This window comes from Paenibacillus selenitireducens (assembly GCF_002021565.1).
Taxonomy (GTDB): domain Bacteria; phylum Bacillota; class Bacilli; order Paenibacillales; family Paenibacillaceae; genus Paenibacillus_K; species Paenibacillus_K selenitireducens.
In genome coordinates, this window is the sequence record NZ_MSZX01000012.1 from 1 (window position 1) to 57,671 (window position 57,671).

The following is a 57,671-nucleotide window of genomic DNA, read 5'->3' on the forward strand; positions in this document are numbered from 1 at the left end:
STRCSSATNDATACTNTRYCHNAGCDCGATCATGCGATCAAATCGTGTATCCGGTCTTAGCTACCGTTTCCGGTAGTTATCCCAGTCTTACAGGCAGGTTGCCTACGTGTTACTCACCCGTCCGCCGCTAAGTTATCCCCGAAGGAATAACTCCGCTCGACTTGCATGTATTAGGCACGCCGCCAGCGTTCGTCCTGAGCCAGGATCAAACTCTCCATTAAAGTGTTTGACTTGCTCATTTTGAAACTGACAAGAACATAAATGTTCTTTATTTAATGCTTTAATTCACTCGTTGTTCAGTTTTCAAAGATCAATTTCTTTCGTTTCGTTCTCACCAGTGTTTCTCGGTGACAACTTTTATATCATATCATGTTATCTTCAGTAATGCAAGCTTTTTTTATTTCTTTTTTTGAAGTAAAAATCATGATATTTGGTTTCCATCGCTCCTTCAAGCGGCTGGAATAAGAATATACCATGAATAAGAAAAGGAATGCAACATGTATTTTCTTCCATCCGGAAGCCTATACAACATCACATTCCTCATTTACTTAATTAGCTATTCGACGTCGAACCGAATTCTTATCCCTCTTGGCGAAGTCCACGGATGTCACTCTTCCCTTACTAACATTCAGATTCGAAATGGAACGTTCAATCTCCGCCACGATCCGATGCAAGTCAGCAAACAAACTGCCAATCTCCATTAGCGTCTCCGCCTGAGCTTGATGTTCTTTATAAGATTCAAATAAATGCAGGTGATCTTCATAAGCTTGGGCAATCTGGAGTTGAATCCGATCCATCCGCTCCGAAGTCGAATGTCTTAGAATCTTGCCGAACGTCGTGATACACTCCGCCGTACTCACCAACGCCCCTTCTATAGGAAGTTCCCGTAAATGTTGCGTGCTTATTTCATGCACCGCGTAGTTCACGCTAGACACGGCAATTATAATTCGCTGGACCGCATCCACCTGATCCTGCAATGCAGATAACTTCACAGAATCCTTGCGGTAGATGAGATTATACTTCAAACTTTTCTGCGCGCCGCAATAAGCATCATTTAATGTACGGCTCCAGTTCATTAATTCCACATCGGCATCATCCGAATTTATTTCCATATAAGTTGCACTTACCCTCTTGCTCAACTGCATCATGCGCTCTGCAAGCTTCTGACAAATGCTCGAGCTTCGTTTTACCGCGGACGGCACTTTATTTTCCGGACGAATGGCAATTTGAATCACCACAGCAACAAGTGCTCCTACAATTGTTTCAATAATACGTCCTGACGCATATCCTTGTGCTTGCTGAAAGGACATCACCATCACGGAGCTCACACCCACTTGCGAGATAATCTGAGGGTTAAGCTTGAAAGCTGTCGCCGCTCCCATACCCAGAAGCAGCACAACGACAATCCCCATAAAATTCTGCCCCACATAAGGAACGACAAGTACCGTTACAGCAACACCAATAATTACACCAAATATGCGATACAAACCTTTTTCCATGGTATCCGCAATCGTTAATTGAACCGTCAACACCGCAGCGAGCGGCGCAAAATATGAAAAATGGTCTCCAAACATCAGCGAAGCTATGGACCAAGATATCGCCGCGGCCAATACCGTTTTGACGACATGAAATGTGAGACCCAAGCGAGCGCACCACTTTAATACACGCCTTAACATGGAGCACACCCCCTACTTTAAGCAATGTTTCTCTGAACAGCCCTATTATAGCCACTCCGAATTATTAACTTTGTGATAATAATCACATATATCAACAATAATTTTGACATTTCCACATCGATATCAAGACATAAAAAAACCGTAAAATCTTCGCAGAATTTACGGAGTCATTATTGAGTATGGTGCGCGTAGAGGGACTTGAACCCCCACGGTCGCCCGCTAGATCCTAAGTCTAGTGCGTCTGCCAATTCCGCCATACGCGCGCGTGGTACTTAATTACTATACTATGATTGAAACTGCTTGTCAACCATATTTTTTAAAAACTGGTGAGCCATGAAGGACTCGAACCTTCGACACCCTGATTAAAAGTCAGGTGCTCTACCAACTGAGCTAATGGCTCTTACTAAAAATGGCTGGGGATATAGGATTTGAACCTATGCATGACGGAGTCAAAGTCCGTTGCCTTACCGCTTGGCTAATCCCCAACAGGCAATAAGGATAATAATGGCGGAGCTGACGGGATTCGAACCCGCGGTCTCCTGCGTGACAGGCAGGCATGTTAGGCCTCTACACCACAGCTCCATGAGATCCCTTGATTATCATTAATCAAGAATTTAATTGGTTGCGGGGGCAGGATTTGAACCTGCGGCCTTCGGGTTATGAGCCCGACGAGCTACCGGGCTGCTCCACCCCGCGTCATCTAAAAAATATTTATGGTGGAGGCTAACGGGATCGAACCGCTGACCCTCTGCTTGTAAGGCAGATGCTCTCCCAGCTGAGCTAAGCCTCCATAAATGGCTCCCCGAACAGGACTCGAACCTGTGACAACTCGATTAACAGTCGAGTGCTCTACCAACTGAGCTATCAGGGAATATGTTTTGTTCTGAAGTGTTTCTCTCGAACAGAATCTTAATTTATCACATATTTCGACATAACACAAATGCAATATTTTCCATACTAACAAAAACAGCCTCACACAGGGTGAGACTGCTCTTCGTACGTGATCCGTTAGAATGCGGGAACAACCGCAACGCCATACTTGTCTTCGATAAACTTTTTGACTTCCGGAGTCGTCAATGCGGCATCAAGTTTCTTGATGTCCTCACGGCTCTCATCGCCGCTGCGCACGACAATAACATTGGCATACGGTGAGTTCGCATCCTCACGGAAAAGTGCGGATTTCGGATCAATTTTGGCTTCAAGCACCAAATTCGTATTAATGATAGCTCCATCCACGTCAGGTAAGGATCTTGGGAGCGTAGCAGAATCCGCTTCGATAAACTTCAAGTTCTTCGGATTCTCTACAATATCTTTAGGTGTCGCCTCGTAATTCGATAAGCCATCTTTTAGTTTGATGAACCCTTGCTGTTGCAATAGCACCAAAGCTCGATACTCGTTGGATGGATTATTCGGAATACCGATCGTTGCGCCGTCTTGAATCTCTTCCTTAGACTTTAGCTTCTGTGAATAAAATCCGATCGGTTCCACGTGAACCTTGGTCGCTACTTTGAAGTCGTATCCCTTCTCAGTTTTGACGGAGTCCAGGTAGGGCACATGTTGGAAGTAGTTCGCATCAATCTGCTTATCATTCAAGGCTGGATTCAATTGGCCTTCGTCATCGAACACGATAACCTCGAGATTCACACCTTGCTCCTTCAGCTTGGGCTTAACGAAATTCAAGATCTCAGCGTGCGGAACGGCTGCAGCACCAATTTTTAAAGTCACTGCTTTGGACGAACTGTCTGTGGAAGCTGCTTGAACGGCATTTGTATCATTTTTTGCCTCCTTGGAACCGCACCCCGCTGCGATCAATCCCATTAACATGAAAGATACCGTAATACTCCACCAGCGTTTTTTCGACATACTCGCACTCCCCAATCATTCATTTTTATATATAGAATCATTTAAACCGTTTGTTATACAGCGATTTCGAAATCCAATCTCCCGACCATTGAATGATCTGAATCAGCAAGATGATGACCAGAACCGTCGCAATCAATATATCCTCACGAAATCGTTGATACCCAAAACGAATCGCTAAGCTTCCTAACCCACCCGCTCCAATCGCACCCGCGACAGCCGTAAATTCAGTAATGGCGATAACCGCAATGGTCATACCCCGAACAAGAGCCGGTAAAGCTTCCGGAATCAGCACTTGTAAAATAATCATAAAAGGCGGCGCCCCGACCGATTTGGCAGCTTCAATTTTGCCGGCGCTTACTTCCTTCAGCGAATTTTCAATAATCCGTCCTAGAAACGGTGCCGCACCAATCGATAACGATACAATCGCCGCCGTAGGGCCAAGTGTCGTCCCAATGATAAGCCGTGATAACGGAAGCAACAGCACAATTAATATAATGAAAGGAATGGAACGCACACTGTTAATCAGTGTCCCAATGACTTTGTGCAGGACCGGCGATTCAATAATGCCGCCTTTCTCCGTCACAACCAAAATGATCCCAAGCACTGTACCGATCAGCAGCGCGAACAAGGATGACCAAGCTACCATATACAAGGTCTCAAGCAGTCCTTCCCATAGCAGCTCGAACAAATCGTCTCTCATATTCCCGCTCCCATCCCTTCCATCACGACTCTTTTATCGCGATAATGCTCGATGATGTGGACAAATCTCCGCGCCGTATCGCTTTCCGGGTTCATGAAGAATTTATCCACGGTGCCGGTCTCCACGATCCTCCCCGCTTCGAGTACAGCCATGTTGCGGCAGATATGCTGCAATACATCAAGTTCATGGGTAATCAGGACGATCGTCAGATTCAGCTTCCGGTTAATTTCCCTCAAAAGTTCTAGGATGGAATACGTCGTCTGGGGATCCAACGCCGAAGTTGCTTCGTCGGATAACAGCACATCCGGCTGGTTCACCAAAGCACGCGCAATACCCACGCGTTGTTTCTGCCCGCCGCTAAGCTGTGATGGATGCAGCTTTGCTTTATCCCCCAGATTAACTAACTCCAACATTTCATGAACCCTATGATGAATGAAAGCTTTCGGATGGCCCGCCACTTTTAAGGGAAAGGCGACATTCTGGAACACGGTCATGGAGTCGAACAAGTTGAACTCTTGGAAGATCATGCCGATCTTTTCTCTCGCCGCACGTAATTCCTTATCTTTTAGCCCCGTAATGATTCTGCCATTAATCTCGATTGTTCCTGTATCAGGTTCTTCAAGTCGGTTCAAACAGCGGATTAAGGTAGACTTTCCAGCTCCGCTAAACCCGATAATGCCGAAAATATCCCCTTTGGCAATGTTCAACTGAATATCATCCAAGACGTTGACGGTACTCTTCGGCGTTCTATAACTCTTGCTTACATGTTCAATTCGTATCAAGCAACGTCCCCCCTTTAACAAAAAAAACTAACCATTAACACGCAAGATCTCTCACGTGAATGCTTAGTTTCCAGTCGACTGGTCAACTTAAGTATTTTGTTGTTTACGTTAATACCAAGTAAAACTATCGTTTTAATAAAGTTAATACATCACACGGCTAATGTCAACAGCTTTTTTTCAGGATATATAGACAAATCCTATAATTGATTTGAATTCCATATAACGTTATATTAATCTTACTATTTCAATCATTTAAATCGGATTAGAGGAGGAAGATCCATTTGACTCGTACAAGACAGATCAAACTCTCGGCCTATTTGGTAGGGACAGGGATGCACGTAGCCTCGTGGAGACATGAACAGGCACAACCGAATGCCAGTCATGATATCGACCATTACATCCGTTTGGCGCAAACCGCTGAGCGGGGGAAGTTCGATATCGCGTTCATTGCAGACAGCCTGGCGATCAATGAGCAGTCCCACCCCAACATCCTCAATCGGTTCGAGCCGATTACGCTCATTACGGCATTAGCTTGTGCTACATCCAAAATCGGTGTTGTGGCTACGGCCTCTACCTCTTACATCGAACCCTTTAATCTAGCGAGATTGCTGATGTCAGCGGATCATATCAGCAAAGGCAGAGTCGGCTGGAATATCGTCACGACTCGCGATTTGTCAGGAAACACCGCGCTAAACTTTGGCGCAACACAACATTTCGAACATCAATTACGCTATGAGCGGGCTGAAGAGTTCGTACAAGTCGTGCAAGGGCTATGGGACTCTTGGGAAGAAGATGCTTTTCTCTATGATAAGGAAAGTGGACGATTCTTCGATCCCGAGAAACTTCACCGCATTCATCACCAAGGCTCCTTCTTCTCTGTCCAAGGCCCCCTCAATATTGGCCGCTCCAGACAGGGTCATCCGGTGCTTGTTCAAGCAGGCAACTCCGAGGCAGGTCAGAATTTTGCCGCCAAGACTGCTGAAGTGATCTTCTCGATCAAATACAATCTTTCCGATGCGAAGCAATTTTATCAATCCTTCAAACATAAAACCGCCTCCTACGGACGGTCTCCCGATGATATCTATATCCTACAAGGGATTTCGCCCATCATTGCTGCATCAGACGATGAAGCATGGCAAAGATTTCATGCATTAGAAGCACTTATTACCGACGAACAAGGCATCGGATTCTTGTCGGATTATTTTAGGGATGTCGACTTTACGGGATGTACACTAGAATCTCTTGCTTCAGACGTAAATCTAGGCCAGTTGTCCGAGACAAAATCAGATTATAAGAAACATCAGGAGGTGATTGCAAGAGAGAATCCGACATTGCGGGAAGTCTACTCGATCTTAACGGGTTCATTAAGCAATGGGCATCTGATTGGAACTCCTGAAAAAATAGCCGATACGCTCGAATTATGGTTCAACGAACGGGCAGCTGATGGATTTATGCTGATGGCTCCTTTTTTACCGGAAGGGCTAGAGGATTTCGTAAATCTCGTTGTACCGATTCTGCAAGAACGCGGTCTTTTCCGAACCGATTATGAAGGGGAGACGTTGCGAGACCATTTTCATTTGTCCAAACCAGTCCATCGACATACCCACGCCATACCTAAATAAGAAAACCGCCCCTATGGACGGTTTTCTACGTATCAACACTATTCACGTAATGCTTCTCTTAACATGGTGGACATGTTACCGTTCGCAGTACTACGTTGTCCTTTTAACTTCAGAATAAGCTGCTTCAAGCGAGCATTCTCCGTTTCCAGCTCTCGAATACGTTCTTTCAAATCCTGGTCTTGCTGCTGTATCTCGTTCATGGGAATCCTCTCCGTCCAATAAGTATGCATCCTATTATAATACTTATTTGATAATAATGCCGCCAAACGGAATGACTTCCCGCAGAATTCTTTTGATAAATCCATCACCTTCGATGTCCTGTTCGAGCTGACTGTCCGATTTTCCGGTCTGGACCAATGCATACCCGCGGCCCATGATCTCCCAATGATAATTCATATGCTGGCTGGCTAGCGTGTTCCCGTATACCCGAGGCGTTAACCTTGCATTCTCAGGATAGGCGACAAGACAACCTACATCAATGTACGTCGGGAATTCCGGATGGAGTTCAATCCGATGAAGAGGCCCATGAGACAGAATCCCAAGTTGCCCGTCATGACTGGAAAATTTCATTTTCACCAATTCTCGGGTAATAATGGCATTCTTTAGTGTCTGCACCTTGCGTTCGACCCGCATTCCTTCGGTATAGAACAACACGTGCTTCCATTCGAACAATAAGTCGCAATCATCCTGAATCGGAATCGTCTGCAAGGAATATCCGGCAGGCAAGCCGATCATCAATTGTGCTGATCCCCGAATTTGAGATTGAATCAATTTCCGTTTGCGATACATGCCTGTGATATCCATAAGTCGATCTTCTCGATGACTAGGGTTCCCTTGAAACGAAATAATCTGTCGCGGATGGAGAATATGTACAGATTCCCCTTCTTCTAACTGAAGGGTCACCGACTGTGATAGTTGCGATGCAGATTCACTCCAGACCTCCACGGATGATGACACTCCTTTCTCTCAACCAAAACTAGCGATTTCGCCGCCATACCATGACTCTGAGTACCCGGGTCACCGCAAAACATAGCAAAAGCAGCCCAATAAGCGTTAACGTACCTTGAATAATCAGACGCACATGTTTCTTCTGCTGCTGATCTTCTTCTTCTAATAGAAGTAATCGTTCGGTTAACTGCTCATTTTTCAGACGAAGCTGTTCATTCTCGATATTTAATTGCTGCATAACCGTCTCATAATGTTCCTTGCTTGCATTCAAGTTCTGCTCGATTTGATCATATTTAGACTTCAGCTCATTAAAGTCTGAAGGCAGCTCACTTACGCCAGTAACCCAATCCCAGAACCCTGCATGCGCCTGAGGAACCGGACCTGAAATCGATATCGCGAATAACACCATTAGAATCCATATGAAACTATAATTTCTTTTTCCCCGAAAATTCAACAGACCGCCTCCTTTCAAGCTTCGATAGGTTCTGAAAATATATACGATATTTGTCGAATGAAGTTGCAAGGATTGTCGTGAAATGTTCCATATTGGTGGAATAGATTACTAGATTAAACATCAAAAATCCCTCTTAAAGGATACACCATGAGCACTCTCCATGGCTACCTCAAGAGGGATTTGCGTTATACGTGTGGCTTAGTGGATCACTTCGAGTCAACCAGTGTATATCTTGTATTCGTTAAATTAATCTTTCCTTCCAATCCGGGTGTCATATAAATCTTGTTATCTTCCATGATGAACATCGCTTCTACGTCAGGCTTCTGCTTAATATAGGCGAGTCCATCTTCAAGCCCCATAATAACAACCGCCGTAGAAAGTACATCAGCATCGGTAGCGGTTCCGCCGATAATCGTGACGCTCTTAATGCCGTTCTGCGTAGGATAACCTGTCTTCGGATCCAGAATATGATGATAACGAACGCCATTATCCATGAAGAACCGTTCATAGACGCCGGAAGAGTCAATCGTCTCGTCTTGAAGCTGCACAACGGCAAGTTGGTCTCCCCGTTCCCGATCTGGATCTTGGAGACCAATGCGCCACGATTCTCCCGTAGGTTTGCTGCCAATCGCAATAATGCTGCTGCCGCCGAGATCGATAATCGCACTTTCTACCTTCTCTTCGTGCAGGTAGTCAGACACCAAATCTGCTGCGTAGCCCTTGCCGATCCCACCGAGATCGAGAGACATTCCCGCTTTGGCCAGCTTGATCGTCAAGTTCTTGTCATCCATCTCAATATCTCTATAGTTCACAAGTGACTTCGCCTGTTGAATGAGACTTTCGGCAGGAGGGTGTTGTCCGCCATTTCCAATCTTCCATAAATTGACGAGCGATCCTACGCTTGGATCAAAGGCTCCTTTGGTATCGATCGCATAGTCTAGAGACGCTTTGACTAAATCATACGTACCCTGCGAAACCTGGACTGCATCTTTTCCTGCCGCCGCATTCACTTGGTAAATTTCACTCTTATTATTGCTCATATTAATCTGTTCGTCGATTTGATCCAGCATCTTCTCAATTTCTTTCAGATGTTTCTGCGCTGCTTGATCCCCATATAACTTCAGATTGATCACCGTATCGAACTTAAAAAGGGTCTTGGCCACCAGCTCATTCGGCGGTGCTTTCTTGCTGGAATTGCTGCTCCACAGGAAGTATCCACTTCCGGCCACTACGAACAGAAGAATTGCTGCCGCTGCTATTTTTAACTTTGTACTGTTCTTCATATGAACGAGAGCCCCCTCACGTAATCTTGTCATGAAAACCATCAAAATTATCGTCCATGAGGCACATGAATGTATGTGATATTTATCACCTTACGTATTTTGCGAAAGCTCCAGCTCCAGAAACCAGCTATAGGTTCCTCCCGCTTCCACATAAGCTGCCTTCCCTTGCTCCATCGCATAGGATACATCGTCAAGAAACCCTGTTGCGGGTTCAATGGCTACATGGTATTGACCTAGATATCCTCCATAATTCGCCCAGATCGACAAGTACGGCACTTGCTCTATCGGAAAATACATCGTCATCTGCTCTCCCGTACGAGGATCATAGAGCGATGCCTTTCCCTCGGGCAGTTCTTCTGCGAAGTAGTATTTCTCAGCCGTTCGTGCGGTATCCGCTTCAACCCGATTTAATGGCGTCGGTGAAGCTTCTCCAAATGGGTTAGGCCAAGCAAGTTTGTCCCCTGTCTCTCCCAACCTCCCATGCTGCGAATAAGAAACGACGATTTGGTTCAGATCCGCCGGCACCCTGATCTCCATCCCTTCAACAACCTGGAACAAAGGATGTGCGGCCCAAAGAAATGAAAACGGAAAAGGGCTGAGATTCTGAACAGAATAATCGATACGTAACCGCTCCGCCGTACGGAACGAATACGTTTTACGCAATTGGTAGGGCATTCGAACCCCATAGACTTCACATTGCAGCTGCTGGTTGTCTACCATCGCCTGCCAAGGAATCGACCATACTTCACCGTGGTCAGGCAGTTCCACCCCTTGCCAAGGATACTCACCGTATCGACATGGATTAATGGTTGGGAACATTTCATCCCATCCGCTCCCGTCACTATCGCTGAACGAACTCGCATAACCCCGATTTCCTAAAGGCAATTCCGTTCTCGATAGCCATTCACGGTTCGTCTTCCGATGTTTCAATGAAATGGCCTTGCTCCCCAGCTGCGGTACTACGATGATCTCCATGAGCTCTGTTCTGCCTATCCAAGCCAAATAACCGTCGATTTCTTGCTTTTCCCAACCTAGCATATCCGCTCACTCCTTCGGCAATGACGAGCATACAAAAGCCCCCTTCCGATTTATGCACCATACGGAAGGGGCCCTTTTCATGCCGCGATACTCTTAATTTTGTTCTTGAATGCGATACATGAGACTGTCAAAATCTCCGCGCAGCGGCAGCTCAATCCCAATGTTCATTAAAGCTCTACCCGTCCATATTCCTGGCAACTGATCAATCTTATACGATTTGTCCGCTTGTAATCCTTGGAGGCGCAAACGCGGCAAAGGTTCGCCTAAACGCTGGGAGTGCAGGAATCCAAACAAGACGCTCTCCGAACCGTTATCACTCACATATTGCACTGCCGTTACCCCTTTATGCTTCAGGCCTTGCAGACGGAATTGTTGTCCGTATTGCACGATAGGGCGGATTTGTTTGTATTGCTCCACGAATGTTGCCGATTGTTCAATGAGCTCATCGCTCCACTCGTTCAAGTTCGAACCAATACCGAGCGTCCCCATCATTGCGCTATGGAAGCGATACGACAGCGATGCCATCCGTTTGTTCATACCGCTAGGCGATTCAGTCACCCAGCACGTCATCATTTTCGGCGGATAAACATAGGCGAATCCTTCTTGAATGCTCAGACGGTCGAAAGCATCCGTATTATCACTTGGCCAAGATTGATCTGCATAACGAAGAATCCCTAGATCAATGCGAGATCCACCGCCGGCACAGGTTTCAAATGCGACATGCGGGAACCGCTTCCGCAGCTCTGCCCAAATCTCATATAGACTCTGTACATGTCGAACCCAGATTTCCTTCTGCCTGTTGATCGGATGATCCTTCATCCCTGGCTCTGTCACGGTACGGTTCATATCCCATTTAATGAACTTAATATCATGCTGCTGGAGGAGATCGGACATGAAATCGATAATGAAGTTCTTCACTTCCGGCTTGGAAATATTCAATAAGAGCTGATTACGCAATTCCGTCCGTCCGCGTGTTGGGAAATGATACACCCAGTCCGGATGCTGGCGATACAAATCACTGTCCGGATTCACCGCTTCAGGTTCCACCCAAATCCCAAATTCCATGCCCAGTTCATGAACCTTATCAATTAATTCATTTAACCCGTTCGGGAATTTCTCCTTATTTACGAACCAATCCCCTAGCCCCGCGCGGTCATGATTCCGTTGTCCGAACCAACCATCATCAACAACGAAAAGCTCTACGCCCAATTTGGCCGCACGCTCGGCTAACGCCATCTGATCTTTGGCATTCACATCGAAATACGTTGCTTCCCAAGAGTTATACAACACTTTGCGAGGTTCTTGGCTCGGAATAATATAATCGTATTGATACTGATGGAGATGGCGGCTCATCTCGCCAAATCCGCCAGCCGTATACCCGCCGACAAACATCGGTGTCTCAAAGCTTTCCCCTGGTCCAAGAATCCACTCGCTATCGAAATCATGGATACCGCCGGTCACTCGGACTTGATTGAAGGCCGATTTCTCCGCCGTAATCTTCCAGTTGCCGCTCCATGCAAGCGCACCGAACCATACCTGCCCGCTCTCTTCCGTTGCGTAGCCATTATCAATGGCAAACCACGGGTTCGCGTGCCCATCCGTGAAGCCTCTTCTCGATTCCAATACTTTCTTCCCTTCGGATAACACCGTATCTCGAAGCTGGAATTCACCAGACCACTTTCCAGTGACATGGGTTAAGCGATAATCTTGCAAAGTTGGAATCGTCCATGCCGCAGATTGCGCGCTTTCCAAGACGACATCGTTATCGCCTGTATTTACGATTCTTGCTGAGCGTTCGATGAGATCATACTCAGGTATTACAACATAGGTTATGTGCACCTCTAACGGATATACACGGTCCTTCATCGTAACGACCAACGTTTCTTTACCGTCTTGCTCCGTGATTTGATGGCCCGCATAAACCATACAAAGGTCGCGGACGCCATCATGCCACGTTACTTTCAAGGAAGGCTCGCTATAGACGAGTCCTCCCCAGAAGCTGTACTCTTCAATCTCTCGCTCTAGCTCCATATCAAAGGAACTATGAAACCGGGTACGGAGCAATGGCATGCAATCTTCGGCATCCACAGATGCGCCCCAATACAGATGCTGCAAGCTCTCTTTTTCATTCCGTCCGAACACATATGAGGTTGTGTTCGTCTGAATTGCGAATATACGATGTTGTTCATGATATTGAATCGTCATTGTTTTCCACCTACTTGTTCATTTCTTTTTGCGTTATTTCCACAATTCCATACATGCTTGATAATTCTCGTTATACACTTTTTCCAACTTGGTAAGACCTGCTGCTTCGACTTCCTTCATCATTTGGTTATACATATTCGTTACTTCTTGTTCGGAAGGCGCTAATGCCATTTTCAAGTAGTATTTATTAATCGTTTCGCTGACTTTTTGATCCATGATGGCTTCAGGTGTCCCCCCTGCAGGTCCTAGATTATCGTAAGGTGCTGTGTCATAGGCTGTATCTGCAAGGTTTTTGATGGCAAGATCCGTCGTTGCGTCTGTTTTGTAACGTCCGATTAAATCATATGGCGTACCGTCAGATCCTGGACCATTCTTGATCATCCATGTCCATTTGCGAACACCCGATGTTTTGGAAGCTTCATCCCAATTTTTCGTGAACGCATCCAAAATTTCTTGACGCGGTACATGCTTGCCGTCCTTCATATCCCAGTCCTTGCCTTCGATTCCCCACATCATTAAATATTGACCTTCTTCACTTGCCAGGAAATCCAACATTTTGATCGTACGAACAGGATCTTTATTCGTCTTGGAGATCGATACGCCATCCCAGCCTAATGAACTCTTCGGACCATAAGTCGTTTGGTCGGCCGCAATGCCAGGTCCAAGCACTTTGTATTGATACAATTGTCTTTCATCTGCGTTCGTGCCCTCAGGCGCATCTGCTTTTAACAATGTATTGGCGTTCACCAGATTCCATCCAGCATTCACTGAGGCGAAGACATTGCCTGCTGCAATTTTCTGATCATACTGCTTGGTTTTGAGGGTCGCCCATTCTTTATCGATCAGACCTTTGTTATACAAGGAATTGATAAATTTCATCATTTCGAGGTAACGAGGATCACGAATATCTCTCTTGAGTTCTCCATTTTCCTCATAATACGTCTTCATGCCGAACATCCCTTTGAATGTCCATTGCACACTGCCGATGTCTTCCCCATTCAGTGTCATTGGAATGGACGGTTTGCCATCGATTGTCGGGTACTTTTCTTTAAATTTCATAAGCAAATCTTCGAACTCTTGCGCTGTGAAGGGCTCGCCGTTATTCACTTTATCGCCTACGCCCAATTCTTTCATAATGTCCATGCGCATCAAGAACCCGAATACCGGATATTTCTCAAGACCATACCAGTTCGGTAAGTAATAGTTCTTCCCATCCGCATTTCTGGTCTTTTTCAACGTATCGCCATACATCTTCTGAATATTCGGGCCATATTGGTCGATCAAATCATTTAAGGGAATAACAGCCCCCGAAGCAATATACTTGTTCATGATATCGCTTCCACGATCCAACATGAGGACATCCGGCAAATCATTACTTGCCAACATTAAGTTCAGTTTCTCTAACGGATTCCCCGTTGGTTGCTGAATCTCTACGGTAACTCCTGTTTTTTCCGTAATCGCTAGAGCCACAGGGTTCGTGAATGCATCCCCCGTGTTCTTGTCGAACCATGTCAATTTCATCGGAGAATTATTCGTTGCTGCCGCATCCGGCGTCGTACCTGACGAGGACTCATTTGAAGCTGTTTTAGAACCGCATCCAGCAAGCAAGGACAGAACTAATGCCGCTGTCAAAACTAAGTTTAACTTCTTCATACCATTAACCCCTCTCTAAAGTTAGCAATTGGTTGTGCGATGTATCTAAGGTTAATTGTAAGAAGCTTACACCCGATAATCTATACCGCAATGTTATTATTCATAGTGGAAAACGTCTTTCATTTCGAGGGACGAAAAAACCTATTTCCCTAAGGCTAGATAAATAGGTTCACCGAGCGGTTACTATACTTCATAGCTATACCGTTTCGGAATACGCAAGGTCACGGTTGTCCCGATGCCAATCCGACTAAACACATCCACGCCATACTGTTCTCCATATGTGAGCTGGATGCGATCATTCACATTTTTAATCCCGTAGCCCGATAAATTATTCGCTTTCTGAAAAGCATCTTCTACATGTCCTCGGGACATTCCTGCCCCATCATCAATCACTTGGAACAGAATATCTTCGCCATCCACCCGAAGCTTCACGATGATGTTGATCCCTGATTCATGACATATCGCATGGTTAATACAGTTCTCGATAAATGGTTGGAGAATCAACTTGATCGTCGTAAATTTGAACAAATCCTCATCCAGATCATAATGCATGTGCAGCATGCCACGGAACCGAATCTCTTGAATCGCAATATAGTTCTTCACCAACTGAATCTCTTGATTCACCAGAATGATGCGTTTGCCTTTGTTCAATGAAATCCGGTAGTATTTTGCCAGGTAATTCACCATTTGATATACCTGCGTACCGCCTTCCTTCAGCGCCAATGAAGAAATGGATGCCAGCGTATTGTACAAAAAATGCGGATTGATCTGTGCTTGCAGTGTCGTTAATTCCGCTTCTTTCGTCGAGATTTCCTTCACATACACATCCTCAATCAAATCCTGGATCTTCAAAGCCATCTTATTGAAGGCGAACGACAATTGCCCAATTTCATCATGCCCCATGAACTGTACCGAACCCTGAAAATTACCTCGTTCCACTTTCCGAATATGGAGGAGCAGCTTCTCAATCCGCTTCGTAATAACCTTCGTCGTCAAATAGATTAATAGAATGGATGCCGCAAAAGTGATAATCGATATCCATATAATCCTTGTCGTTGCTTTGTTGGTATTCGCGAGCAGCTCATGATAAGGCACCGTAATGACGGTTCTCCATCCATTACTAAGTTCTTTATACGTAAAAAACCGTCCCTCGCCATTCACCTGCTTATCGAACTTTCCAAAGTTAGACTGAAGCTCGTCCTCGATGGGGAAGGTATCATATAAGCGCTTGGACCCGAGACTCTTATCGCTGGTCGTAATGACCCTGCCGGTCTGATCAATAATATAGACACTCTTGTTATTATTCTCTTTCTCGATTAACGAGTATAATTCGGCATCGCTAATCTGAATGATTAATATGCCATAGGGATGCGTCAAGCTGAAATAACTGAGTGAACGGGCCAACATAATGGTATGGTCATCCGTTTGCGTATACACGGTGTCTCCTGCTGCTTCAATCGCAAGCTTCCTTACGGTCTCAGGGAGTTCTTCCGTATATCGGATATATTCGCCGTCCGAATACAGCGTTTTGTTATCAATATAGATGGTGATGCCCCGTACATTCGTGTTCAAAGCCAGCATGGAAGAAAATTGCCGGTTAATATATTCAAAAGCATCCAGGTAATAAAAAGCTTGCTCATAATTGTTCGACAGATAATTGCGGAGCTGCGAATCCATATACATAATGTTGGATAACTGATGATAATAGTCCAAGCGATTCTCGATATTCGTGTTAATCTGATTCAAGGTTCCGCTTAGGCTGGCATAGGTCTGCTCCGTAATTTGATCTCTCGTCGATGTATAAGAATAATAGATCAGGCCGAAAAACGGGATAATCGAAATCAAAAAAATCAAGATAAACTTATTTCGCAGCCTCAAATTTGTAATCCATCTTGTTTTATGCTCTAGTGATCGCCAAAAACGCAGCTTGCTATAGGTTTTTTCGATATTCATTCGGAGTGACTCCTTGGCTCTTCAGAAATAAAGAGATAAAGTAGGACGTACTCTCGTAACCTACTTTTTGAGCGATATCCTGTACTTTTAGCGATGGATCTGAGAGCATCTCTTTGGCCTTCTCCAGACGGATTCGGGTTAAATAATCATGGATCGTCACACCGGTTTTCTCTTTAAAGATAGATCTTAAATAGTTCGGAGACAGGTAGACTTGGCTTGATAAACTCGTAATCGTGATTTGCTCATGGTATGTCTGCTGAATAATCGAGCTCACCTGATGCACTAATTTTTGGTTCTTATCCGTAAAACGGTCTTTCATCGAATCTATCGTATGTTTCAAAATTTGAACGACGGCCTCTTCGATTTCATAAATCGTGCTGCAGTCATAGATGGAATGGTATAAATTCGCCCGTGTCCCCGCCGGACTCGTCTCCGTATTCTGATTGCGAATTTGCTCATGAAAACGTTCGATCAGATCCAGCGCCCAATCATAAATGTACTTCTTGCGTATCCGAAGCCGAACGAGCCGTATAAAATACTCCTGTAAAATCGGAACGACCTGCTCTTCTTCCAGCTGCTGAACGGCTTCGAATAACTTATTCTCTGGAAAAGGCGGCATCTGATCGCTGTCAAAGTTCACCTGGATATCCGTAGCAAATATTACCTTGCCGTATCCGCAATAAAATAGTTCCCCTAACACTTTTTTCGTATGATCATATAACACATGAATATGCTCAAGCGGCTCGTACTGCTCGCTTACAGCCAGCGTGATCGTAAAAGGCAAGGTCTGCTGAATCTCCTGCGCCATCTCGGTCCAGAACTTTCGATCAATCCCTTCTTCGGCGGCATCCATCAGAATCGCCATTTCACCTTCGCGCAGCGATACATCATTCCACAGAATCTGCCGTTCCTTGCAGAACTCGCCCGTGAATGAACGGAGCTGATTCAACGCATCCTCTATGAAAATCTCCCGCTCCTCTACATGGTCGTCAATGCTGACAAGGACCATCGTGTATTGCGTCGGTTCTGATCTTCGCTCTAGACGATGGAAGCTTTCAATCAGGTTTTCTTTGCGGTCTTTATTCTTCTCATAGATCAGTTCTTTCAAAATATTTGATTTCGTCACTTGGATGGATGTATTTTTGAGGCGAACTTCTTCGCACTTTTCTTTGACCCGTATCATCACGTTTGCGATCTCATCGAGATCAAGCGGTTTCAATAAATAACCTACTGCCCCTACGTTCAAAGCAGATTTTACATAAGTAAACTCATCATGACCTGTTAAAAAGACGATCTTCATCCAATCGAACTGCTCTGTCACCTGCTTCGCTAATTCGATGCCATTCATGATCGGCATTTGGACATCCGTCAGCACGATATCGGGTTGAATGACTTGTATTTTCTCCATGGCGTCTTTGCCGTTGATCGCCGTTCCCGCCACATAAATCCCCATCTCTTCCCAACGAATGATGTCGCGCATCATTTCTAATTCAATCTCTTCATCATCCACTAGAAATATGCTATACATGATGTTCACTCCTTGTTCGTCAACTTCTATGTACATTATACCGTTGTTGATACCGGTTTCTGAATCCCTTTTCAAAATGAAAGTTATTTTCAAGCATCATTCGGAACATTGTCATATCGACATCTATTTTTTGGGCGTCTTATAATTTTAATATAACAAGAAACTGCGAGGTGTCATACATGCAAACAAACATGAACGTACACGATGGACGAGAGTTAAAGATCCCTCGACGTAAGCTCTGGACGGTCTTTAAAGAGCAAAAATATCTATTTCTCATGATGTTGCCCGCATTAATATGGGCTGTTTTGTTCGCATATACGCCGATGGTTGGTTTGTATATGTCTTTTGTCAATTATCAACCTAACCTAGGCGGGTTCTGGACAACCTTGTTCCATAGTGAATTTGTAGGGTTCGAATGGTTCAGATACTTCTTTACGAACGGGGACTTCCTGAAGGTCATGCGGAATACGCTCGCCTCCACGTTAATTACGTTATGCTTCTCGTTCCCGATGCCGATCATTATCGCTATCGCAATCAATGAAATCAAGAATGTAAGCTTCAAGAAAACGGTGCAGACAGCCTCTTACTTGCCTTACTTCATCTCTTGGGTTATTGCCGCGAATATTATCGTAACTCTACTGTCATCTGACGGCGTAATTAATGCAATTCTCAAATTTTTCCACATCACGAATGAGAGCATCTTATTTTTGCAAAACGGGAAATACTTCTGGTGGATCGTCGCGATCGGCAACACGTGGAAGGATATGGGATATAGCTCCATCATGTACTTGGCAGCGATTTCAGCTATTAATCCTGAACTCTACGAAGCTGCGAAAGTGGACGGGGCCAATCGGTTCAAGCAAATACGTTACATTACGCTTCCGCATCTAAAACCGACGATTGTCATTCTATTGATTCTCGCGCTCGGCGGCATCTTGAATGCCGGTTTCGACCAGCACTTCTTGCTAGGTAATGAACTGACAAAAGACTACTCCGATGTATTGTCGACGTATTCATTCCGGTACGGTATTCAGAACGGCATGTTCTCCTACGCTGCTGCGGTAGGGATGTTCAGTTCGGTTGTAGCCTTCATCATCGTCTGCATTGTCAATTTCACAGCCAAAAAAGTTAACGGTCAATCATTATTCTAGTCAACGAGGAGGGTCATGCATGAGAAGCAAAAAAAGTATTGCCGAATACATTTTTGATGCGTCACTATATCTTTTTCTAACCGTCATCTTTATCGTCACGTTCTATCCATTCTGGAATATTCTCGTCATTTCACTGAACGATGCGACCGATACGCTGCGGGGCGGGTTATACTTCTGGCCGCGTGAAGTGACCTTCGATAGTTATCTCACCATCTTCCGCAACCCGGAAATTTGGAGCGCGATTCGCGTGACGGTATTGCGTACGGTGATTGGTACAGCGTTATCGATCTTCTGCATCTCTATGCTCGCCTACTCTCTCAGTAAGCGGCATTTGCTAGGCTGGAGATTCTTCTCCTTCTTCTTTGTATTTACGATGTATTTTGGCGGCGGACTCATTCCGACGTACATGGTTATCAAATCCCTCGGGTTAATCGACTCCTTCTGGGTGTTCATTTTCCCGGGTCTGATCGGTGTATTTTTAATGATTCTGGTTCGTACCTTTATTGAGCAGCTTCCAGGCGAGATTGAAGAATCCGCCAAAATTGACGGGGCTAATGACTTGCAAATCTTCTTCCGCATCGTCATGCCGCTGTGCGTTCCTGTTCTCGCAACCATTGGATTATTCCTTGCCATCGGGCACTGGAATTCCTGGTACGACTCTTACATCTATACCTACAAACCTGAGTTAAAAACACTGCAAGCCGTTATGGTTAAAATATTGAATCAATTCCAAACGGCCGGCATGATGTCGGATGCACAGCAGCTTGCGCAAAGCTCTACCCGCGTTCCGGTATCCAGCGAAAGCATTCGTATGGCAGTAACGATGGTAGCGACACTGCCAATCGTCCTCGTCTATCCGTTCGTTCAGAAGTACTTCGTTAAAGGGATGATGATGGGCGCAATCAAGAGCTAAACTCGAACCCTAAAGAGGGGCGATCCGAGGTCTGTCATAGACCTTTGGTTCGCCCCTTTTTCCCTGTTAATTCGAAAATAATTTCATGATACGAAGGCTTGTGCCTGTGCTTCGATTATCCTTAAGACTCGTATTCCTGACCGTAATGGTCATATTCTTGCGTTCCTTCGCTATAGGAAACATCGCAATCACCGGACGATAAGCGATCTTACACCAATCATCGAACAAATTCATCGGTTGGAAGGGCCCCTCATCTATGGCGTATTCAAAGATTCCCGTATCGGGACCGCACAGCATGCAAATCCCCGCGCTCTGCCCATGGACCTTGAACGTGAGCGACGCATCTGCTGCATAGGTCAAGAGATGCTCCGTATGAAATCGCCAGTTCATTCGCGGTTCATCATCGAGATGAGCGAATTGAAAACCTCGATATTCCGTCACTTCCCTGACACCCGTCATCATTGCATATTCATAGTTCGATGACTCCATAGGGGGCAGCGTGCTTGAAGGAGTTCTGGCATCTTCATCTTGGATAAACTCCAAGGTCTGCAGAAAATCCCTAATATAATCGGCATACAGAGCATGACCTTCATCATGAGGATGATAATGATCCGGGGCCAAATGCTCCCATTGCATACGTCCGGCAAGGATCAGTTCATAAATTTCCACAGCGAAATTCACCGAAGGAATATCGTAATACGATGCCACCTCTTCATGAACCGCAATGTTAAAAGGAAGACGGTCCGTTAAGTTCTTATCTGCCGCCGTATAGACGAAACACAGTTCCGTATGCGGCGACAATCGATGGCACTGCCGAACAATCCCTTCCATCCCCCGAATGGATTCGACTCGATCGAGATCATCATTGACGCTAAATTCAACGAATACGATGTCAACGGTTCCCTTCTGCAATACATGCTCTTGGAAGCGGTGAGCCCCGAAGGTCGAGTTCGTGCCTCCAACCCCAGCATTGATACAGGTCACCCGTTCTTCGCCAAGACGTTCCTTTAAGTAGTTCTCTGTTAACGCTCGCCAGCTCGTTGCATCCGGGTCTGAAGCCCCTGCTCCTTCGGTAATCGAACCCCCAAGGAATGCAGCCGTCACAGGTTCACCACGTTTCAATTTCCCCATAAACACAGGCAGTCCCTTCCTTATGCTCGCCCGTAATTCATATTTCATATCCATACGTACCGCTCCTCTAGCTGCGCCCAAGCCCTCCTTGATGTACAGGAGGGCTCGGGCTTGCAATTATTCCGTTATTTTGAATGCATCAAAAATGAAGAGATCTCCTGTGTTCTTGACGATTTTGATCGTATGGGAGCCTTTGGATAATCCCGTTAGGCTATACACTGTCTGTTGAACCTGTCGATCCGGGCTATACGTACTCACCGTTTGTTTAAATTTATTATCTACGTAGATGTCGACGTTCCCCTGCTCAGCGCTTTTCTCCATGATCACTTCGACGCTGGATCCTTTGAACTTATATTCCAGCGTTGCTTTCGAACTTTGGCTAAGATGTACATCATCTTGGTAATCTCCGAATCCTCGATTCGTACTATGTGTCCAAGATCCTGTGTAATCGATGGCATGGTCTGTATCATTCACGATCTTCGGGAATGTAACCATGAACTTCAACTGATCCACGATCATGATTGAACCAGAGCGTTTAACCCCTTTGATTGTGTGCGTGCCGTTCGTTAGTCCGGAGAGGCGGAAGACGCTTTGCCCCGTTTGGCGGTTGGAATGATACGTGTTCACGGTTTGCTTGAACTTGCCATCCACGTAAATATCGATTTGGCCTTGATCCGGACCTTTAGCCGTAAGAAACTCAATGCCTGTTCCCTGGAACGTATACTCGAACGAATCGTTGTTCCGCTTTGTCACATGTACGTCATTCTGATAGTCGCCGCGGAAATGGAAAGTCAACATATTTGTGCCCACTGGCGCTTGCTTCAAAAAGGATTTTTTGATCGTCACCTTGTCGCCGGACACCTTGTAGTCTTTACCATCGTTCAAGGTGATGTTGCCCTGCGAAATATGCAGCAGGTTACTTCCATCGATAGTAAGCTCCGTTTGGATGTCCGCGGAATGGGCTCCATTCTTATGGAATTGTGCCGTGTCAGGTGTGATGAAATCCGATACACGGTATTTCAATTGATCGAGCAGCATGTAGTAGCCTGATTTCTTCACGACTTTTAGGGTGTGTTCACCGTTAGGCAGCCCCGCAATATTGTACACCGTCTGCCCGATTTGTCTAGCAGATTGATACGTGCTTATCGTTTGTTGAAATTCACCGTCTACGTAAATATCGATATCACCTTGCGACGAATCTTTCTCCGTGATCATTTCAATACCTGTTCCTGTGAAGGTATATTCGAAATAATCACCGTTTTTCTCCGTGAAATGCACGTCGTCTTTATAATCCCCAAGCCCCCGATTTCGCCCATGCTGCCATGCGCCGGTATATCGTACGCCTGGATCATCATCATTGACGGATACATAGCGTCCTCTGGACGTATCGGTTATGGCGACGGCAAGTGTCTGAGCTTTCCCGGCATTAAAAGATAACGTCAGATTCGCCATGCCTGTCGGAAGCTGAGCAAGGTATGCTTTCAAAATGGTGACTGAATGGCCCGAAACCATATAATCCACACCCGCTTCAAGCGTCTCTTCCCCATTGCTGATGCCGATCAGCGTATTGCCATTCAACTCTAACGTCGTCGTGACATCGTTCTGCTTCGCCACATTCCTATCAAAGCTCACCGCCGTAGGAAGAAGGGTACTGTTCGGCGCTGTCGTATCGCGTACGGTGACGTTCAAGGTTTGCGAAGCGCCCGCGCTAAACGTAAATTTCAGTTGGGCCGTCCCAACTGCCCGTGTCGCAAGGTATTCTTTCTTCACAATCACTTGATCTTCAACCACCGTATAATCCTTGCCAGGCACAAGGGCCGTGCCCTGATGCGTGATGCTGCTTAATGTATTGCCGTTCCATGTGACATGGGCCGTTATATCCGTCTGTTCCGAAACCTTCTTATCAAAATCGGCTTCCGATTGTACCAAGATGCTATTCTGTGCCGCGTTGTCCTCGATCGTTACTACAAGAGACTGAGCTGCTCCTCCGCTGAACGAGAAGGTGAGAGGGGTAACGCCCACCGGTTGCGATGCGAGATACGATTTCTTTAATAGGACCTGATAATCCGATACTGTGTAATCCACATCTGTTGTCAGGGTTGTTGCCCCGTTAGTGATGCTGTTCAACTTATAGTCATAGGTTGCGACTGTTACGGAAATATCTCCTTGCTCCGCACCTGACTTATCAAAGCTCGCTGTCACAGGCGTGATGAGATCGGGAACGCTGAATCGCAGTTGATCCAGCAGCATGAAGGTCCCAGACTTCTTCACCGCTTTGAACGTATGCGTGCCATCCGTTAATCCCGTGATCGCGTACACGGTTTGTTGTGCCAACCGGCCGGCGTTCGACGTATTTACCGTCTGCTGGTAAACACCGTCCATGTAAATATCGATTTCACCTTGCGACGGATCCAATTCCGTTATTATCTCAATGCCCGTGCCTTGAAACGTGTATTCGAAATAATCGCCGTCTTTCTCAGCAAAATGAACGTCATCGCCATAATCCCCAAGCCCTCTGTTATAGCTGCGGTTCCAAGCTCCTGTATACTTAATGCCCGCATCATCATCGTTCAGCGAGACCGTTCCGCCGTTCGACGCGTCCCTAACCGCTACCGCCAGGTTCTGTGCTGCCCCGCCGCTAAACTTCAATGTGAGCTGAGACATTCCCTTCGGCAAGGATGCAAGATACGCTTTCTTCAAGAACAGCTGGTTGCCTGCGACCGTATAGTCCGTGCCAAGCACTAAAGCCACATCACCGTTCTTGATTTCCTTAAGCACATTGCCGTGAAGCGCCATCGTAACTTTAACATCAGACATATCCAGCTCATTCGAATCATAGCTGATGACTGGCGGATTAATCTGACTGTCCCGAACCGTCGTGTCTTCCACGCTAATCACAAATTGCTGCGGCGCCCCGATGGGGAACGTTAACGTAAGGGTTGTCGTACCGACAGGCTGTACCGCTAAATATTCCTTCTTAATCGTAACAATATTGTCTGTAACCGAATAGTCTGTCCCTAACACCAAATCCTTGTCCCCGTGCGAAATCCGGCTGACCTCATGATTGGCATTCCACGTCAAGGTTGTCGTGACATCAGCCTGTTCAGACGCTCGTTTGTCAAAACTTGCGGTTGTAGGGCTGATCGTACTGTTCTCGACTTCCGAATCAATGACGTCGATCACCAGATTTTGTGTATCTACCGGCAATTCATGACCACCGTTACGCACCCATTCCCCTTGATATCTCATGCCAGTATCATCATCGTTCACCGAAACTGCGCCATCCAACGCCGTCACCTTGAACAATCGCGATCCGTGGGAGGGGACGTCCAATGCTTGATATCCGTCGTTAAACGTACCTAACTCGGTATGACTCCAAAGATCACGGACCGAGGCGGAACCCTCTAAACCTATGTCATTCCATTTGACAGATACCGTTGCCTTTTCACTTCCGAGATTAAATAACCCGACCGTGTAGGTACCGTCCCCATTATTCGCATACCATACTTGCTGTTCCGTATCTATGGATACAGGATGTGCGGGTCTCCCCGCTTGGTTGACCGCAATGACTTCATCATTCGTTAAGAGTTCAATTCCGTATTCATCCAACTTCGTCATATCGTTCCCAATGTATATAGGCGCAGCGGATATCGACCAGAACGTCATGGCCGTACGGCGCTCATCTTGGGTTATGCCGTCCATGGCACCGTTGCCCACGTTCAAGGAATCAAAATCATTCCAGCCTCCAGGACCCGCATGGCGCCACCATTGCTCAGCCTTGGGAAATAACCGTGCTATATTCGGCCAAGCTGTCAAACCGCCTGATCCGCAATAACATTCGATATCCCAATCTACGCGCCATCCATTCGCATACTGCTTCCATAGATCTGCATAGTTGATATCCAGCGCCCAAGATAGTTCAAACCAAATCTGATGACGAGCCAACGCCTGCGACCAAGCTTTAACATCATCACGGGCATCCAGGGACAGATCGGAAATACCGGAACCTGGTGTCACACTATCGAATTTTATAAAATCAACGCCCCATTCACCGAGTTTTTCGGCAATAGAATCGATATACTTTTGCGCGCAAGGATTCGAGAAATCAATCTTATATCCAAGCCCCCAGTAATCCGACTTCTGCAAGGGATGCACTGCAATGTCCTGCATTCGGCATTCCGTGCCGTAAATTTGCAAATTATCATCATAAGCTTGAGGAGATAACCCCTGAATCATGTAAAGACCGAACTTCTGACCATTGTTATGTACATGATCAATGACGTCTTGAAGCCCATCCGGATATAACGTCGTGCTCGGGATAGGTCTGCCGTATTCATCCATGCTGCCGTTCCATCCCGCATCCACGTTGATATAGGTATAGCCATGCGGCTGCAGCGTCTTATGCATGGCATCCGATTGCGCTTTGATATTGTCGGCAGTTATCCAACTGCCGGTATGATATACCTGCTGGCTGTAACTACTCCAGCCCATGTAAGGCTTATTCGCCAATCTATTATCGGCTGCCTGGGCAATCGGGGTAGAAGGAAACAGGATCCCCGCCTGAGTCGTGATGAATACGATAACCAACAGCCACATTCTCGTTGCATTCAGCTTCTTCATCTCATTTTTCTCCTTTGCTATTCGAAAATTGTAGCCTTCTCATGCTTGATTCATCAGCTGCGTCCCCCGCCATAGCTCGAAACTTCACATGATGTCATCTTTGATTTCCCCTCCTCCTTTCTTGCGAGACAGCTGCTGCGTTGTGATAGCGCTTTCCTCATGCCTGATGATAGGGGAATTAAACGTTCGCAGGTAGGTGCAATTTCATAAAAAGCATCCCGTTTCCCCGCTCCTGCAGGGTACAATTTACCCGTGTACCATCCCATTTTCCCGCTCATCGGTTCAATATTGATACTGGACGCCTCTTTCCATGCAAAGAGCATCCATTGCTTCAACCGCAAAAGATGCTCTTATATTCAGCAAAAATGGATGATGAAATGACAGTACCTAGGCTTTGACTACACGAACCGTTTCTCCCACAACCGTATCGAGCGTGATGATGCTGCCATGCCGTATGATCTCCTCCTCTCCCTGGATACATTTCACGCTGTCGTTCCAAGGATTGTAGAATTGAAGCTGCGCACCCGCTTCGCTATAAACCTCCATCCACACAATTTCCCCAGCTTCTGCCTTCGCGCTAACGAGAAACCCGCCGACAGCACGAAGCGTGGAAAATTCCGCAGTGACGTCCAAATTCCAGTTCGGGAACAATCGAATCATCCCGTTATAACTCTGCATTAAACATTCATTCACCACTGCCGACAGCGCAAAGTTCTCAAACCATATCCCCATTGGACTCATATAATCAAAATCAGTCGTATCCGCGTATCTTCCTCCAGCTTCCAGCAATCGATCTGTGCATGTGCCGTTCGGAAGCATACAATAGGCGATTTGACGTTTGAACCGTTCCAGATCAAGTTGACCCAATCTAGCTCCTGCCATAGAATAGAATACGAGTTCATTGCCGCCTTCATTGCGATGATTACGATACGAATTTACGGCAATCTCGTAATCTTCGGGAGAAGAATGCAATCCGTGTTCTTCTCCCGGAAATACCGTTGAGATCCCATTCGGCACGTTGTATACGACTTCGGGATCTTCCCCTTGGACCGAAACAAATACGGTCCCCCGCTTCGATGCTGCTGTCGGGTAGTCCGGGAATTTATCAAGAATATCCCTTACCTGGCCCAACAGTTCCTGCTCTTCGTCCTGCCGTTCCAAGACGGAGCAAGCTTGGATAAATGCTTGAAACAAAAACTTCGTCAATGTTAAATCAACGATGCAATCCTTATTCTTCTGAAACCCTGGCGTAAGTTCATACAACTCGGGAACGACCGTCGGGTAAATATGATAACGGTCATCGTTCCATCCCGCTCCACTAGCATCGGGACGCCGCATATAATCCACCATGAATAACACAGCCTCTTTCATCGGCCCGTAAGCACGGTCTTTCAAAAATGCACGGTCCATCGTATACAGATAATGCCACCAGAGGCTTTGTACGGTCCAAGGCGTCTCGCATACTTCCCACCCCCAGTGCGGTACAGGATACGGCATCATGTTCATCTTCACGGGGTATGCGGAATGCGGATAATAGGCCCCGCGCAGCCCGTAATATTCGCTCGCCCATTTCTGACTGACAGGCAGTACATGATCGACCATATTGACATAAGCGAGATGCTTATCTACATGATTGCTGGAGAAAGAGAGCCAGAACGGCTGCTGCGTATTGTAATTCATATGGTAATCGCCGTGCCATTCCGCACCAATCTTGCCGTAACTCCAGTTCGCGAACAACCCGGGGCAAGCAGCTTCCGGCTTCACGGAACAGTTAAAGAAATAGAGATTCCGATACCAAACTTGTTCCAAAAACGAATCCTCAAGCATGACGCCGGAGCGAGACCAGAATGCCTTCCAAAAACCTTCCGCTGCGCCGAACCGATCCGCGAAAGCCGATTGATTAGGAGAATCAATGGGCACGGTTGCCTGTGGCACCTCCGCATTCATCCCCTCATCTAAGGCGACCGTAATCAGGAATCCCGGTTCTAAACCGAGCTTAGCTTCTAAGTTGTCAGCACCTTCTTCAAAGGAGATACTTTGCGAGACACGTGCAGATAATCGAAATGCACGATCCTGCGGATGCCCTTGGCACATCTCCTTTTCATCACATGAGAAGGGAAGAATTTGACGGAACGACAGCTGCTTATTGGCGGAATCCACGATAGCCTCCAGAGCCGGCAATTCCGATGGCGTCTCAGGATCCGGTATAAGCTTCACCCGATGGAATAGATTCGGTGTAGGTACGAGCAATTCGTTATCCTTCATCGCTATGTGCAGACGATCCGCTTCCTGATCGACAAACACTTGCAGCGTAGCTCTTACGCCTTCCACGAGGAAGTCGATTTCGCATAGTCCATGGTGAATATGCAGCGTATGTCCCAGAACCTCTGTCGTTCTCCGGTCAAATCCTAACAGCAAGGAGCCGCAAGGCATCGGACGTGGATACGGAAAACTATAGTTTTCACTGGCTACCTTCACATAATCACGGTACCAAGGGTCATCGCTTAGCGATGCAAAATGTTCAGGAATCTCCTTCAACCGCGCAAATAATTGCTCAAAGGTACCGATCTGCTCTTGATTGTTCTCTGCAATCCGTATGTCCCAGACATTGTTATGGCCAAAATGAATGACAACCGCATCTGGGCGCGTCGTAACGACCGCCCCCAAACCTCCGTTACCCAACAGCGCCCCTTCAAAAAAACTCGGAGCAGGCCGATCATACGATAACGCATGCTTGCGTACTTGTTCCAATGTATTCAACAAGACAACCTCCCCTACATTCATTTCGTCGCTTAGAAACACCATCCGCTCCCACTTAAAAAGTGGGAGCGGATGGTCTTCTCTTATTTTTTAAATGTTGTATCATACGCCTTCTGCATGATTTCGAGATAGCGGTTGACGTTCAATTTATCCAACCCTTTCACATAGCTGTCCCAATCCTTGTTCAGATCCTTGTTGCCTGTAATGAACTGAAGGGTGCTTTGCTCGATGTAGCTCTTAATATTGGTCTGAAGCATGCTCGCTTCGTCCGTTTCCGTCGGGTCCATCCAAATGGCCCAATACGGGAATAATTCCTTCGGCTCTTTGCCTTCATACAATAATGTAGCGTCATATAATCTGCGCTCATAGCCGTCTGGCGCATAAATATCTTTCGCAGCTACATAGCTGTCACGGTATTCCCTTGTCATATAGATATGGCCCATCCCGCTCCATGCATAGTTCTTAGGCCCTTTTCCTTCTTCATACTGAATGGAGGCGATTTGCGGCGTTACGCCTTGACCCAGCGCTTCCTCGCCTTCTTTCGGTTTCCTCCAGCCTTCCCCTTCCTGACCTGCTATGGCAATCGTCTGACCTTCCGGCGTGTACATGAAGTCAACCATTTTAATCAATGCGATTTGAGCTTCCTTGCTCGCTTTATTCGTAATAACGAACTTCGCTCCCGGCGCGATCCCGCTGCCATTATGCGTAGCATAAGAAGCATACGGCCCTGTTAATGGCGGCAATGGGTTATAATCTTTCGTCCGCTTGTCAACGAAGATGGCTGGATGCATACCGGCACCGGCACCAAGGATTTCATCATTGGCGTTCTCGCCGATTTTTTTGAATGCTTCCGCATTTTGCGTAAAGGCTCCGGAGTCGATCAATCCCTCATCGTATAAGGACTTAATGTAAGCAAGCCCTTCCTTCCATTCCGGCTTATTCGCTACCGTATCCACTTTACCGTTAGCCAACTGCAAGTAATTGTTATCGTCATCATAGATGAAGCCATTCATTAAGTATGGAACAATACGGACACCGAAGTCTTCCGTGGAACCGCTGAGCGGAACTTCGTCTGCTTTGCCATTGCCGTTCGGATCATTGTTCTTGAAGGCTTCCAGCACTTTTTTGAAATCTTCCGTTGTTTTAGGCATTTCCAGCTTGAGCTTTTCAAGCCACTTCGTGTTGATCCACATTTTGTTCGGATAGGAACAATGGAAACATTCGCTGTACGCGACCAGACCATAGATATTGCCATCTGGCGCGGTCACGAAACTCCGCAAGGATTCATTGGATTCGATCGCCGCTTTGATGTTAGGGGCATATTGATCGATTAAATCATTCAATGGAAGAATGACGCCCTGTTTCCCGTACTTTAGCACATCCGCTTGCGAAAATTGATCAATGTAGCCTGTCAGCATATAGGAATCCGGATAGTCCCCGCTAGCAAGCGAGATTTGACGTTTTTCTTTGGCACCGTCCGTCGGGATGATCTGCCAATTAAATTTCGCGTTGAACTTATTCTCTAGAAATTTCGAAAATCCATTGTTAATAAGGTCAATGCCCGATTCCTGTTGCGCGAAGATACTGATTTCTACAGGCTTTTGTCCTCCCGCTTCGCTTGTATCCGTTGAAGACCCTGTTTCGGACGCCTCATTCTTCTGCGAGCAAGCAGCAAGCAGCAAGCTCACAACCATGACCAGACTCAATAAGCTAACGACTCTCTTTTTCACATGTAGCCTCTCCCTTTTAATGGTTATATTGTGAATCCCGTGCCACGAAGCATAGGTCAGCCTTTCACGGAACCGACCAGCATTCCTTGTACAAAATAACGCTGTACGAATGGATAAATACACAGCACAGGTAATGTTGCCACGACAATCAACGAGTATTTCAACAAATCAGCCATTTGCTGCTTCTCCACCATCTGCATCGCATCCATCGTGCCTGATCCATTGTTCAGAATAATAATGCTTCGGAGAATCAGTTGAAGTGGGAAGAGATGATCCGACTTCAGATAGATCAGCGCATCGAAGTAAGCATTCCATTGTCCGACCGCATACATCAGGAACAATACCGCAATGATCGGTTTGGACAGCGGAATGACGACGCTCCAGATGAATCGGAGATCGCGGCAGCCATCCAATTCGCTGGCTTCAACCAACTCATCGGGAATGGAGGATTGAAAAAAGGATCTGGTTATGATCACTTGCCACACCCAGATGGCGTTCGGAATGAGCAGCGCCCAGCGCGTATCGACCATGCCCATTTGTTTGACGACCATATACGTGGGGATCAACCCGCCGCCGAACAACATCGTGAACGTAATGATCATCATGAGAACATTGCGACCATAGAAAGTCTTACGCGATAACGGATAAGCAATCATGATTGTTAATGTCACGCTAATCAACGTCCCTGCCACCGTATAGAACAACGAATTCCCGTAACCCGTCAAAATCTGCGGATTCTGGAATAATGTCGTGTAACCCTTGAATGAAATATCTACGGGCCATAACCAAACTTTACCGGACGATACTGCCGCAGGACTGCTAATTGAACTGCTTAAGATATAAATAAGCGGATATAACACGATAACTAGCACCAGTGTAAGGACAACATAGATAGCACCCAAAAATACGCGGTCACCTATGGAATTTCGAATCGAATATTGCGTCGAAGTCATGCGAACCCCCCCTTGTCTACCAAATACTATTATTCGAGATCCGTTTGGCTAACGAATTGACGAAGACCAACAAACATAAATTGATCAACGAATTGAACAAGCCAACCGCGGTCGCGAAGCTGTAATTGGCGTTAAGTAAACCGATCTTGTACACATACGTCGAAATAATTTCGGACGTAGCCGTATTTAGCGGGTTCTGTAACAGATAAATCTTCTCGAAGCCCAGCCCCATAATGCTCCCGACGTTCAGAATGAGAATAATCGTAATCGTCGGCAGGATCCCTGGCAAATCCACGTGAAGAATTTTCTGAAAGCGCGATGCCCCATCTACTTTGGCTGCTTCATACAGTACAGGATCAATTCCCGCTAGGGCGGCTAAATAAACAACGGAAGCATATCCAGCAGATTGCCAGACATCAGACCAGACATAAATCGATCGGAACATGCTAGGTTCGCCCAGAAAGTTAATCGAGTCCATGCCCAAGGCATTCATCGCCGTATTAAAGAACCCAAGCCGCGGTGCCAGGAACAACATGATCATCGACACCATAACGACCGTGGATATAAAATAAGGGGCGAAGGTTACCATCTGGACAAGCTTCTTGAACCTTGCGCTTCGTATTTCATTCAGTGCTAAGGCCAGCACAATTGGAATCGGGAATCCTACAGCTAATTGATATAGGCTGATATAAATCGTGTTCTTCACCAGCGTCCAGAACATCGGATTCTCAAAAAACAGCTCAAAATTTTTGAATCCGATCCACGGGCTTCCCCATATTCCCTTCGTCACGTTATAGTCTTTGAAAGCAAGCGCGGCATTCAGCATCGGATAGTATTTGAAAATAACAAAGAACAGAACCGGTGGAATCACGATCAGATACAACTGCCAATGCTTGATAAAACTCTTTCTTGCGACGTCCAAAACAATCCCCCCTCGGCATTGCAGCCCTTGATGTGTGATAGCGCTTTCTACACGATTCATTGTAGTAGAATCACAGATCTGCACGGTAGGTACAATCGGTTTTTTTGCGTACAGGAATCCCGAATTTGAAGGTTCACTTCGCCGAAGAGAATACAAAAATCCCAACTGCGACAAGCAGTCGGGAGGAATGAAACTACATCGATTGCCGGTAGGAACTTGGGGAGACCCCCATCACTCGTTTGAAGGCCCTGCGGAAGGAGTGTGAACTGTTGTATCCAACGCGCGAGGAGATTTCATCCACGGTATAATCTTTGTGAGTTAATAAGAGAACGGCCTCTTCCATTCGGACCTGCTCCAAATAATCCGAAAGGTTCGTTCCCGTCACATCTTTGAACAATTGCGAAATGTATTTCTCAGGTCGTTCCACTTGCTCCGCCACCCGATATAAATTCAATTCTTGATCGGCAAAATTCAAGAGGATATAACTCTTGATCTGCTCGATCATTTTCGCATGATTATGATTCTTCTTCCCCATAATGACACGACATAAATCCATAATAATATGTTCGATCTCCTCTTGAATGGAGGACATCTCGTTCGCAGGTTGAATGCTCATGATTTGATGATGAAGTTTATCGTATAAAGAAGACTCCGCAAAGATTTTCTGATTCATCAGTTTGATAAGCGACCCTCGCATCTCGCCTACCAATTGCAGCTTCATTTCGATCGATAAATGCTGGTTACCCATATTTTTATCTATGATGGATTTGACGATCTTTCTCGCTTCTTCACTGTCTCCTGCCCGGATGGTACTGATTAACCGCTGCTCAATGTCCATCGGATAATAATAGCTTCCGCTCTCGACTTTCGAATCACTGAACCATGCGATGTGTCCCCGATTGTTCAGAACCGCATACTCCAAGGTTTGCTTCGCTTGCTCATATGAATGCGTAATCTCTTGAATGGTGGGGAAAGCTTCTCCGATCGCCACGGTAATCTTGAGTTTATATTCACCGTAGGCCATGCGAAGCAGCTCTCCAAATATCTCCTCCATGTGCGAGCGGCCCCTGTCTACATTCGCATCTTCCCTCGGATTCATATAAATTATGACCATGCGATCCGAGCCTACATCCGTTAAATGAATCGGTTCCTTCCGATCTTCGATCATCTGCGTCAGAATCAATCGGGCAGCATGCAGCTCATGCAATATTTCCACGCTGTCCATGTCTGCATAGCCGTTAATTTGCAGAACGGCCACATACCCCTGATTCGAGGGGAATACCGTATTGGCTTGCGCCGCTGCAGCTAAAATCTCATCTCCCGTGTGAAATTCCCCCATGATTAGCCGCTTCAGGAATCCGTCCCGAATCATAGGAAGCTGGCGGGTAAGCTCCATCTCCAGCCGCTTATTCTTCGTGATCATATGCGAGATATTGCCGTGCAAAAAATCGTACTCATTGCGGCCGGTCACGCCGTCTTTCGCGAATTGCTCTTTCATCACGGTTAGCAGCTTATGAAGCGGCGCGCTGTTCCGATAAGACAATAAGAGGCCTGCCATTAATCCGAGAAGCAAGGCGGCGCCTGTAACCAACCACGTGATATGTTTGATCTTATTCGCATTCGCCATCAGAATCTCTTTCGGGATCCCTGCTTGATATACCCAACCGTTCGTCTTGGACTGCATCGTAATGACCAGATCATCCTTATAATACTGGCTTTGCTTCGTTTGCTTGAAATGCGGGTCCGAGGACATCTCTTCCACCTCGGCTTGGCCGATGCCCTGCAAGCTGATTGGATTTCCTTCCGTATCACGGACATACGTCCAACCCCCATAACGCTCCTTCCAGCCTGAGAGCAGATTGGATATATTCTTCTCATCAATCATGACCACGACGGTAGCCGGAGAAGATCCGCTAAAACTAGCTAACGGCAGCGACTGCATATAGGTGATGGCCGCATATTCTTTCCCGTCGCTTGTTACGGGTTGGAGCGGTAGAATTTCGCTGCGATGCGTTTGGTTCAACAGCGTCTCTTCCCACTCTTCCCAGGTCATATGCTTAAAATGTGAAGCCTCGTAATAGTATTCCGGGCGATACGTCGACCCTTTTGATAGAATCACATTGTAATTGCTGAAATAAATGAAATAGTTCTGCAAAAAATCATTGGTTTGACTAAACGGCATCACCTGCTTCATGAGATCCCACATGCCGTACACATTCATTCTCCCGTTCACGGCGTCTTCACTCATAAGCACATTTAAATCTTGATTCAATGCCAGCTGTCTCGTGAATCCTTCTACCTCGGCCATTCTTCGTTCGAGTATTTCTTGGCTTTTCCGAAGCTCCGTGACGCTGTTCTCAATCGACATCGACTCCGTAACCATTATGGATGTGCGATAAGATACATATCCCGCAAGACTAGGTATGATCAAAATCAACAAATAAGATATTAAAAACTTCCGAAATATTCCTGCATATCGAGGCACAAGCAACCCATCCCCTATCTATATGGTAGCGTTTTCAAATCCTAATATGAAAATACCCTAGCTGCAAAGGAAAGACAACCACAGCCCCCCTGGATTGCTGCGATTGTCTTTCATGTATAGCTTTTCGCTAAATTTAGATGGCTTGCAATTGGCTATTCAACGTGTATACACCGCCTGCTTCAGCGTCAAGCGATACCCTTTCATTCCCCAAACGAACCGTGATATTTCCTTTGGCATGCGCATAGATCGTTGTTTCTACCATTTGACCGTTCGCCCACGCCATATCTACTTCCGCATTCCCTCTTACCCGCAAACCTGTAACCGCTCCCGTGGACCATGCTTGAGGCAGGGCCGGCAGCAGATGTATTTCACCCGGACGACTCTGCAGCAGCATTTCCGCAATGGCGGCTGTACCGCCGAAATTCCCGTCAATGACGAAAATATTGGTCTCAGCCCCTGCGATTCCTGATTTGGAATAGGTCAATAAATTATCAAAGCATAATTCCCCAATTAAGTGAGAGATATGTTTGTATGCCTTCTCCCCGTCATGTAACCGGGCAAAATTTAGTCCAAAGAGCGCTGCTGTGAATTCAATATCCTCAAGCTCGTCCTGAACCATCCGATTCTCAAGGCTAACTCTGGCGGCGGCACTTAATTCGGGTGTCCCATCCGGCGTCACCTGATGGCTTGGATACAAGGCTTGCATATGAGACAGGTGCCGATGCTCCGGCTGGGCCTCTTCATAGTCTTCCAACCATTCTTGCAATTGTCCCTTCTTGCCAATCTGAAGCGGCGGCAATAGGGCGATCGCCTCTTTCAGCTTTTCTTGAAATTGAATGTCCGTATTCAACAATTCCGCCGATTTCAGACAGAAAGTATATAAATCTCGCACAAGCACTTGATCCAACGTGGTTCCCATAGATAATTGCTGGATGCCTTGGCTTCGATCGTTAGGATAAAAATGGTTTTCCGGCGAATCCGATGGACCCGTGACCAACCACCCGTACTTCGGATGTACCGTCATGTAATCCAAGAAAAATGCGGCAGCTTCTTTCAGGATGGGATACGCTTGCTGCGCTAAAAACTCCCGATCCTGGCTGAATTCATAGTGCTCGATCAGATGCGTCGCAATCCATAGTCCACCGGTGACATTGAGTCCCCAAGACGTCTCCCAACCCGGCACCGTGAACCCCCATACATTGGAGAATACGTGCGCAACCCAGCCATCGCTTCCATAGAAATCCCGTGCTGTAGAACGCCCGGCCCGCGAGAGATCCTCGATGTATCGCATCAACGGAAGATGGCTTTCCCCTAGATTCGTCACTTCGGTCGGGAAATAATTCATTTCCGTATTGATATCGAGATGATAGTCGCAACTCCAACCCATACGGCAGGCTTCGCCATCATTCCATATGCCTTGCAAGTTCAGCGGCAGCGGAGAATCGGCCCGGGATCCAGCGATCGTCAAGTAGCGCCCGTATTGCAGGAATAAAGCGAATAGCTGGGGATCATCGATCTGCCCTTCCTTAAACAATCGAATGCGTTCATCTGTGGGCAGACCTTCTTGTGCCGAAGTGCCTAACTGTACGCTCACCCTGTCGAAGAGCTGGCGGTATTCCGCAATGTGATCGGCTCTAAGACGTGCATATCCTTTGGTTAGCGCAGACTCCACTTGAAGTTCGCATGCCTCCGTCCAATTGTCATCTCTTCGGTAGTCTGTATTCACCGCTAAGTAAATCCAAGCCTCATCTGCACCCGATACAACGAGCTGTCCCGCAACGCTTTCACGGGTTCCGCCGGAAGTTACCACTTTGACGAGACCCTGGCTCCATACACCACATGTTCCATCGCTATGGACATGCTCCGTCGCCTGACTTCTAAATTTCAACGCATCTCCGTTCACCGACTCGACCAGGAAAGATTCCGTATGTCCTTGGATATCCATTGTGAAAGAAACTGATCCCGGAGAATCTCCCCAAATTCGGGACGCGACGATACCGTCGGCATGCGTAGCGAATACCTCGCGCGTGAACATGGTACCATTCGCCTTATACGATACTTGTGTTATCGCTTGATCGAGCCGCAATTCACGTACGAATTGTTCAGTCTCTCCTGCGGGGGCAAAATTGAACTTGATGTCGCATAGCGGCAAATTTGTTCCGAAATTCTGTTTCTCCGGCTGCAGCAGCTGCTTCGCGAGTTGATCCCCCGTCACATAATCTCCCGCAAAAAAATGCCTTCTCATCTCTTCAAGATCAGCTTTTCCTTTTGACCCGCTTGCAATGACTTCGGATTTCCCCGACCAGTAGGTTACCTCCGTCATGTTCCATGTCTCTGCATCTGTCCCCCCATAAATGACGGCGCCGATTCTTCCGTTGCCGACTGGAAGCCCTTGTGACCACTGAGTGGCGGGCTGCGTATACCATAACTTCAATTCGCTCATCTTGTATCCTCCTGTTCATGTATGTGGAATGAATTTATCTCACGCGATAGGCTTCAAAGCACGAAGGAATGATTTCGGTTGAAGCGCCTGGCATCTCCGGAAGGATGTAGAATCCGTTCTTAACCGTTGCCGGTTCTACGAAAATATCCCGAATCCATGGAATATATTCCAACATAACCGCTCCCTGCGTTGCCGCAACTAAGTGCTGATGAATCTGTCCCATATCGCCCACATGCGGACATACGGGAATATCATACGCAGCCGCTAGTCCTGCGACTTGAAGCCATTCGGTAATGCCGGCTACGCGCGTCACGTCGACTTGGCAATACTCTACGGCGCCTTGACTGATGTAATCACGGAACGCGTATTTGGTGTACACATGTTCTCCTAGCGCAATAGGTACGTTCAAGGCATCCGCTAATTTCTTATGTCCCAGAATGTCGTCGGGATTCAACGGCTCTTCCAACCAGAACAAGTCGAACTCCTCCAACTTCTTGCCCCACGTCATCGCCGTGTTGATATTCCATTGCTGATTAACGTCAATCATGAAGATCGTCTGATCTCCGATCGCCTTTCGAACGGCTCGTACGCGATCATAATCTTCGTGGGGATCGGCCTTCCCAACTTTAATCTTCACCCCTGTGAAGCCTTGTTCCACGATATCGGTAACATCCTTTAGCAGCCGTTCTTTGGACCAGTTCAACCAACCGCCGTTCGTATTATAAGCTTTTATTCCTTTCGACTTATGGCCACCGAGATATTTCCACAGCGGTTGGTTCGAGGCTTTGGCCATAATATCCCACAACGCGATATCGACGGCAGCCAGTGCCATATGCGTGATACCCGCCCGGCCAATCCAATGCATTTTACCAAAGCGTAAGGTATCCCAAATTTCCTTGACCATAAAAGGATCTTTGCCGATCAGTTCAGGCCCATAATAACGGTCAATCGTATCCACGATCATATCGTCGCCATGTCCGCAGGTTCCGGTATACCCGTATCCCACGAAACCTTCATCTGTATGAATTTTCACCCCCGAAAGTCCCCAGTGGGTCGCAACATTGATCGCATCCGTAATCGGTGGGTTGATAGGTACATGAAGCACAAAGGTTTCAACTTTTGTAATTTTCATTTCGGAAGTCTCCTAAGATCGAATTTTAATAACCCAACGATGCGCCGCCCTCAACAGGCAGGGCAACCCCCGTAATAAATGAGGCCTGTTCCGACGCCAAAAATAATACAGCCTGCGCAATTTCTTCTGATGATGCGGGCCGTCCCAATGCATGCATGTCATTCAAGGCTTGCACGGTCGCCTTAGGGTCGGCTTGCTGCTGTGTCCAGGCCTCGAGCAACGGGGTCATCACCCCCGCAGGACATACACAATTTACGCGCACGCCATCAGAAGCGTAATCCAACGCGAGCGACTTGCTCATCGCAATGACCCCGCCTTTACTGGCTGCGTAGACCGGATTTTTCCTTTGACCCGTGATACCGTTCAGCGACGCCATATTCACGATCGACCCGCGGGTTTGGCGTAAATGCGCGATGGCATACTTCACCGTCAGATAGACCCCTTTCAAATTGACCTGAATCAGGCGATCAAAGGCCGATTCCTCAATCTCCTCCAAATATTTGGGCAGAATAACTGCTGCATTATTGAACAGCACGTCGAGCCGACCGAATGCTTGCAATGTTTTGGCTATGAGATTCACTACATCACCATCGCGAGACACATCTGTCTGAATCGCGATAGCACGTATCCCCCCGTCACTTCGTGGATACATTTCATTTAATTTCGTCGCTACTCGCTCCGCTTCAGCTTCATTCCAATCTGCAATGACAACTTGCGCGCCCTCTTCAGCGAACCTTTCCGCGCTAACTTCGCCGATCCCAGAACCACCGCCCGTGACAATGACAACCTTATCTACAAACCGCATGCGACTTCCTCCTTCGCATTCGATCCTTGGATGTGAACGATGGCATGCAGTTCTAGACATGGAATACGAACGTTCACGTGTTCTCCGTCCCAATCCCATACGAGTTCCGTGCCTTCAGGCTGCAAGACGACTCGAGTGGGCATCGTGTCCATGCGCATACGGAATTCCAAGTCATAGATCGGAGGAATTTCCTCGTTGTGAATCACGTAACCGGGTCTTTTCTGAGCAAAATAATTCAAGAAATGGACGATTGTTTCGTGCCCTGCCTCCGTTGTCCGCTCAGTCATGTTCATCTCCACATGCAAGGGCTTGCGAACCTGGATTTTCCTCGCCGCCGCTGGGAGCATGATATCTAGGCAAGAAGTTAGCCACTCCCGAATGAGCCGGTGCCCTTCCAGATAATATAACGCGAATAAATCTCCGTTCAGATACATCGCTTGGCCTTTGCCATATGCGTGGAGCGTCACCGCTGATGCGGCAACCTTCGCCCCCGCCGGTGCGGCGCCAACCGTGGTGTAATGCCGCCAATCGGAGCGTTCTCTTGCTTCGCTGCGCCATACCGTGTCCACCGGTTCAAGCAAATCCGCGAGCGATTCGGCGTTGCCCATCGCGAGCTCCATCGCCGTTCCCCACGCCTGTAACCGGATTTGGCCATACTCCATATGTGCGGCCATGTTGGGATCTGCCCGCCAATAATGAAGCGGAGCAGGCAACACGCCTGTTCGCGACAACCCTAACAAGGTTGCGAATGGATCTGTCGCTCGACGTTCGCCTTGTTCGTTCCACAACCCCGAACGCCCTGTTACAATCAGCTGCCCGCCCGCTTCCACATATTGTTCAAGTGCCGTAATCGTTGCCTCTTCCAATAGGCACTGGTCCGGAATGATAACCAATGATTGGCGATCTATTTGATTGCGGAGCGTTTCTTCGTCATAAATGAGATGCTGAATACCTGCTTCCGTTAACCATAACGATGCCCCGTCGACCCGGTCGGTACGGTATTTCGGCAAAGCTCCCCAGTGCTTATCCCGCCCCCACTCCGCTCCGGCCGTAGGACCCAGCACGTTAGATGCAAGGCTAGCAAGAACCGCCACTTCGGGTACGGGCTGCGCGCCAAACGTAAATGCCTCCCGATCCTTCACGAACGAGTAGACTTGCTTAAGGTCTCGGTATACGGTCGGCTCTACCGTTCCATCCGGATAAGGTTGATCAGCGAAGAAACCGCGAGCTCCCACGGCAAGAATGGTGGCCATCTCCAACTTCCAGTCCGTGTGGGAACGTATCTGCCATTCGCCCCATCCATGAAACCGTTCATTCATGTAATCGAAAGGCAGTCCTGTCGTCGCCTGATACCTTCCCTCGCGGCTAAAGATCATTTCATGATTCGCACCGAAATGAACCGGATCGCAGGATAACCAATCCAAGCCCAATTCCCGTGGCGTCAGCCATTTTACGAATTGACCTTGCTCTATCTTCGGCACGCCGTAAAAATATTTCCCTAAGTTGTTCTCAGCGACCAAGGTCTCGGGAGAGATTTCTTTGATCGTGCGGATCAAATCCTTCACGTAAGGAGCAATTAATCCGCGCCGCCACAATCGCCACCGAATCCAATCCGGATGGTCCAGCTCGACTCCCGCTTCAGGCATCGGACCGGTTGGCAGTTCGCAGCCCATATCCTCCTTATATCGCTCATGACAGCTTTGGCAATAACAAGGATATTCCACCATCCAGCTGCCGGCATCGATCCAGATTCCGTCTGGCTCATGACGACGCACAGCTTCCTGCAACAATGGCAAAAAGTATTCCTTTAAATATCCCGTGGCGATGCATACATGAGATGCGTCATGCTGCAGCCAGGCGCCCCGCGGCATCGTCCCATCTTCATTGCGGCGCATCCATTCAGGGTGATTTTTATGCAAATGGATGGTTGTAAAAGCATTCAAATACAAAATGGTGCGAATCCCCGCTTCTTTCAATGCACGAGACATAAGTCCGGTATAATCACTCTTCAGATTCGGATGTACCGGAGCAATCCGTGACGGATAGAAAGCGTGACCATAATGGTCGTAAGCAAAAAACTCTACCGCTTCAATGCCCGCTTCCTTAAACATGCCAGCTTGCTTGCGTGCTTCTTCTAGCGTAAATGCGCCCGCTACCCCCTCCATCCAAGCCGGTTGGTGATAATCCAAGTGCAATTTACGAAACGTGCGGCCAATCCAATTCCCCATGTCCATTCTCCTTTGTGCTCCAATGATGCGTTGTCACGAAGTTATATTTTTATCCGCTATTCATGTAAGTTGTCTTTCACTTCATTTATCATGTATTGTATCATTGGTGATGGATATCGTATTTGACCAACCATCCATTCATTTGACGATTCATCCGCTAAAAATTGCATCAATGAACATGGAAAGAAGGAGTTCAATTGAAACTTTTATCTGAAATGACACCCTATGTTGGGGATTCCTTAACCTACTTATATGACGGAAGCTCAAGCGAACGCCTCCGTACCTGCAATGTATATGCCTTTCATCTGTTCACCGATGGTCCTGGCGAGATGGAGGTTGATGGTAGACGCTACCCGATTGACAAAAGAACGCTTGTATTCCTGCGTCCTGGTCAACCGCACGCCTTCCATATTTCTTCGCAGCATCCCTTGGCTTCGTACAATTTGTACTGCGATCTATGGGAATCGGTACAGCCGTTGTCGGTTAACCGCTCCTTTGCTTTTGCTCCGGATCGATTCCAAGCCGACGCGCTGGCAACGGTGTTTTCTTGTGAAGAACTTGATGCTCTGCCATGTCTGTTCTCCCTGCAGCCCTATCCACTGCTTTATGATTTGTTCATCGTGATCGCGAATACCTTCAGCGAATCCCGCTTCTATCACCACGAGGCCGCGAACAGCCTGCTGTATGCCTGGATACTGAATTGGTACAATACGATCCATACGCACCAACCTACGGACTACCGCATCGTTCGGCTGCTTGCTCATTTGAATGAACATCCCGATCGAAAAGAGTCGGTAGAAACATGGTCGCAATTCTGCGGGCTCAAACGAACGTATTTCCATGAGCTTTTCCTAAGGGAAACGGGCCTTACCCCCAAGGCATACCATCATAAATTAAGAATGATTCGGGCGGCTCATCTCCTCGTGGAGAGTGATCTCAGCGTGACAGCTGTTGCAGATAAACTCGGATATCTATCCATACATCCTTTCACACGGCATTTCAGCACCTACTATGGTGTTAGTCCAAGTCAGTATCGTTTACATCCAAAAAGGGCTCAATTGTGAGAAAAACCTCTACCCTCGGTCCATACGAAGATGAGCGACCGCGATTAGATGTAGGTTTTATCACCAAGAAGAAAGTCATTTTCGGATGACGAAAACTTATACTTTCTTCTGGTAAAAAAAGCGGCTCCGTTATTGCGGAGCCGCTTCTTCAGCTATTGGCGATCCCAAGAATCCGCCGTATACAGCGTAAATAACAGATCTCGCTGATCTTCGTTCACCCAAGTGCGGCCGCCGTCCAATGACAATCTGGCGAACCCATTGGCATAAGGATTTTGGTCGCTATAAGCGAACCCATAGTTATTATCTGTGCTGTCTGTATATTCCGATTTCGGAGATTTAAGGATCAGACCGTATTTCTTCGTCACATCCAGCCCTTTTAACTTCGGATAGATCGAATACGGAGATACGGATCCCGGGATGTTATACGGCGACAGCGAAGCCGAGAACAGCGTATCGACCGGATTATTGTCCTCATCTAAGGTCACCAGATCGAAATAATACGCGTCTTTCGGTACCGCATTTTTATAGCTTTCATAGATGTAGATGTCTAATTTCGGAAGATCAGCGTGATTTAACGTAAATACTTGCATACGCTGAGTGTTCGCCCGAATATCAGAATAGTAGGCGTAGTCGGCATGACTACTATCTTGATCAATCCGGCTGCCAACCGTGTCCTTCGTACGATATGCTTCGATTTCATAGATGGACGGTATGCCGTAACTTGTCTTGATCATCAATCGAATTTTGGATGTCGTAAGGGTTGGGAAGGTAAACGTTCGGTTATCACCGATCATGAATCCCTTCGTGATGTCCTTAAAGTTCGCGCCATCCCAATATTGCAGCGAATAAGTCGCAATTTTGAAATTCGGGTCTCTGAATTCTTTGATCACAACCTGATTGAGTTCCGTATTTTGCCCGAAATCCACTTCAACCCATTGATCGTTTAATTGCCCATCCGCCGCACTCCAGCGCGTTGCTGCATCTCCATCCGTGATACGCGCAGCCTCATAGCCAGAATCCGCCCAAGTTGACGAGGCTTGAACAGGTTTACCTAAAGCAAGATTCTTGGAGCCCTCCTCAGAAGCAGTGCCTTTTCCTTTTGCGATTCGAATGATCGCTGTCCCTTTGGCCGGCAGCTTATACGATAAGCTTCCTGTTGCCGTACCGAGAGAATTTTCGCTGTATAGTTCAGTTAGGTTATATTTTTGGTTCGGTTTTAGGCCTATATCTTCAAGTTGAACGGTGAGCTCCTGCGCCTCCGTCGTCCAGTTCGAAAGCCCAACAATACGGTTTCCTTCGGCATCCGAGGTGTAGATAACAGCAGGTGCATGCTCCTCTTGATGATAGAAATTGCTCATGCTCACCGGTTTCGCTGCATTGCCTTGCTTCACAAGCGCCAATAAGTCACGGTTCTCCACCCATTTCCATCGATCATCGGCGATAAACGGAAGATTATCCCCGAGGAGCCAATGGCCGCCGCCCAACGCAACGGTCGTCGCCAGCAGCTTCGCGTCGCTCTGGCCGTATTTGTTCCAAAAGCCTTGAATCACGTATTCCGGAATATACATATCCGGATCGTTGTAGGCATATAAGGTTCCATTGGTCCACCAGGAAGCTGCGCTATTCATGGCTTGTCTCTCAATACCGGAGTAACTTGCCACGCCCAAAGAGGTGTCGCAGGCAGCTCTTCTACCATGGGCAAATGCAGCAGGCAACAACGGTGCAATAGATTCATTAATGTAAATCGGACGGTCTGCCGCTAGTACCGCATCACGAATAATCCCTAATCCAATACGGTAATTCTGCACGCCGTTCACCGTTGGGTCGTAGTGCTTGCCTTCATACATGCCCATATCGATAAAATCCAGCTTCAGATAGTCATAGCCCCATTGTATATAGTTATCAACGTTTCGCTTGACGACTTGTTGAGCTACGGGATGTGTCATGTCTAACGCATAGGTATTCAAATACGTCTTGATTAAATTCCCTTGCTCATCGCGTAGGCAAATATCCCGATGCGTTAGGTTCGTCCCTTCCACAGGAAGGTCCAACCACCCCTCATATATCGTGAACGGTGTCAAATATCCGCCAACCTTCAGCCCTTTGGTATGAACATAATCGGCGAACTTGGTCATCGCTTGCTCAAAGGCAATCCCACCCTCTGGCTGGAATCCCCCATCCAAATTGAAGTACTGGTAACCAAGCGGCTTCAAATGCTCTGCCACATAATCGACCATCGGATACATGGCTTCTGCGGTTGCATAGCTATCATGAGAATAGAACGTGTTATACCCCATAGGCACCTCACCTTCCCACTTCATATGCGGTTCCCCCATGTTGTACACGCTGCCGTATTCCTCAAGGCCTTGCTGATAATCGTCATAATAACCTAAGAAGAACTTGTCCGAAGTTACCGCTGTACCGTGCTGAGAGCCTCCCCAGTTATACATCGAGAAGGAACTGAGCGCACCATTTTTTGTTGTGGCCTCACCGAGCTTCTGACTGCTCTTCCATTGCTGGACGGTAGCGGCACCAGCTACGAAACCTTGCTTGCCCTCATTATCGAACATCGAGGCTACCCAATGACTGATGCCATTGAACTTCTCCCACTTCAATTCCTCGCCGTGGAAGCGGTCTGCTCCATTCTGGCTTTTGCCAAATTGGTCCACGGGAGCTACGCCAAAGTCAAAATTATTCGTATACGGGGTCGTAAAAATGCGTTTGTCCGTACCTGCGCCAATGTCTAGATTATCTGCTGATACGGGCTCCAGGATTTCAATCGTTTGTCCGTTCTCGTCATGAACCTGCATATCCATAAGAACGTAAGAAACTTTCGGATACATATAAAAATTCACATCGAGTGTTGCTCCTGAGGCTAACGTGTTCACGATTGTAAGCCTCTTCCCCTTTTTCCCGTAGGGCTCATCCTTCAAGTCTTGCCACGAAGCTGTCCGTGTGACCGCATCCAGCGAACTTAAGCGTTGGTCACTTCCGGCTGCCTTCGCATCCGAGTGAAATTTTTGGATCAATGTCGTACCCGACCACGAGAAATCACCTGTTCCTGTCGAGAGATCATAGGTAATCTGATATTTACCGTTAGTTGCTTGCACTATATTGTTCTTCTTCGTGAATAAAGCTTCAGATTCTAAACTTGCTGACGCCGCAGCACTCCACCCAGGCCATAACGAACTGCCTAACACCATGACCAGGAGAACTGCCAAATGCCTCGTTCGAATTCGGTTGATCACATAAATGCCTCCTCTAGTTCTATAACTGTTCTAGTCAAAACAGATCAAGTAGCGCAATGTTATCGGCTTATCGCTTTCATCCCAGACCTTGTGGCCTTCCCGCTATTGAAGACGCTTACAAATTACCTCCTTTAAGAACGATGTACTTCTTCGTTATCAGGCCTCCTGTAGAGTGTCCATTTGATTTTATCCATTCGAGTTTATCCATCGGCTACGATCTTACGTCTCATTGTAAGAATCATCCAACAGATTATCTATACCACAATGTTACGTTTCATAGTTGAAAATGACTTTCATCTTTTCGGATTGCATCCAGAGGTCTTCTCTTCTTATTTCATTGCATAACAAAAAAAGCCATCTTATACAGATGACCTCGGGTGAATCCTTTAGCCCTGCTAGGGCTGTTATGTCTATGCCATACCCTTAGAATCCACCCATTGGACATTCATTGCTGCAAGTGACGTCACCCAATGGCTTGGAGGTGCTTGGTCGGATATGATCTGGTCCACTTCTGCCAGCTCAGCAATTTTGGATACGGAGCGCTTGTCGATTTTGGATTGGTCCGCTAATACGATCGTCGTCTCGGAACAGCTGATCATTTTGCGGGTGAAATTGGCTTTATCATAATCATAACTGGTAATCCCATGCTCAAGGCTAATCCCATCGACAGAAATAAATGCTTTATTCACATAGAAATCATCGAGTGTTTTCTCCGCAATGGAACCCGACACGCGCATATGCTTCGCATTCACTTCCCCGCCGATGAAAATAATCTTCCCGTCAAAAGAGCCCCGCTTCTGGTATTCGATCAGTAGGGTGAGCGCCGGAATGGAGCAGGTAAGAATCGTTATGTGACGTTTATCCTCCAAGTGATGAATGATTTGGAGCGCCGTACTTCCCTCGTCGATCAAGATAAAATCGTTGTCATCAATCAATTGAGCAGCGAGGCTCCCAATCTTGCGCTTGGCATCGGTATGAAGAGACTCTCGCTCTACATGCGGCGGTTCAATCTCCGCTTTATATCGGATCGCGCCACCATACACTTTTTTGAGCTTATTTTCTTTCTCGAGTTCATCCAAGTCGCGCCGAATCGTTTCCGTCGATACTTCGAACTTCTGCGACAACTCGGTGACATTCACTTTCCCTTGCTCATTCAGCAGTGTCATAATGCTCTTTTTTCTTTCTTCACCTGCGAGTGACACCTTTCTACCCCCCTGAATTCTTTGCTCCAATTATACCAAATGACTTCCATCCGGCATAGTTGACCCCAAATCCGCTTCATCCGCACGATCCTATTGTGAGAAAAGGTGCTCTACACCGATCGTAGAACACCTCATCACTGCAATAAGTTCACCTTTAACCGATCGCAGAACACCTCATGCCTGAATCAAGTTCACCTTTAAGCGATCGCAGAACACCTTATGCCTGCATCAAGTTCACCTTTAAGCGACTGTAGGTCTTTCGCCCTCAGCCAATTTTTCGTTGATCAGACGAATTGTATCTTGCAATTGAGACATATCTTCGATCACGAAATGCGCGCCGCTCTCCATGAATTTCATTCTGGCTGCATCCAAATGCTGTTGGAGCACGTCGGGTGCCATCACTTGGACTTCTTTTTGGGTGAATCCCATCATCGAACTTCCTCGAAGCACACCCACGGCCCATACCCCAGCATTGCGGGCTTCCTGCATATCTGAAGTGGTATCACCGACCTTCACAACCTGCGCTGGCATTCCCATATCTAACCGAACGATGTTCTCGAAGACCATGTATGGATATGGACGGCCTTTCCCATGCACCGAATCCGGGGTTAACCAGAAGTCTGGCGCATAACCGTTTTCTTCGGCTTTCGGAGCGACAATGCTCATCATCGTATCATTATAACCTGTGGTACCCCCGATTTTGATCCCTTGGGAGCGCAATTCGGCTACAGCATCAACAACATGTGCAATAGGATCGGCAAAACGATTCAGAATCGAGAGTAGCTTCGGTTCGAATTCATCGTGCATCTCATCGACATCCCCATCGGTATAAGGGCGACCGACTTGTTCCTCGAACTGCTTGCCAATCCGAGGCATTTCCAACATGGTCTTGATATGATCCCATTTCAAATATCCCATCGGCCCGCGAACTTCCTCAAGTGTGGGCTCTATCCCTTTGGATCTAAAAATATCTAGAAACACATGTACCGGAGCCATGCAGCCGTAATCTACCGTTGTTCCCGCCCAGTCAAAAATAACACCTTGTACCTTCATTGTATGCATTCTCCTTACTTCATTTTTTGGACATATTGTTGTACGGCATCACATAATCGCTCGATATCTTCCGGTTGGACATCTCCAATCGTACCAATACGGAATACTTGCGCATCGCTAAGCTTCCCAGGGTATATCACGAAATGATGTTCTTTTAGGAACATATATAAGGACTCAAAGCTAAAACCTTCAAACGACGGATACAGGAACGTTGTGATAATCGGCGACTGCAAGTATGGTGGCAGATACGCTTGCAGTCCTGCCGCTTCCATCCCTTTGACGAGTGTCCGCTGGTTCTCGTAATATCTAGTAAACCGCACATCCACGCCGCCTTCAGCTTCTAATTCATGTAATGCTTGATAGAAAGCACGAACCACATGCGTCGGCGAAGTAAACCGCCATTTCCCTGGCTCTGCCTCCATGACCTTCCATTGATCATATAAATCAAGAGATAGGGATCTCGCATTTCCTTTACAATTGACCAGCGCATCGGTTCTACAGATTACAAAGCTAAAGCCTGGAACACCTTGAATACACTTATTCGCACTGCTAATTAGAAAATCAATGCCTAACTCCTCGACGTCAATCGGAATCCCTCCAAAGCTGCTCATCGCATCCACAATGACCGTTTTCCCATGCTTCTTCACGACCTCAACGAGCGATTCGAGCGGATTCAGAATGCCGGTCGTCGTCTCGCAATGCACAAATGCAACATGGGTTATCGAAGCATCATCCACCAAAATCGCATCAACAGCGTCGATATCCGGTTGTTGGTCCGCCGTACATACCAAGGCGCGATTCGCAATGCCAAGTACGTCTGCGATTTCCTGAATTCGTTGGCCATACGCTCCGTTCACGATGACCAGCAGCTTGCCGTCCTTCGGCACCGCCGTACCGATACATGCCTCAACCCCGAATGTGCCGCTTCCTTGCATAAGAACCGACGTATAGTTGTCCGAGGAAGCTCGGCCTACATCGAGCAGTTTCGCCCGAATCGATTGCACGATCTGCTTGTAGTCATCATCCCATGTACACCAATCCTTCAACATCACCTCTTTGACCGACGCTGTTGTGGTTAATGGTCCTGGCGTAAGTAGTACGTAATGCTTTTCCATAAATAAATCTCCTCCTGCCACGGCATCCCCATGACTTGTTATTTATGAGTGACATATCTGCTGCACGCTCATTCAAATCTGTACGCAATAAGCAAAAGGTGAATGTTGATTAATGTGGTTTGTTATTAAATGTTGTTGTTTATAGACTGAATATACTGCGAATAATCTTAAAGTTCAAGAGGGTTGAAAAGATTTAACCTTGCGTTAACAAATCATGATATTCCGCTAACATTCCGCAACTTTTCGCCCCCATTCAAATCAACCTAGAATAAAATAAAAAATCCTCCCAAAAGGGAGTAAACCCACATGAAACAACACGGATGTACAGGGATGAAGAATCAAAAACATCGTGGGGAGGACCTACCAACCAAGGCAGACATGGAGAAGAAAAGGAAAAATCCCCGCTACGATGAAAGCGAGGATTTTTAACATAGGAAAACACTTAGGATAGCTTATAGCTATATTTCTACTTATGAGCATCCAAAAACTGCAGCATCTTACGGTACACGGCGATTTCGTTCTCTTTCTTCGAAAATCCGTGACCCTCGTCATCAAGCACGAGGTATTCCACTTCGACGCCTTTTTGCTGTAGTGCTTCAACGATCTGATCCGACTCCGCCTTCACAACGCGCGGATCATTCGCCCCTTGAATCACAAGCATCGGCTTCACCATCTGATCCAAGTATGTAATCGGGTTGTCTTTGGTTAGTCGTTCTTTATCTTCAATCGGATCTCCCAGCCAGCGCTTCATGACCGGTTTCCAATGATCCGGTACGGATTCAATGAATGTAAACAAGTTGCTCACACCAAAAATATTGACCGCTGCACGGAAATAATCGGCATGGCGTCCAGCAAGCAACAACGTCATGTATCCGCCATAACTGCCGCCGACGACGAACAATTTATCCCGTTCTGAGATGTTGTTCTCGAACAGCCATTCAATCCCAGCAACGCAGTCCAGACGCGGCCCTTCCCCCCAGTCGCCCTCTACCATTTTGACGAAGCTCGCACCGTAACCCGTACTTCCCCGGAAATTCGGCGCAAAAATCGTATAGCCATTGGCAAGCAAGAATTGGAACATGGACCGGAAAAACTTCCGTTCCGAAGCTTGCGGACCGCCATGCGGCCAGAAAATGGTATAACCATTCGACACTTCCGGCTTCGCGCGGAATAGCAAGGACTCAATAGGCAGCCCATCAAACGAGTTATATTGTACGATTTCCGGCTCAACCAACTCTTCCTTCGATAAACCGGTTACGCGGTTCTGCGTCAGCATCGTCCATTCACCATCTTGCAGCACATAAATATTAAGGGCTGTCGTTGCACTCCGCCCTAGAATATACACATGCCCGGATGCAGCCACATGAACTTGTTCAATCACCGAGACGGGTATATTCGATAAAGGTTGGAGCTCCCCCTGATCCAGCGAATAGGCGTACATCTGATCTTCAACGCTTTGTTCCGTCACGATATAGATCGTCCGGGATTCTTTGTGCCACTTGATTTCAGATACGTTCTCATGATCGATTTTACATACGACCCGGAACTCTTTCGTATCCAACGAATACGAAGCCACATAAGCATTCTCATCCTCATAATTCGTAACGAATAGCACGGTATAGTTATCGATAAATACAAAGCTGGACGTTGTGTGGTCCACATCAGCAGAAGGCGTAAGACATACGAGCTCATCACCTTCTTTTAGGTAACCAACGATATAGGTATTCGCGAAATGCTTTTGCATAATCCATCGCGACTCATCCGGACTGACGGCCGCAAGCCAAGTGCTTGCGTGCTCCCCTGTCCATAACAGTTCATCCTCCTGGGTCTGCAAATTGTAGCGGTGTGTATTCAGGTACTGCGGATTATGCTGGCTTGTGTTGTAATAGATCCGTTCCCCATCCTCAGACAAATGAGCGAAAAAGAACTTATCCTCTGGACTCGCTGGACGAAGTGGGTACGGTTGTCCACCTTCCGGTTTGATGGCATAGAGATGGTAGTTCTCATCCCCGTCACGATCAAAACCTGTAAGAATATGCCTGCCTTCGGGGTCGAATTTGATGAAATTGCTTGTCTGATTGCAATACGTCAGCGGATACGGATAAGCATGCGGCAAATCGATTGCCCATAAATTAAACTTACCGTTCATGTTGGAGCTAAATACGACCCGCTTCTCATCCTTGCTCACAGCAAAACTCGTAATAAGATACATCCGGAAAAACTGCTCTACATCGGGTTTTGGAAAAGAAATCATGTCTACACCGCCTCTTCATTAAATCTGTCATGTACTAACTAAATTTGACCGATGTTAGAAAATCGCGAGAGAATTCTAGTTTCAATTATATGGTATTTTCCACCAAACATCACCTCTAAAAATGCATTCCGTCGCACAAAATAAAGGAAAATATACACAACCAGGTGAATGTAATAGGAGAGATTATCCTCTAGACGAACCAACAAGGAGAGACCACAGATGAAAAAGAAGTTCATCGCACTATGCACGGCCGCATCGCTGTTTTCCGCCACCCCCGCCTTCGCCGCGAGCGTATTGGACGATATAGACTCGCAAAAGTACGGATGGGCGCTCGATTCGATCAGCTTTATGCTGGATAAAGAGGTCATCGGCGGATACCCCGATGGTACATTCAAACCGAGTAATCCGGTGACCAAAGCTGAGTTTGCACATATGTACCGCTTGTTGTTTCCTAACGTGGATCATAGTTCTAATGAACCTTCCTACTATATCGATACCAAGAAGCATTGGGCGGCCAAAGATGTGACGACCTTGTTTAATGATGACGTCTACCTGTATGCTGAACGCGTGAAGTATATCAACCTGCCTAAAAATGACTATCGGTATGATTTTTACTTTGCACCTGATAAGCAAATGACCCGCGTCCAATTCCTAATCTATCTTTATGCGCTAACGTCAGCGCTCCATCCGGCGGACGAGCCTGATACGCAAGAGGTAATCAACCACATTCGAACGTATAAGGACGTCAAGGCACGTACGGTTCAGCGCAGCGACTTTGATACTGAATATACGTTGAATTCGCCTGTTTTCTTCATTGACGAATATGAAGGAGAGCTTACGTACGGCGGCGATTTTCAAGATACCAAAGCCCTGGCCTTCTATACCCTAACCAAGGCAGGCATCATGGATGGCGCCGACGGCTATTTCAGACCGATGGATAAGGTGACGCGTGCGGAGGCCGCAACCATCCTACACCGATTGTTTAAGACGATGTCCGTAGAGGGGTAAGCTTAGAGATTCTTTAATAGACAAAACTTCATTTACGTAGATGCATGCAAATACGTTATCACACAACTTATATAAGCAACAAAAAAAGCCCTTGAATATCAAGGGCTTAACTTATCTGTACTATAATGCGGTCGGCGGGATTTGAACCCGCACACCCTATGGGCACTACCCCCTCAAGATAGCGTGTCTGCCGTTCCACCACGACCGCATGTTACGAGGAAATATAAAACTGGTGAGCCATGAAGGACTCGAACCTTCGACACCCTGATTAAAAGTCAGGTGCTCTACCAACTGAGCTAATGGCTCTTAATGTCTGAACAAAGAAGTAAATGCTCAGTTAAGAAATGGTGACCCGTAGGGGATTCGAACCCCTGTTACCTCCGTGAAAGGGAGGTGTCTTAACCCCTTGACCAACGGGCCTTATTATCATGCATCACAACGTGACAACAAAATTTATATTATCAGAATTTCTTGGACATGGCAAGTGTTTTTTTGAACTTTTTTTCCGAATGGGTCTCCTATGGTATAATGAGTCCAAAAATACGGAGGTGTGCAAAGGATGCTCATCTATAATCGGGAGACCCACAGCGTGTCCAAAGCTCCCTTGCGAATACCACTAGACCACGAAATCGTGTGGATTAATCTATCGCAGCCCACAACGGAAGAAATCAACCATGTTCTGCTCGATATGTTCCAATGCCACCCGCTGCTTATCGAAGACTGTATCAAGCAGAATCAACGTCCGAAGCTGGATCAATACCGTGATAATGTCCTGATTACTTTTTATACCCTGGCACATACCTATAAACCCATTGAACTTGATATAGTTGTCGGGACAAATTATATCGTAACGATGTGCCAACACGAACTCCCTTTAATGAACGATTTAGTGGAGGAGTTCCAGCGCATTGAAGGTCGAATCGACCATACTGGCCGCATCCTATATTCCATTCTGGATCGTTGCGTGGATCAATTCGTCGATAGTATCAACGAGATCGAGAACAAGTTAGAGCATTATGAACAAGCGATATATCGAGACCCTTACGTCAAAATATCACAGCAGGTATTTAAGCAAAAGCGTGCTCTTCACCGGATTCGCCGCATCCTTGCAGATGAGAAAACGCTGATCAGCTCGATCAGTCATCAAGAGTTCCCATATACCAAGCAAGAAACTCATGTGTACTATATGGATATTTATGATCATATTTCTCGTGCGATTGATTCCATCGATATTTTCAGAGAGTCCTTGAATAGCTTAATGGAAATGCAAATGAGCATGAAATCCGACCGAATGAACGAAATTATGAAGACGCTGACCATCTTTAGCGCGATCTTCCTCCCCCTCATGTTCTTATCAGGTCTGTATGGGATGAATTTCGAATTTATGCCGGAATTGAAGTTCAAGTTCAGTTATCCCGTCGTTCTCATCATCATGGCGGTTGTCGCAGGTTCGCTCTTTTTCTATTTCAAACGAAAAAAGTGGCTTTGATCTTCGGATAAGCCTCACGATGTCTTTACTTTATCATTTAATGTTTCCCAGACATAAAAGGTAATATAACTTGACCATGGAGCCCACGCGGCTCCGATGTCACGTACCTCCGCCTCTGTTGGCCGCTCAGATAACCCATACAACTTTTTCACACCGTTCCGTAACCCGATATCCGCCGCAGGCAACAAATCTGTCCGTCCCATGCCAAACATCAGGAAACATTCCGCCGTCCAACGGCCTATCCCTCTTAGCTTCGACAAACTTGCTACGATTTCCTCATTCGTTTCTGAATGGAGCCGTTTCAAATCCAATCCTCCGTCGGCAACCAGACGAGCAAAATCAATGACATATTCCGCTTTCCGTTGGCTGTACTGAAGTTCCCTTAATTGACTATACTCCAAGCGAGCTACATCTTCACAGGAAGGGAACACAGGCAGCTCCATTCCTTCCCAATGTACGGGCTTCGTCGCTACCTCCATCAACCGTCGATTCAATGTCGAGGCGAATGCCAAATTCAGCTGCTGTCCGATAATGGTCTTCGCCATACATTCGAATAAATCGGCTTCCAGAATGAAACGTAAACCGTAGAAACGCTCCGCCAGCGGTTCAAGCCTTGCATCCTCAGCCAGATGATCATAAAAAGCTTGAATATCCAAGGATGTGGACAGAATTGTCTCCAAATAACGCTTCAGTCCCTCTCGATCCAGGTTTTCCATATTCGAACCATGCAACTCAATCCGAAGCTTAGGTTCGTCTACCGTCCCCACGGATTCAGCCTGCATCACCAATACATGCCCCTCATAGCGGATCGTCCGAATCAATTGCTCCCCACGAATTCGATACATTTCATGATTTACACCCTGCAGCCTCCGGATCATTTTGGAAAAGTCATACGGTGCACACGGAAAAATATCCAAGCTCATCGACTCCATCTTCTAGAACAGCCTCCCTCTCGATTCACAGCTTTTTACATCCTCTTCAACCATGTATAAGAACAACTTTGTCATGGCATCTTATGAGTGGCTACGGCCTACAGGAATACCACCAAATAATAAATAAACCCCAAGGAGGCCTTACCATGGCGAAACCCGATGACCGCTCAGACAACGCAAAAAAAATCAAAAACGCCATTGAGAACACGCGACACAACATCCAAGAAACCAATGCTTATTTAGACGAGCATGCCGAAGAAATTTCCAGCACGGAAGTAAATAATTTGCAGCAAAAAAACACAAAACGCAAAAGAGCGATCGAAGGATTTGAAGAAGAATATCATGACGAGACTTAAATGAGCGTATGAAAAAAAGAGCCTTCACAGGCTCTTTGCAAGTACATATGTATGGCGGAGAGAGAGGGATTCGAACCCTCGCACCGCTTACGCAGTCTAACCCCTTAGCAGAGGGTCCCCTTATAGCCACTTGGGTATCTCTCCAAAAGAAATGGCTCCCCGAACAGGACTCGAACCTGTGACAACTCGATTAACAGTCGAGTGCTCTACCAACTGAGCTATCAGGGAATATTTCGAAAGTGACATAAATTAATTTATCATGATTAGGAAACGATGTCAAGTCCCTTTTATGGAATAAAGTTGAAGTCGACCTTGGCATTTCCCGCAAGCGTATCGACGGGGGTCTATTCGACGTTTACGCAAATAAGACATCCCACACAGCTCACAAATTAGCTTATAACGATAAGGCTCGGTTTTCCTTTTGGGTTGAATGGTCGTAGGCAGGTTTTTGCAAAACCGGCTTCCCCCTACTTGCTCGAGCAATGCCTTAAACTCTGGATCTCGATGCTGATACCCTCGCTTCTGAAGATGCAGATGATAATGGCATAATTCATGCTTGATGATTTTTTCTACTTCTTCGGGGCCATGCGCCTGCAATTGATACGGACTGATCTCAATATCATGGCTCTTTAGAAAATAACGCCCGCCCGTGGAACGCAGCCGAGGATTAAATCTGGCGCGATGCCGAAAAGGTATCCCGAAGAACTCCAATGAAATCCGTTCAATCCAAACCTGTAATTCCGCGTCATTCACAGTCCATCTCCCCTTCCAATGCTCGTCCGCTAACTCTTGAATTGTAACGTCAACTTAGGCTACACTGTCAAGTAGGATCGAAAATCGAGGGGAGATTTACCATCATGCCGAAGATGCGATATATTATTCTGCAACACCAGAATCATCTTGAATTTATTGAAATGCCTAGCGATTACGCTTATCAATTAAGTGCGCTGAACCTACGCCTGAACAAAGAAGTCAGCAAGCTTACCGCAGCTGAGGTACCTGTTCTACCACTAGCGATCGCCGAGTGCGATACCCTGGAATTACTGCAAGAAAGCTCGAAGATCGAGAACGGTCTTAACTATATTAATCGCTTAGAACAATCCTTCGCTTCCGTCGAAGAGAAAAGCTACCCGTTGATTTCCTTACTTACCGAAATCCGTGCGCTTCAAGCGCAATTGGAACAATGGTACGAGGAAGAAGCAGAAGCATAATCCTAAGCGATATCTGATTCGGACATGCACGGAATTCCACCCCTGCCCATATGGTAGTATTACACCAGGTTTTGGGGGGAGGAAGTGCAATGCCGCAATGGCTGTGCAATCAACTCATGAAGGCCTTCCATAAGAAAGATCGCAGGCAAATTAAACTACTGAATGATTGTTGGTTCTTCTATTCGCGAAGATCGATGTCTATATCCGAAGAATCGTCCAAAATGTAACAGGGTAGCGCCCATGACTTCTTAGGAAGTCACTCGGGACGCTACCCTGTTTTATGATAAGGTTGATATCTCTACGATGGCTTGCGCATGGTAAGACCTACGCGGCCTTTCTTCAAATCGACATTCAATACCCACACGGTCACATTATCGCCAACCGAGACGACATCCATCGGATGCTTCACGAAGCGATCGCTCAGCTGCGAGATGTGGACAAGGCCGTCATTCTTAATCCCGATATCGACGAAGGCACCAAAATCGATCACATTCCGAACCGTACCATGCAGCTCCATGCCTGGCGCTAAGTCTTCGAGTTTAAGCACATCCGTACGGAAAATCGGCGGCGGCAATTCCTCCCGCGGATCGCGTCCAGGGCGCTGCAAGCTATCCAGAATATCACGTAAGGTTGGCACACCTACGCCTAATTGCGTGGCAATTGTCTGCGGTTCCACCGCCGCTAAAGTCGAGGCAAGCTCCTTCGAACCCACTTGTTCCAGCTCCATGCGCAATTCTTGGAACAATTGATCCACGACTGCATAAGATTCAGGGTGAATCGGCGTCTTATCGAGCGGATTATCACCATCCGAAATCCGCATAAAGCCAATGCACTGCTCATAGGTCTTCGCCCCTAAGCGAGGTACTTTCTGAAGCTGCTTCCGCGAAGTGAACTTCCCATGCTCTTCACGGTATTTCACGATGTTCTTCGCAATTGTACTGTTCACGCCTGCCACGTATGACAAGAGCGACGGCGAAGCGGTATTCACATCGACACCGACATGGTTAACCGCAGATTCGACGACAGCACCGAGACTTTCTTCTAGCCGTTTCTGTGTCACGTCATGCTGGTATTGACCAACACCAATGGCTTTGGGATCGATCTTCACGAGTTCTGCAAGCGGATCTTGCATCCGGCGAGCAATGGACACTGCGCTGCGTTCCGCCACGTCCAATTCCGGAAATTCTTCTTGAGCGATTTTGGAAGCCGAATATACACTTGCGCCCGCTTCACTAACGATTAAATACTGCATCCCGCGGTTCTTCAGCTTACTCATCACATCAACAACGAATTGTTCCGTCTCCCGGGACGCCGTACCATTCCCGATCACGATCAGCTCAATATCATATTTCGCAATGAGTCGGTTGAATGTAGCTTCCGCTTCCGCTACTTTGTTGTTCGGCGGTGTCGGATAGGTAACGGCAACTTCGAGCAATTTACCGGTCTCATCGACGACAGCTAACTTACAACCTGTCCGAAAGGCTGGATCGACGCCTAAGACACATTTTCCTTTTACAGGCGGTTGAAGCAGTAAATTACGAAGATTGCCGGCAAAAATTTGAATCGCTTGCTCCTCCGCTTTTTCCGTTAATTCATTCCGCACTTCACGTTCAATGGACGGTGCAATCAGACGTTTATACGCATCTTCAATAATGGTATTCAACACATCGGTTACGATGGTAGTTCCGTGAAGGACACGCTTGCCCATATAGGCATGTATCCGATCGTTCTGCACATCAACGGCCACCTTCAGAACATCCT

Annotated in this window: 43 protein-coding genes, 12 tRNA genes and 1 rRNA gene (1 of these 56 running past the window's edge); 10 read left to right on the forward strand and 46 right to left on the reverse strand. The window is 46.9% G+C overall.

What is annotated here, in order from left to right:
• The 12 genes from BVG16_RS33205 to BVG16_RS24935 form a co-directional block, all read right to left on the reverse strand.
• A 16S ribosomal RNA gene (locus tag BVG16_RS33205) occupies positions 1-221 on the reverse strand; the annotation flags it as partial.
• A 327-nt stretch (positions 222-548) separates the two neighbouring features.
• On the reverse strand, positions 549-1,676 hold the full coding sequence (locus BVG16_RS24885) for an FUSC family protein (protein WP_078501919.1): 1,128 nt from the start codon (positions 1,674-1,676) through the stop codon (positions 549-551).
• Positions 1,677-1,856: 180 nt separating this feature from the next.
• Positions 1,857-1,939, reverse strand: a tRNA-Leu gene (locus tag BVG16_RS24890).
• Between the two features lie 61 nt (positions 1,940-2,000).
• A tRNA-Lys gene (locus BVG16_RS24895) sits at positions 2,001-2,076 on the reverse strand.
• A 10-nt stretch (positions 2,077-2,086) separates the two neighbouring features.
• Positions 2,087-2,161 (reverse strand) — tRNA-Gln (locus tag BVG16_RS24900).
• A 20-nt stretch (positions 2,162-2,181) separates the two neighbouring features.
• Positions 2,182-2,258 (reverse strand) — tRNA-Asp (locus BVG16_RS24905).
• A 37-nt stretch (positions 2,259-2,295) separates the two neighbouring features.
• Positions 2,296-2,372: transfer RNA gene (locus tag BVG16_RS24910), tRNA-Met, on the reverse strand.
• 18 nt (positions 2,373-2,390) lie between these two features.
• Positions 2,391-2,466 (reverse strand) — tRNA-Val (locus BVG16_RS24915).
• A gap of 5 nt (positions 2,467-2,471) precedes the next feature.
• A tRNA-Asn gene (locus BVG16_RS24920) sits at positions 2,472-2,547 on the reverse strand.
• Between the two features lie 137 nt (positions 2,548-2,684).
• Positions 2,685-3,539: a MetQ/NlpA family ABC transporter substrate-binding protein gene (locus BVG16_RS24925; protein WP_078501920.1), complete on the reverse strand. Its 855-nt coding sequence runs from the start codon at positions 3,537-3,539 to the stop codon at positions 2,685-2,687.
• A 37-nt stretch (positions 3,540-3,576) separates the two neighbouring features.
• A complete protein-coding gene (locus BVG16_RS24930; RefSeq protein WP_078501921.1) occupies positions 3,577-4,239 on the reverse strand; it encodes a methionine ABC transporter permease in 663 nt (220 codons plus the stop codon).
• The gene (locus tag BVG16_RS24935; protein WP_078501922.1) at positions 4,236-5,021 is read right to left on the reverse strand and encodes a methionine ABC transporter ATP-binding protein; all 786 of its coding nucleotides are present in this window, start codon (positions 5,019-5,021) and stop codon (positions 4,236-4,238) included. The genes BVG16_RS24930 and BVG16_RS24935 overlap by 4 nt, the downstream gene beginning before the upstream one ends.
• A gap of 281 nt (positions 5,022-5,302) precedes the next feature.
• Between BVG16_RS24935 and BVG16_RS24940 the strand changes: the two genes are divergently transcribed.
• On the forward strand, positions 5,303-6,643 hold the full coding sequence (locus BVG16_RS24940; protein ID WP_078501923.1) for an LLM class flavin-dependent oxidoreductase: 1,341 nt from the start codon (positions 5,303-5,305) through the stop codon (positions 6,641-6,643).
• A 38-nt stretch (positions 6,644-6,681) separates the two neighbouring features.
• Here BVG16_RS24940 and BVG16_RS32930 read toward each other — a convergent pair whose 3' ends face one another.
• The 9 genes from BVG16_RS32930 to BVG16_RS24980 form a co-directional block, all read right to left on the reverse strand.
• Positions 6,682-6,843 (reverse strand): hypothetical protein, encoded by a 162-nt coding sequence (locus BVG16_RS32930; RefSeq protein WP_158081782.1) that lies wholly within the window; start codon positions 6,841-6,843, stop codon positions 6,682-6,684.
• Positions 6,844-6,886: 43 nt separating this feature from the next.
• Positions 6,887-7,588 (reverse strand): AIM24 family protein, encoded by a 702-nt coding sequence (locus BVG16_RS24945; protein WP_078501924.1) that lies wholly within the window; start codon positions 7,586-7,588, stop codon positions 6,887-6,889.
• Between the two features lie 31 nt (positions 7,589-7,619).
• The gene (locus BVG16_RS24950; RefSeq protein ID WP_078501925.1) at positions 7,620-8,045 is read right to left on the reverse strand and encodes a hypothetical protein; all 426 of its coding nucleotides are present in this window, start codon (positions 8,043-8,045) and stop codon (positions 7,620-7,622) included.
• A gap of 206 nt (positions 8,046-8,251) precedes the next feature.
• Entirely contained in the window at positions 8,252-9,328 is a 1,077-nt protein-coding gene (locus tag BVG16_RS24955) for an FAD:protein FMN transferase (RefSeq protein WP_078501926.1), read from the reverse strand.
• 90 nt (positions 9,329-9,418) lie between these two features.
• Entirely contained in the window at positions 9,419-10,366 is a 948-nt protein-coding gene (locus BVG16_RS24960; protein WP_078501927.1) for a DUF4432 family protein, read from the reverse strand.
• Between the two features lie 93 nt (positions 10,367-10,459).
• A complete protein-coding gene (locus tag BVG16_RS24965) occupies positions 10,460-12,571 on the reverse strand; it encodes an alpha-galactosidase (protein ID WP_078501928.1) in 2,112 nt (703 codons plus the stop codon).
• Between the two features lie 33 nt (positions 12,572-12,604).
• Positions 12,605-14,224 (reverse strand): ABC transporter substrate-binding protein, encoded by a 1,620-nt coding sequence (locus tag BVG16_RS24970; protein WP_078501929.1) that lies wholly within the window; start codon positions 14,222-14,224, stop codon positions 12,605-12,607.
• 183 nt (positions 14,225-14,407) lie between these two features.
• Positions 14,408-16,177 (reverse strand): cache domain-containing sensor histidine kinase, encoded by a 1,770-nt coding sequence (locus tag BVG16_RS24975; protein WP_078501930.1) that lies wholly within the window; start codon positions 16,175-16,177, stop codon positions 14,408-14,410.
• Positions 16,155-17,705 (reverse strand): response regulator transcription factor, encoded by a 1,551-nt coding sequence (locus tag BVG16_RS24980; RefSeq protein WP_078501931.1) that lies wholly within the window; start codon positions 17,703-17,705, stop codon positions 16,155-16,157. Before BVG16_RS24980 ends, BVG16_RS24975 begins: the two co-directional genes overlap by 23 nt.
• Before the next feature lie 179 nt (positions 17,706-17,884).
• On the opposite strand from BVG16_RS24980, the gene BVG16_RS24985 reads away from it, so the two are divergent.
• Positions 17,885-18,856, forward strand: a complete 972-nt coding sequence (locus BVG16_RS24985; RefSeq protein ID WP_078501932.1) for an ABC transporter permease — start codon at positions 17,885-17,887, stop codon at positions 18,854-18,856.
• Positions 18,857-18,875: 19 nt separating this feature from the next.
• Positions 18,876-19,769: a carbohydrate ABC transporter permease gene (locus BVG16_RS24990; RefSeq protein ID WP_078501933.1), complete on the forward strand. Its 894-nt coding sequence runs from the start codon at positions 18,876-18,878 to the stop codon at positions 19,767-19,769.
• A 66-nt stretch (positions 19,770-19,835) separates the two neighbouring features.
• Here BVG16_RS24990 and BVG16_RS24995 read toward each other — a convergent pair whose 3' ends face one another.
• The 12 genes from BVG16_RS24995 to BVG16_RS25050 form a co-directional block, all read right to left on the reverse strand.
• Positions 19,836-20,954 (reverse strand): SGNH/GDSL hydrolase family protein, encoded by a 1,119-nt coding sequence (locus BVG16_RS24995; RefSeq protein ID WP_078501934.1) that lies wholly within the window; start codon positions 20,952-20,954, stop codon positions 19,836-19,838.
• A 63-nt stretch (positions 20,955-21,017) separates the two neighbouring features.
• Positions 21,018-25,520 (reverse strand): X2-like carbohydrate binding domain-containing protein, encoded by a 4,503-nt coding sequence (locus BVG16_RS25000; RefSeq protein ID WP_078501935.1) that lies wholly within the window; start codon positions 25,518-25,520, stop codon positions 21,018-21,020.
• Positions 25,521-25,573: 53 nt separating this feature from the next.
• Positions 25,574-25,855: a hypothetical protein gene (locus BVG16_RS33465; protein WP_144027484.1), complete on the reverse strand. Its 282-nt coding sequence runs from the start codon at positions 25,853-25,855 to the stop codon at positions 25,574-25,576.
• Positions 25,856-25,907: 52 nt separating this feature from the next.
• On the reverse strand, positions 25,908-28,280 hold the full coding sequence (locus BVG16_RS25010) for a glycosyl hydrolase family 95 catalytic domain-containing protein (RefSeq protein ID WP_158081783.1): 2,373 nt from the start codon (positions 28,278-28,280) through the stop codon (positions 25,908-25,910).
• Positions 28,281-28,363: 83 nt separating this feature from the next.
• The gene (locus BVG16_RS25015; RefSeq protein ID WP_078501937.1) at positions 28,364-30,010 is read right to left on the reverse strand and encodes an extracellular solute-binding protein; all 1,647 of its coding nucleotides are present in this window, start codon (positions 30,008-30,010) and stop codon (positions 28,364-28,366) included.
• 56 nt (positions 30,011-30,066) lie between these two features.
• Positions 30,067-30,963 (reverse strand): carbohydrate ABC transporter permease, encoded by an 897-nt coding sequence (locus BVG16_RS25020; protein WP_078501938.1) that lies wholly within the window; start codon positions 30,961-30,963, stop codon positions 30,067-30,069.
• A gap of 16 nt (positions 30,964-30,979) precedes the next feature.
• The gene (locus BVG16_RS25025; protein ID WP_233147165.1) at positions 30,980-31,885 is read right to left on the reverse strand and encodes an ABC transporter permease; all 906 of its coding nucleotides are present in this window, start codon (positions 31,883-31,885) and stop codon (positions 30,980-30,982) included.
• 193 nt (positions 31,886-32,078) lie between these two features.
• Positions 32,079-34,370: a helix-turn-helix domain-containing protein gene (locus BVG16_RS25030; protein ID WP_078501939.1), complete on the reverse strand. Its 2,292-nt coding sequence runs from the start codon at positions 34,368-34,370 to the stop codon at positions 32,079-32,081.
• Positions 34,371-34,503: 133 nt separating this feature from the next.
• Complete coding sequence (locus BVG16_RS25035; RefSeq protein ID WP_078501940.1) at positions 34,504-36,813, reverse strand: glycoside hydrolase family 95 protein; 2,310 nt, start codon at positions 36,811-36,813, stop codon at positions 34,504-34,506.
• Between the two features lie 34 nt (positions 36,814-36,847).
• Positions 36,848-37,945 (reverse strand): mandelate racemase/muconate lactonizing enzyme family protein, encoded by a 1,098-nt coding sequence (locus BVG16_RS25040; RefSeq protein WP_078501941.1) that lies wholly within the window; start codon positions 37,943-37,945, stop codon positions 36,848-36,850.
• Positions 37,946-37,970: 25 nt separating this feature from the next.
• Positions 37,971-38,750 carry an SDR family NAD(P)-dependent oxidoreductase gene (locus BVG16_RS25045; protein WP_078501942.1) on the reverse strand — a complete coding sequence of 260 codons (780 nt, stop codon included), beginning with the start codon at positions 38,748-38,750 and terminating at the stop codon, positions 37,971-37,973.
• Positions 38,738-40,978, reverse strand: coding sequence for a beta-galactosidase trimerization domain-containing protein (locus BVG16_RS25050; protein ID WP_158081784.1), 2,241 nt, complete (start codon positions 40,976-40,978; stop codon positions 38,738-38,740). Before BVG16_RS25050 ends, BVG16_RS25045 begins: the two co-directional genes overlap by 13 nt.
• 197 nt (positions 40,979-41,175) lie before the next feature.
• On the opposite strand from BVG16_RS25050, the gene BVG16_RS25055 reads away from it, so the two are divergent.
• Positions 41,176-42,042 carry an AraC family transcriptional regulator gene (locus BVG16_RS25055; RefSeq protein ID WP_078501944.1) on the forward strand — a complete coding sequence of 289 codons (867 nt, stop codon included), beginning with the start codon at positions 41,176-41,178 and terminating at the stop codon, positions 42,040-42,042.
• Positions 42,043-42,194: 152 nt separating this feature from the next.
• On the opposite strand, the gene BVG16_RS25060 is transcribed toward BVG16_RS25055, so the two are convergent.
• The 4 genes from BVG16_RS25060 to phnW all read right to left on the reverse strand — a co-directional run bounded on the left by BVG16_RS25060 (position 42,195) and on the right by phnW (position 48,660).
• A complete protein-coding gene (locus BVG16_RS25060) occupies positions 42,195-45,290 on the reverse strand; it encodes a discoidin domain-containing protein (RefSeq protein ID WP_078501945.1) in 3,096 nt (1,031 codons plus the stop codon).
• Positions 45,291-45,700: 410 nt separating this feature from the next.
• Positions 45,701-46,492, reverse strand: a complete 792-nt coding sequence (locus BVG16_RS25065) for a DeoR/GlpR family DNA-binding transcription regulator (protein WP_078501946.1) — start codon at positions 46,490-46,492, stop codon at positions 45,701-45,703.
• A gap of 240 nt (positions 46,493-46,732) precedes the next feature.
• Complete coding sequence (gene phnX / locus BVG16_RS25070; RefSeq protein ID WP_078501947.1) at positions 46,733-47,545, reverse strand: phosphonoacetaldehyde hydrolase; 813 nt, start codon at positions 47,543-47,545, stop codon at positions 46,733-46,735.
• A gap of 14 nt (positions 47,546-47,559) precedes the next feature.
• Positions 47,560-48,660, reverse strand: a complete 1,101-nt coding sequence (phnW, locus tag BVG16_RS25075) for a 2-aminoethylphosphonate--pyruvate transaminase (RefSeq protein WP_078501948.1) — start codon at positions 48,658-48,660, stop codon at positions 47,560-47,562.
• A gap of 306 nt (positions 48,661-48,966) precedes the next feature.
• Here phnW and BVG16_RS33780 point away from each other — a divergent pair, with 306 nt between their 5' ends.
• Complete coding sequence (locus BVG16_RS33780) at positions 48,967-49,089, forward strand: hypothetical protein (protein WP_269845616.1); 123 nt, start codon at positions 48,967-48,969, stop codon at positions 49,087-49,089.
• A 37-nt stretch (positions 49,090-49,126) separates the two neighbouring features.
• Here the strand turns inward: BVG16_RS33780 and BVG16_RS25080 are convergent, their stop codons facing one another.
• Positions 49,127-50,914 (reverse strand): S9 family peptidase, encoded by a 1,788-nt coding sequence (locus BVG16_RS25080; protein WP_078501949.1) that lies wholly within the window; start codon positions 50,912-50,914, stop codon positions 49,127-49,129.
• Positions 50,915-51,133: 219 nt separating this feature from the next.
• On the opposite strand from BVG16_RS25080, the gene BVG16_RS25085 reads away from it, so the two are divergent.
• On the forward strand, positions 51,134-51,922 hold the full coding sequence (locus BVG16_RS25085; RefSeq protein WP_078501950.1) for an S-layer homology domain-containing protein: 789 nt from the start codon (positions 51,134-51,136) through the stop codon (positions 51,920-51,922).
• 126 nt (positions 51,923-52,048) lie between these two features.
• Here BVG16_RS25085 and BVG16_RS25090 read toward each other — a convergent pair.
• The 3 genes from BVG16_RS25090 to BVG16_RS25100 all read right to left on the reverse strand — a co-directional run bounded on the left by BVG16_RS25090 (position 52,049) and on the right by BVG16_RS25100 (position 52,342).
• Positions 52,049-52,130: transfer RNA gene (locus BVG16_RS25090), tRNA-Leu, on the reverse strand.
• Between the two features lie 22 nt (positions 52,131-52,152).
• Positions 52,153-52,228 (reverse strand) — tRNA-Lys (locus tag BVG16_RS25095).
• Between the two features lie 39 nt (positions 52,229-52,267).
• A tRNA-Glu gene (locus BVG16_RS25100) sits at positions 52,268-52,342 on the reverse strand.
• A gap of 139 nt (positions 52,343-52,481) precedes the next feature.
• Here BVG16_RS25100 and corA point away from each other — a divergent pair.
• Positions 52,482-53,411, forward strand: coding sequence for a magnesium/cobalt transporter CorA (gene corA, locus BVG16_RS25105; protein WP_078501951.1), 930 nt, complete (start codon positions 52,482-52,484; stop codon positions 53,409-53,411).
• A 14-nt stretch (positions 53,412-53,425) separates the two neighbouring features.
• Here corA and BVG16_RS25110 read toward each other — a convergent pair whose 3' ends face one another.
• On the reverse strand, positions 53,426-54,343 hold the full coding sequence (locus BVG16_RS25110; RefSeq protein WP_078501952.1) for a DNA-3-methyladenine glycosylase 2: 918 nt from the start codon (positions 54,341-54,343) through the stop codon (positions 53,426-53,428).
• Between the two features lie 146 nt (positions 54,344-54,489).
• Between BVG16_RS25110 and BVG16_RS25115 the strand changes: the two genes are divergently transcribed.
• Entirely contained in the window at positions 54,490-54,699 is a 210-nt protein-coding gene (locus BVG16_RS25115) for a small acid-soluble spore protein Tlp (RefSeq protein WP_078501953.1), read from the forward strand.
• Between the two features lie 52 nt (positions 54,700-54,751).
• Here the strand turns inward: BVG16_RS25115 and BVG16_RS25120 are convergent.
• From BVG16_RS25120 to BVG16_RS25130, 3 genes are all read right to left on the reverse strand, one after another.
• A tRNA-Ser gene (locus tag BVG16_RS25120) sits at positions 54,752-54,843 on the reverse strand.
• 8 nt (positions 54,844-54,851) lie between these two features.
• Positions 54,852-54,927 (reverse strand) — tRNA-Asn (locus BVG16_RS25125).
• A gap of 48 nt (positions 54,928-54,975) precedes the next feature.
• On the reverse strand, positions 54,976-55,452 hold the full coding sequence (locus BVG16_RS25130) for a SprT family protein (RefSeq protein WP_078501954.1): 477 nt from the start codon (positions 55,450-55,452) through the stop codon (positions 54,976-54,978).
• 104 nt (positions 55,453-55,556) lie between these two features.
• Between BVG16_RS25130 and BVG16_RS25135 the strand changes: the two genes are divergently transcribed.
• Both BVG16_RS25135 and cmpA read left to right on the forward strand, forming a co-directional pair.
• Positions 55,557-55,910, forward strand: coding sequence for a hydrolase/acyltransferase (locus BVG16_RS25135; RefSeq protein WP_078501955.1), 354 nt, complete (start codon positions 55,557-55,559; stop codon positions 55,908-55,910).
• 89 nt (positions 55,911-55,999) lie between these two features.
• Positions 56,000-56,137, forward strand: coding sequence for a cortex morphogenetic protein CmpA (gene cmpA, locus BVG16_RS32530; protein WP_144027486.1), 138 nt, complete (start codon positions 56,000-56,002; stop codon positions 56,135-56,137).
• 71 nt (positions 56,138-56,208) lie between these two features.
• Here cmpA and BVG16_RS25140 read toward each other — a convergent pair whose 3' ends face one another.
• Positions 56,209-57,671: the 3' portion of a Tex family protein gene (locus BVG16_RS25140; protein ID WP_078502075.1), read on the reverse strand. Its footprint extends 742 nt past the window's final position; 1,463 of the gene's 2,205 nt are visible here — the last part of the coding sequence; the start codon falls outside the window, past its right edge — the gene reads right to left on this strand; it ends in the stop codon at positions 56,209-56,211.

Coding starts and splice junctions, on each gene's coding strand:
- BVG16_RS24885 (WP_078501919.1), bottom strand. CDS start 1,676: ATGTTAAGGCGTGTATTAAAGTGGTGCGCTCGCTTGGGTCTCACATTT.
- BVG16_RS24925 (WP_078501920.1), bottom strand. CDS start 3,539: ATGTCGAAAAAACGCTGGTGGAGTATTACGGTATCTTTCATGTTAATG.
- BVG16_RS24930 (WP_078501921.1), bottom strand. CDS start 4,239: ATGAGAGACGATTTGTTCGAGCTGCTATGGGAAGGACTGCTTGAGACC.
- BVG16_RS32930 (WP_158081782.1), bottom strand. CDS start 6,843: ATGAACGAGATACAGCAGCAAGACCAGGATTTGAAAGAACGTATTCGA.
- BVG16_RS24955 (WP_078501926.1), bottom strand. CDS start 9,328: ATGAAGAACAGTACAAAGTTAAAAATAGCAGCGGCAGCAATTCTTCTG.
- BVG16_RS24960 (WP_078501927.1), bottom strand. CDS start 10,366: ATGCTAGGTTGGGAAAAGCAAGAAATCGACGGTTATTTGGCTTGGATA.
- BVG16_RS24965 (WP_078501928.1), bottom strand. CDS start 12,571: ATGACGATTCAATATCATGAACAACATCGTATATTCGCAATTCAGACG.
- BVG16_RS24970 (WP_078501929.1), bottom strand. CDS start 14,224: ATGAAGAAGTTAAACTTAGTTTTGACAGCGGCATTAGTTCTGTCCTTG.
- BVG16_RS24975 (WP_078501930.1), bottom strand. CDS start 16,177: ATGAATATCGAAAAAACCTATAGCAAGCTGCGTTTTTGGCGATCACTA.
- BVG16_RS24980 (WP_078501931.1), bottom strand. CDS start 17,705: ATGTATAGCATATTTCTAGTGGATGATGAAGAGATTGAATTAGAAATG.
- BVG16_RS24985 (WP_078501932.1), top strand. CDS start 17,885: ATGCAAACAAACATGAACGTACACGATGGACGAGAGTTAAAGATCCCT.
- BVG16_RS24990 (WP_078501933.1), top strand. CDS start 18,876: ATGAGAAGCAAAAAAAGTATTGCCGAATACATTTTTGATGCGTCACTA.
- BVG16_RS24995 (WP_078501934.1), bottom strand. CDS start 20,954: ATGGATATGAAATATGAATTACGGGCGAGCATAAGGAAGGGACTGCCT.
- BVG16_RS25000 (WP_078501935.1), bottom strand. CDS start 25,520: ATGAAGAAGCTGAATGCAACGAGAATGTGGCTGTTGGTTATCGTATTC.
- BVG16_RS25020 (WP_078501938.1), bottom strand. CDS start 30,963: ATGACTTCGACGCAATATTCGATTCGAAATTCCATAGGTGACCGCGTA.
- BVG16_RS25035 (WP_078501940.1), bottom strand. CDS start 36,813: ATGAGCGAATTGAAGTTATGGTATACGCAGCCCGCCACTCAGTGGTCA.
- BVG16_RS25040 (WP_078501941.1), bottom strand. CDS start 37,945: ATGAAAATTACAAAAGTTGAAACCTTTGTGCTTCATGTACCTATCAAC.
- BVG16_RS25045 (WP_078501942.1), bottom strand. CDS start 38,750: ATGCGGTTTGTAGATAAGGTTGTCATTGTCACGGGCGGTGGTTCTGGG.
- BVG16_RS25050 (WP_158081784.1), bottom strand. CDS start 40,978: ATGGGGAATTGGATTGGCCGCACGTTTCGTAAATTGCACTTGGATTAT.
- phnX (WP_078501947.1), bottom strand. CDS start 47,545: ATGAAGGTACAAGGTGTTATTTTTGACTGGGCGGGAACAACGGTAGAT.
- phnW (WP_078501948.1), bottom strand. CDS start 48,660: ATGGAAAAGCATTACGTACTACTTACGCCAGGACCATTAACCACAACA.
- BVG16_RS33780 (WP_269845616.1), top strand. CDS start 48,967: ATGAAACAACACGGATGTACAGGGATGAAGAATCAAAAACATCGTGGG.
- BVG16_RS25080 (WP_078501949.1), bottom strand. CDS start 50,914: ATGATTTCTTTTCCAAAACCCGATGTAGAGCAGTTTTTCCGGATGTAT.
- BVG16_RS25085 (WP_078501950.1), top strand. CDS start 51,134: ATGAAAAAGAAGTTCATCGCACTATGCACGGCCGCATCGCTGTTTTCC.
- corA (WP_078501951.1), top strand. CDS start 52,482: ATGCTCATCTATAATCGGGAGACCCACAGCGTGTCCAAAGCTCCCTTG.
- BVG16_RS25110 (WP_078501952.1), bottom strand. CDS start 54,343: ATGGAGTCGATGAGCTTGGATATTTTTCCGTGTGCACCGTATGACTTT.
- BVG16_RS25115 (WP_078501953.1), top strand. CDS start 54,490: ATGGCGAAACCCGATGACCGCTCAGACAACGCAAAAAAAATCAAAAAC.
- BVG16_RS25135 (WP_078501955.1), top strand. CDS start 55,557: ATGCCGAAGATGCGATATATTATTCTGCAACACCAGAATCATCTTGAA.
- cmpA (WP_144027486.1), top strand. CDS start 56,000: ATGCCGCAATGGCTGTGCAATCAACTCATGAAGGCCTTCCATAAGAAA.